The sequence below is a fragment of the Bacteroidales bacterium genome, assembly GCA_035342335.1.
Classification (GTDB): Bacteria; Bacteroidota; Bacteroidia; order Bacteroidales; family JAGONC01; genus JAGONC01.
Genome location: DAOQWY010000011.1, coordinates 57,672 through 100,137, shown reverse-complemented (window position 1 = coordinate 100,137; position 42,466 = coordinate 57,672). Strand labels below are relative to the sequence as shown.

General features: G+C 50.2%; 35 protein-coding genes (1 of these 35 running past the window's edge). 21 read left to right on the top strand and 14 right to left on the bottom strand.

Annotated elements, in window-relative coordinates:
• Positions 1-59: 59 nt before the first annotated feature.
• The 4 genes from PKI34_07460 to PKI34_07445 all read right to left on the bottom strand — a co-directional run bounded on the left by PKI34_07460 (position 60) and on the right by PKI34_07445 (position 4,021).
• The gene (locus PKI34_07460; GenBank protein ID HNS17639.1) at positions 60-1,634 is read right to left on the bottom strand and encodes a 4Fe-4S binding protein; all 1,575 of its coding nucleotides are present in this window, start codon (positions 1,632-1,634) and stop codon (positions 60-62) included.
• A gap of 6 nt (positions 1,635-1,640) precedes the next feature.
• Entirely contained in the window at positions 1,641-2,567 is a 927-nt protein-coding gene (locus tag PKI34_07455; protein ID HNS17638.1) for a DUF362 domain-containing protein, read from the bottom strand.
• A gap of 124 nt (positions 2,568-2,691) precedes the next feature.
• Entirely contained in the window at positions 2,692-3,447 is a 756-nt protein-coding gene (locus tag PKI34_07450; protein ID HNS17637.1) for a tetratricopeptide repeat protein, read from the bottom strand.
• A complete protein-coding gene (locus PKI34_07445) occupies positions 3,440-4,021 on the bottom strand; it encodes a sigma-70 family RNA polymerase sigma factor (protein ID HNS17636.1) in 582 nt (193 codons plus the stop codon). Before PKI34_07445 ends, PKI34_07450 begins: the two co-directional genes overlap by 8 nt.
• A gap of 277 nt (positions 4,022-4,298) precedes the next feature.
• On the opposite strand from PKI34_07445, the gene PKI34_07440 reads away from it, so the two are divergent.
• The 3 genes from PKI34_07440 (at position 4,299) to PKI34_07430 (ending at position 8,872) form a co-directional block, all read left to right on the top strand.
• The gene (locus tag PKI34_07440; protein HNS17635.1) at positions 4,299-6,806 is read left to right on the top strand and encodes a Smr/MutS family protein; all 2,508 of its coding nucleotides are present in this window, start codon (positions 4,299-4,301) and stop codon (positions 6,804-6,806) included.
• A 160-nt stretch (positions 6,807-6,966) separates the two neighbouring features.
• Entirely contained in the window at positions 6,967-8,517 is a 1,551-nt protein-coding gene (locus PKI34_07435) for an acyl-CoA carboxylase subunit beta (protein ID HNS17634.1), read from the top strand.
• A gap of 25 nt (positions 8,518-8,542) precedes the next feature.
• Positions 8,543-8,872 carry an acetyl-CoA carboxylase biotin carboxyl carrier protein subunit gene (locus PKI34_07430; GenBank protein HNS17633.1) on the top strand — a complete coding sequence of 110 codons (330 nt, stop codon included), beginning with the start codon at positions 8,543-8,545 and terminating at the stop codon, positions 8,870-8,872.
• A 15-nt stretch (positions 8,873-8,887) separates the two neighbouring features.
• Here PKI34_07430 and yihA read toward each other — a convergent pair whose 3' ends face one another.
• Genes yihA through PKI34_07415 form a run of 3 tightly spaced genes read right to left on the bottom strand, consistent with a single transcriptional unit; the run spans position 8,888 to position 11,389 of the window.
• Entirely contained in the window at positions 8,888-9,496 is a 609-nt protein-coding gene (yihA, locus tag PKI34_07425; protein HNS17632.1) for a ribosome biogenesis GTP-binding protein YihA/YsxC, read from the bottom strand.
• Positions 9,496-10,446: a GNAT family N-acyltransferase gene (locus PKI34_07420; GenBank protein HNS17631.1), complete on the bottom strand. Its 951-nt coding sequence runs from the start codon at positions 10,444-10,446 to the stop codon at positions 9,496-9,498. The genes yihA and PKI34_07420 overlap by 1 nt, the downstream gene beginning before the upstream one ends.
• Entirely contained in the window at positions 10,430-11,389 is a 960-nt protein-coding gene (locus tag PKI34_07415) for a 1-acyl-sn-glycerol-3-phosphate acyltransferase (protein HNS17630.1), read from the bottom strand. The genes PKI34_07420 and PKI34_07415 overlap by 17 nt, the downstream gene beginning before the upstream one ends.
• Before the next feature lie 276 nt (positions 11,390-11,665).
• Here PKI34_07415 and mraZ point away from each other — a divergent pair, with 276 nt between their 5' ends.
• The 13 genes from mraZ (at position 11,666) to ftsZ (ending at position 27,134) form a co-directional block, all read left to right on the top strand.
• Positions 11,666-12,130, top strand: coding sequence for a division/cell wall cluster transcriptional repressor MraZ (mraZ, locus tag PKI34_07410; GenBank protein ID HNS17629.1), 465 nt, complete (start codon positions 11,666-11,668; stop codon positions 12,128-12,130).
• A 1-nt stretch (position 12,131) separates the two neighbouring features.
• Positions 12,132-13,040, top strand: a complete 909-nt coding sequence (gene rsmH / locus PKI34_07405; protein ID HNS17628.1) for a 16S rRNA (cytosine(1402)-N(4))-methyltransferase RsmH — start codon at positions 12,132-12,134, stop codon at positions 13,038-13,040.
• Positions 13,012-13,449 (top strand): FtsL-like putative cell division protein, encoded by a 438-nt coding sequence (locus PKI34_07400; GenBank protein HNS17627.1) that lies wholly within the window; start codon positions 13,012-13,014, stop codon positions 13,447-13,449. Before rsmH ends, PKI34_07400 begins: the two co-directional genes overlap by 29 nt.
• Positions 13,442-15,583 carry a penicillin-binding protein gene (locus PKI34_07395; GenBank protein ID HNS17626.1) on the top strand — a complete coding sequence of 714 codons (2,142 nt, stop codon included), beginning with the start codon at positions 13,442-13,444 and terminating at the stop codon, positions 15,581-15,583. The genes PKI34_07400 and PKI34_07395 overlap by 8 nt, the downstream gene beginning before the upstream one ends.
• Entirely contained in the window at positions 15,567-17,039 is a 1,473-nt protein-coding gene (locus PKI34_07390; GenBank protein ID HNS17625.1) for a UDP-N-acetylmuramoyl-L-alanyl-D-glutamate--2,6-diaminopimelate ligase, read from the top strand. The genes PKI34_07395 and PKI34_07390 overlap by 17 nt, the downstream gene beginning before the upstream one ends.
• A gap of 1 nt (position 17,040) precedes the next feature.
• On the top strand, positions 17,041-18,291 hold the full coding sequence (gene mraY / locus PKI34_07385; GenBank protein HNS17624.1) for a phospho-N-acetylmuramoyl-pentapeptide-transferase: 1,251 nt from the start codon (positions 17,041-17,043) through the stop codon (positions 18,289-18,291).
• A gap of 27 nt (positions 18,292-18,318) precedes the next feature.
• Complete coding sequence (murD, locus tag PKI34_07380) at positions 18,319-19,698, top strand: UDP-N-acetylmuramoyl-L-alanine--D-glutamate ligase (protein ID HNS17623.1); 1,380 nt, start codon at positions 18,319-18,321, stop codon at positions 19,696-19,698.
• A 78-nt stretch (positions 19,699-19,776) separates the two neighbouring features.
• Complete coding sequence (locus tag PKI34_07375) at positions 19,777-20,928, top strand: putative peptidoglycan glycosyltransferase FtsW (GenBank protein ID HNS17622.1); 1,152 nt, start codon at positions 19,777-19,779, stop codon at positions 20,926-20,928.
• A complete protein-coding gene (gene murG, locus PKI34_07370; protein HNS17621.1) occupies positions 20,915-22,024 on the top strand; it encodes an undecaprenyldiphospho-muramoylpentapeptide beta-N-acetylglucosaminyltransferase in 1,110 nt (369 codons plus the stop codon). The genes PKI34_07375 and murG overlap by 14 nt, the downstream gene beginning before the upstream one ends.
• A gap of 7 nt (positions 22,025-22,031) precedes the next feature.
• Positions 22,032-23,402: a UDP-N-acetylmuramate--L-alanine ligase gene (gene murC, locus PKI34_07365; protein HNS17620.1), complete on the top strand. Its 1,371-nt coding sequence runs from the start codon at positions 22,032-22,034 to the stop codon at positions 23,400-23,402.
• Positions 23,389-24,189 carry an FtsQ-type POTRA domain-containing protein gene (locus PKI34_07360; protein HNS17619.1) on the top strand — a complete coding sequence of 267 codons (801 nt, stop codon included), beginning with the start codon at positions 23,389-23,391 and terminating at the stop codon, positions 24,187-24,189. Before murC ends, PKI34_07360 begins: the two co-directional genes overlap by 14 nt.
• Before the next feature lie 7 nt (positions 24,190-24,196).
• On the top strand, positions 24,197-25,477 hold the full coding sequence (gene ftsA / locus PKI34_07355) for a cell division protein FtsA (GenBank protein HNS17618.1): 1,281 nt from the start codon (positions 24,197-24,199) through the stop codon (positions 25,475-25,477).
• Between the two features lie 82 nt (positions 25,478-25,559).
• A complete protein-coding gene (gene ftsZ / locus PKI34_07350) occupies positions 25,560-27,134 on the top strand; it encodes a cell division protein FtsZ (protein HNS17617.1) in 1,575 nt (524 codons plus the stop codon).
• A gap of 58 nt (positions 27,135-27,192) precedes the next feature.
• Here ftsZ and tsf read toward each other — a convergent pair whose 3' ends face one another.
• The 4 genes from tsf to rplM all read right to left on the bottom strand — a co-directional run bounded on the left by tsf (position 27,193) and on the right by rplM (position 29,945).
• Positions 27,193-28,029: a translation elongation factor Ts gene (gene tsf, locus PKI34_07345; protein ID HNS17616.1), complete on the bottom strand. Its 837-nt coding sequence runs from the start codon at positions 28,027-28,029 to the stop codon at positions 27,193-27,195.
• A gap of 32 nt (positions 28,030-28,061) precedes the next feature.
• A complete protein-coding gene (gene rpsB, locus PKI34_07340; protein ID HNS17615.1) occupies positions 28,062-29,003 on the bottom strand; it encodes a 30S ribosomal protein S2 in 942 nt (313 codons plus the stop codon).
• A gap of 96 nt (positions 29,004-29,099) precedes the next feature.
• Positions 29,100-29,486 carry a 30S ribosomal protein S9 gene (gene rpsI, locus PKI34_07335; protein HNS17614.1) on the bottom strand — a complete coding sequence of 129 codons (387 nt, stop codon included), beginning with the start codon at positions 29,484-29,486 and terminating at the stop codon, positions 29,100-29,102.
• Positions 29,487-29,489: 3 nt separating this feature from the next.
• Entirely contained in the window at positions 29,490-29,945 is a 456-nt protein-coding gene (gene rplM, locus PKI34_07330; protein HNS17613.1) for a 50S ribosomal protein L13, read from the bottom strand.
• Between the two features lie 133 nt (positions 29,946-30,078).
• On the opposite strand from rplM, the gene PKI34_07325 reads away from it, so the two are divergent.
• The 3 genes from PKI34_07325 (at position 30,079) to metK (ending at position 33,226) form a co-directional block, all read left to right on the top strand.
• Complete coding sequence (locus PKI34_07325; GenBank protein ID HNS17612.1) at positions 30,079-30,822, top strand: hypothetical protein; 744 nt, start codon at positions 30,079-30,081, stop codon at positions 30,820-30,822.
• A gap of 50 nt (positions 30,823-30,872) precedes the next feature.
• The gene (gene gldA / locus PKI34_07320; GenBank protein ID HNS17611.1) at positions 30,873-31,805 is read left to right on the top strand and encodes a gliding motility-associated ABC transporter ATP-binding subunit GldA; all 933 of its coding nucleotides are present in this window, start codon (positions 30,873-30,875) and stop codon (positions 31,803-31,805) included.
• A 101-nt stretch (positions 31,806-31,906) separates the two neighbouring features.
• Positions 31,907-33,226 carry a methionine adenosyltransferase gene (metK, locus tag PKI34_07315; GenBank protein ID HNS17610.1) on the top strand — a complete coding sequence of 440 codons (1,320 nt, stop codon included), beginning with the start codon at positions 31,907-31,909 and terminating at the stop codon, positions 33,224-33,226.
• Here metK and PKI34_07310 read toward each other — a convergent pair.
• Positions 33,213-33,950, bottom strand: coding sequence for a T9SS type A sorting domain-containing protein (locus PKI34_07310; protein HNS17609.1), 738 nt, complete (start codon positions 33,948-33,950; stop codon positions 33,213-33,215). The two genes, metK and PKI34_07310, sit on opposite strands and share 14 nt — an antisense overlap.
• A gap of 183 nt (positions 33,951-34,133) precedes the next feature.
• Between PKI34_07310 and PKI34_07305 the strand changes: the two genes are divergently transcribed.
• Together PKI34_07305 and PKI34_07300 are read left to right on the top strand one after the other, a co-directional pair.
• Positions 34,134-35,795 (top strand): T9SS type A sorting domain-containing protein, encoded by a 1,662-nt coding sequence (locus PKI34_07305; GenBank protein HNS17608.1) that lies wholly within the window; start codon positions 34,134-34,136, stop codon positions 35,793-35,795.
• Positions 35,796-35,944: 149 nt separating this feature from the next.
• Positions 35,945-37,609, top strand: a complete 1,665-nt coding sequence (locus tag PKI34_07300) for an Omp28-related outer membrane protein (GenBank protein ID HNS17607.1) — start codon at positions 35,945-35,947, stop codon at positions 37,607-37,609.
• 57 nt (positions 37,610-37,666) lie between these two features.
• Here PKI34_07300 and PKI34_07295 read toward each other — a convergent pair whose 3' ends face one another.
• Both PKI34_07295 and PKI34_07290 read right to left on the bottom strand, forming a co-directional pair.
• The gene (locus PKI34_07295; protein HNS17606.1) at positions 37,667-40,576 is read right to left on the bottom strand and encodes a hypothetical protein; all 2,910 of its coding nucleotides are present in this window, start codon (positions 40,574-40,576) and stop codon (positions 37,667-37,669) included.
• A 64-nt stretch (positions 40,577-40,640) separates the two neighbouring features.
• Positions 40,641-42,466, bottom strand: the 3' portion of a protein-coding gene (locus PKI34_07290; GenBank protein HNS17605.1) for a urocanate hydratase. It continues 181 nt past the right edge of the window; the window shows 1,826 of its 2,007 coding nt (coding positions 182-2,007); its start codon lies beyond the right edge, outside the window; the stop codon is at positions 40,641-40,643.

The following is a 42,466-nucleotide window of genomic DNA, read 5'->3' as shown; positions in this document are numbered from 1 at the left end:
CTCTCTCCTCTCTCCTCTCTCCTCTCTCCTTTCTCCTCTCTCCTCTCTCCTCTCTCCTCTCAAAAAGGAAACTCCTCCTTATAATCAATCTCTTCCCCCTCTTCGGTTTCAACAGGTAATTCGGCTTTCAGATGGACCGGGTTGGCATCCACCACGATGGCTTTCGGGTCGGTGGGGCAGGCATATTCACAGGCACCGCATCCCACGCAGATCGACGTGGTAACTTCGGGAATGGTCAATCCGTGTTGATAAGGTACCATATTCACGGCTTTGGTGGGGCAGTGTTCAGAGCAGGCGCCGCAGTCTGTGTTTTCCGTATAAACCACACATTCGCGTTTGATGAAACGGGCTTTCCCCAACTGAACCTCTTTTTTCTGCTCAACCAGCAGGGGCAGGATGGCTCCTGTCGGGCAGACCTGGCTGCAGGCAACACAATCATAATTGCAAAAACTTACCCTGTAATCCATTACGGGCTGAAAAAGCCCTTCCCATCCATAACTGGCAAGGCTGGGCTGGAGCACCTGAGTCGGGCAGGCGCTCACACACAGGTAACATCCCGTGCAGGCACTGGTGAAATGCTGATGGCTGATGGATCCGGGAGGTGACACCGGCAACGTGTTCTCTGGTTCCCTGTTTCGGTGCCTGCCGTATCCGTGCCCTCCTCCACGCCCCGGCTGGCCTTTGACAGTGACCAGGGATCCGAACAAAATTGCGGACGTAAGCAGGAAGTTTCGTTTGGAAAGATCCGTTTTTACAGGCAAAAGCTCCGAAGTAGCCTTCTTCCAGAACGGTGAATAATGAATCCCATTGACGGAACACGCCTTCAGGCAATTGAAACAAACAACGCACCTCGAAAAATCCACCTGCTTATTCCTGACATCGATGCATCCCGCCTTACACGTGAACATACACGCGCCACACTGTGTGCACGACGGTTGATCAAGACTTATGCGGAACAGTGAGATCTTTGACAGATAACCCAGCAGCGTTCCCACAGGGCAAAGGGTGTTGCAATACTGTCGTCCACTGAAAAGAGGGAATAACAAAAGTACGGCGAAAAAGACCAGCGCAACCACAAAGGATCCGGTCACAAAACTGCGTATCTCCACCGGTTTGACAGCAAAATTATTGAAAAGCTTTAGTATGGAGGAAAGAAGGTTGTTCGCTCCAATGACCAAGGGGCGGAACAGTTCCACGAGAATCCTCCCGAAAATCGAGTAAGGATCCAGGATGTTCAGCAGCACCATGGATCCCGCCAGTACCGATATAAGCACCAGCCCCAGAATGGACAGTCGGATGGCGTTTCGGGCCTTGAGGAACCTGAACCGCTGCTTTTTCCTGATCTTTCTTTTCAGAAAGATCACCAGGTCCTGGAAAACGCCGGCAGGGCAGATCGTGGAACAGTAGATCCTTCCAAAAAGCAACGTCAGGATGATGACGACAAGGAATCCAAGCGATGTAAGGCTTAGGATATGAATGAACTCGATGAGGGAAGGAGTGAACTGCAGGAAAGTCAGTCCGTGATAAAAATGGTGTCCGACCAATTCGGTGAAATCCAGAAAGATGATCAGTGTATAGACAAAGAACACGACGGCCAGTGTGACACGAATTGTTTTCAGCCAGGCCCTGTTCATCAGGAATTACAAAATGATCCGGTTAATCCTCAGGCCATTCAGGTCAGATCGGCCTACACCAAGTTGTTCTGCAAGAACAATATGTTTAATATCTGCCGGCTCCTTACCAAAGATTTTTGCAGCTGCAGCATCTATCGTTACCATATCGGTCGACACGAGCAGCTGTTTCTGCAGGGATACATCGGCCGGGGAGACACCCCGCGGGCCATTGCGCAACATGATCCGGTATGCATCCACCACATTCAGGTCGGGCTTCCGCCGAAAGGAGGCATAATCTGCAATGCACTGCTGCAGGTCGTTGCGGTGCCAGTACATCCTGTCCCAGACCACACCCATGAGGTTCTTCATGGCTATGGTCATACTGGCAGAAGAATGATGCTTTATGACAGGTACATTGATGAATACATCTGATTGGAGGATCAGTTCGTGAACCTTGGTGCTTTTCAGTTTCACCCCGCCGGGAATTTCCACCTGCTGATAATAGCTTTCCTGGTTCCCGGGAACCATCTTGCCACCTGCATCGCTGACCGCCTGCTTGATGCCGCTGGTTTCATAGCACTGATCCCATTTGTCGCACGTGTTGTCAAAGACATACACCACCGAGGCACCAGCCGCAAGACACTGTTTAATGATTTGCTTCACCAGCAGCGGATTGGTGTTGCCAGCCCTCTCCGGCGGCACATCCCAGCCGATGTTCGGCTTCACCACCACCGACTGGCCCTTTTTGACAAAGGCACCCATCCCTCCCAGGGATTCAATGGCCTTAACGAACATCACATCCGGCTCCCCGCCTTTTACCGCGACCAAATCATAGGGAAGTCTTCCGGTTCCAGCCGGCTGGGCAAACAGCCGGTCAATGCCTCCCGTAAAAGCAACCGCCCCGGCAGCAAGGCCGGCACCAAGACCGGTCTTTATGAAAACTCTACGCTTCATGACAGTTCAAGTTGGATATAGTTTATGGACTTTATCGTTCAAATCAGCACCAAAATTAAAAAAAAAAGACTGTCGCGTAACCCTGGCAGTCTTTTTATGCAAATAGCTACATAGATTACTATTTCTATTTTCTCCTGTTCAACTCCGTGAGGATCTTATCCGCATCCTTCTGATAGTCGTGGATCTGATCGTTGGCGATCTTCTGAAAAAGAGCAATCGCATCCTCTGTTCTGTTCACTTTTAAATAACACAGAGCCAGGTACCATTCTGCCGGCTTTTTATAAAGACTGTTAGGATTGCCGGCGATTTCCGATAGGTAGGCCGTGGCATTTTCCAGCTGACCCGCTTCGATGTAGCAGATCCCAGCATAGAACCTGACTGCAGAATTATCACTGTCGGTTTGAAGGATCTTGTTGAATTGTTCGATCGCGACTGTAAAATCCCTGTCCTGATAACTGCGCAGGGCTTCCACCAGCTCGGTACCCGATCGCCGCGTCATCCTGAGCGGATGGTCAGAATCGTAATAGCTGCTGAAAAGCTTTTCGTTGGATGGATGCTGCGGCATCAGAAACAGGAAATATGCTGCGGCAACCAGCAAAATGACCGAAGCAGCGGCAGCGATCCGGTAGGGATTTGCAAACAGGGTGCGGACCACACTTTTCTTTTGCCTGGAATCCTGCATCAACTCCATCAGTTTTGCCCTGAATTCCAGCAGGTCCTCATCATTAAGAGCATCCGACAGTCGCTGGTCGAACCTGAATTCTTCGGCCAGGACTGTATCCTCTTTCATCCTGGATAAAAGATCACTGGCCCCGGCCTCATCCATCTCACCGCTGAGGTATCGCTCGATGAGTTTTGAATACTTGAGTTTCCTATTCATTGAACATCAAATTATGACTTCTGGGATCCTTCACAATGCTCTTTTTCAGTTTCTCCTTACAGAGGAACTTCCTTGTTTTCGTATATTTCACCGACTTATAGCCCATGATCTTCATGATGTCCGTCATGGGTATCTTTTTGACAAACAACCGCAGCAATTTTCGGCAATCCTCACCCAGATTGAGAAAATGCTGCTGAAATATCTTCATCCGTTCCCTTTCCTCATCGTGCACCTCAACTTTCAACTCATCCGAAAGTTCGATGAAATTCTCGATATCACCAACATAAGCGGGATCAATCTTATTTCGTTCCAGCTTCTGTAACCAGATATGCCGGCTTACCGAATATAAAAACGTAATAAAAGAGCATTCAAGATTCAGCTCGTTATCCCTGGTTTTCTGGTAAATGACCATCAATGCATCCTGAAAAACATCTTCAGCATCTTCGCGTGTGCCGTTATTGCGAAGGATGAATCTCCTGATCGTGTTGAAATGCTCATCAAGAACGAATTGGATGATCCTGGAATCTTTTTTTACCAAACCCCCGAGGATTTCCTCATCAGAGTAACGTAGCATCAACTGCTTTCTTTAATCCGGTTTTTACAAAAAGGTAATACATACATCCCTGATAATTTTAAAAAATTATGCACCTTGCAGGTTGAGATCAGCATCCGGAAAAGGATATTCGTGAAAGACAAAGGTATGAAATCCTGATGATCAGCAGAGGGGCACTGTAAAATTCAACGCTGCGCTCACGCCCTGCTCATTAACGTGTATCTTTGCAGTTGGCTTTACGACGATGCTTTATCCATCTGATTTTGAATCGAAATTAGGATTTGACCGGATCAGGGATATGATCCGGAAAAATTGCCTGAGCTCTCTGGGAGAACATTATGCCGATCAGATCGGGTTCAGTTCTGATCCGGAACAGGTTGGCACCTGGATTCAGCAGGTCTGGGAATTCAAGATCATCCTGACATCGGGCCTGGGATTTCCCGGTACCGACTATTTTGACCTGACGCACGAAGTCAGGCGACTGAGGACTGCAGGGACCTTCATCGAACCGGAGGTGTTGTTCGACATGAGATCATCCCTGTTCACCATTACGGAATGCCTGCGTTTCTTCAGGGGGAAGAACGGGGAGCGCCTTACGGCTCTTTCAGAATTAGCGCGTGATGTTAACGTTGACACCCGCATTCTGCAAAAGATCGATGCGATCATGGATGAAAAGGGCACTATCCGCGATACAGCCTCCCCTGCCCTGAAAAAGATCAGGCAAGATCTGCTTTCAAGGCAGCATCAGATCGACCGGCGCCTGCAGGTCACGCTGCAGAAGGCAAAAAAGGAAGGATGGATCAGCGACGATACATCGATCACCATCCGGGGAGGCCGGGCGGTCATTCCCGTACCCGTGACCCATAAACGCAAGATCCACGGATTCATCCACGATGAGTCTTCGTCAGGGCAGACCGTGTTTATTGAGCCGACCGACATTTTTGACATCAACAACGAAATCAGGGAACTTGAGAATGCAGAGCGAAGGGAGATCATCCGCATCCTGACGGCTTTCACCGACGACATCAGGCCCCAGCTGGATTCACTGGAAGATGCGTATCAATTCCTCGGGCAAATTGACTTTATCAGGGCAAAAGCCATGCTGGCCACCGGGATAAATGGAGAAAAACCCCTGATCAAGCCCTTTCCGGTCATTCGCTGGGTCCAGGCAGTCCATCCCCTCCTGTATCTGGCCCATCAGAGGCAAAATAAAAGTGTGGTGCCGCTCACCCTGGAGCTGGATGAAAACCAGCGTATCCTGATCATTTCAGGCCCCAATGCCGGCGGTAAGTCGATCTGCCTGAAAACGGCCGGCCTGTTACAATATATGCTTCAATGCGGACTGCTGGTCCCTATGTCGGAGTATTCGCAAATGGGCATTTTCAGGCAGATCTTCATTGACATCGGCGACGAGCAATCCATTGATAACGACCTGAGCACCTATAGTTCCCACCTGCTCAACATCAAATATGTAGTTGAGCACGCTGACAGGCATACACTTTTTCTCATCGATGAGTTCGGTTCGGGGACGGAGCCACAGCTGGGAGGCGCAATTGCAGAAGCCACTCTTGAACGTCTGCATACGATGGATGTTTTTGGGATCGTCACCACCCATTATACCAACCTGAAGCTTCTGGCAGGCAGGTTACCGGGGATTGTCAACGGCGCCATGCTGTTTGACCAGGAGCGGATGCAACCCCTTTACCGGTTGAAGACCGGCAATCCGGGCAGCTCCTATGCACTGGAGATTGCGCAAAAGATCGGATTTCCGGCTGAAATACTGGAGAATGCAGCAACAAAGACCGGAAAGACCCAGTTGGACTTTGACCAGGAGCTTCACCGGCTTGAACTTCAAAAGGAAGAGGTTGCCAGGAAACAGACTGAATTCAGGGTGGCGGATGAATTTTTGGCTGAAATGATCAGCAAATACAGTAAGATGATCGAGGAATCCGAAAAGGGCCGTTCCGCACTGTTTGCTGAAGCAAAAGAAAAGGCCCTCAGGATCATCGAGGATTCAAACCGTCTGATCGAGCAGACCATCCGGGAGATCCGGCAACACCAGGCGGACAAGGAGGCTACCAGGGATGCCAGGAAGAGGGTTGAGAAGTGGAAGGAGGATTTGGAGGGGATGGCAGAGGACAGCAGTCAGCAGCCTGTCCTGATGAGTCCCGACTGCGTCGGGATAAACTCCGCGAAATCAGGATCGGCAGGCAGCAGCGGAGCGAAGCGTAGTCCCGACGAAAGTCGGGATCGGCGGGAGGCGGGTCCTCGGGTTCACGGGTCTTCAGGTCAAAGGGAGGCACAAGGCGGGAAGGAGGAATGGAAGGCAGCGGGAAGGGATCTTAAGAAGGGGGATACTGTTCGGATCAGCGGGCAGAAAGTCCCGGGAGAGGTCATTGATATCAAAGGAAATGAAGTGACGATCGCTTTCGGATCGATGAAAGTCAGGGTGGCTGCCGACAGGCTCGAAACGATGGCCGGGAAACTGGAGGAGTTGATCAGTCTGCGGCCGGTCAGGTCACCGGGTTCGATCACCGGTGAAATTCATTCAAGGATGGCCGCATTCCGGCTGACGATCGATTTGAGGGGAAAAAGGGCTGAGGAGGCCCTGGGTGATGTCAGAAAATACATTGATGAAGCCCTGCTGCTGAACATTGCCGAGGTCAGGATCATCCACGGTAAAGGGGATGGCATTCTCTTACAGGTCATCAGGGACTATCTGAAGGAGGTTCCGGAGGTAAAGCACTTTGAGGATGAAAAGCTTGAATACGGCGGGCATGGTGTGACCGTTGTAAAATTCCGGTAACGAGCTACCCCGAACAGTAAAATTATCCATTTACCTTCTACATTATCAATCCATTCCGGCTTCGCTTCCTCAGGGGACGTTTTTTTTTGCTTGTCCTATGTGATTTATTAGCTATCTTTGCCAACCTGACACAAAAGGCGTTCACTTTTAAATACAGATTATGTCTTCATTGCGAAGAAAAACATCTGACCTGAAGAAGAGGATGCGGTTTGCCTTGAAGGGAGGGGGATCCAAAGCGATCGAGAAGCAGAAGGCAACCGGGAAGTTGACGGCCAGGGAAAGGATCATCACACTGCTTGATCCCAAATCATTTTACGAATACGATCTTTTTGCTGAGCACGCAGGCAGGGATTTCGATATGGATAAGAAATATCTGCCCGGCGACGGAGTCATTACCGGCACGGGGACCCTGAGCGGCTATCCTGTTTGCATTTATGCGCAGGATTTCACGGTAGCCGGAGGATCGCTGGGCTGGATGCATGCCAAAAAGATCACCAAGATCATGGACCAGGCCATAAAGCTAAAGGTTCCCCTGGTCGGGATCAATGACTCGGGAGGTGCCAGGATCCAGGAAGGGGTGAATTCACTGGCAGGTTATGGTGAGATCTTTTACCGGAATACGCTGGCATCGGGCGTAATACCACAAATATCCGTGATCCTGGGTCCCTGTGCGGGAGGAGCCGTCTACTCACCTGCCCTGACGGATTTTGTCTTTGTCGTCGACAAGATCTCCAAAATGTTCATCACGGGTCCGGAAGTCATCAAGGCAACCATCGGAGAAGAAATCTCGATGGAAGACCTTGGCGGAGCGAGGGTTCATGCCGAGATCACGGGAAATGCCCATTTTTATGCTGAAAGTGAGCAGGAATGTTTTAACCAGATCAAACAACTGGTCAGTTATATTCCCTGGAACAACGAAAAGAAAGCGGAACCCTTCCCGAAGCGTCCGCCCAAGACCCGCCTCTACAAGATCGACGATATTTTCCCGACCAATCCGCGACAACCTTATGATGTGCGCGATATCATCAAAGCCATCGTGGATGACTCCGAATTTCTGGAGATCCAGGAACATTTCGCCCGAAACATTGTCATTGGCTTTTCACGTCTGGGGGGTGAAACCGTAGGAATCGTTGCCAACCAACCCCTTGTCCTGGCAGGTGTGCTGGATGTGGATTCATCAGATAAGGCAGCCCGCTTCATCCGATTCTGTGATGCCTTCAACATCCCGCTGGTTACCCTGGTGGATCTGCCGGGTTACCTGCCCGGTGTTGACCAGGAGCATGCCGGCGTTATCCGCCATGGCGCCAAGGTACTTTATGCATACTCTGAGGCCACCGTTCCCAAGATGACGGTCATCCTGCGCAAAGCTTATGGTGGCGGATACATTGCCATGTGTTCCCATCACCTGCGTTCCGACTTCGTCCTGGCCTGGCCGACGGCAGAAATTGCGGTCATGGGCCCGGAGGGAGCCGCCAATATCATTTTTAAGAATGAAATAAAGAATGCAGAAAATCCCGAGGAAATGCGAAGACAAAAGATCAAAGAGTACAAGGAAAAATTCGCAAATCCTTATGTGGCAGCAGCCTATGGATACATCGACGCGGTGATCGATCCCAATGATACCCGAAAGCTCTTAATGCAGTCTCTGGATGTATCTGCCAATAAGGCAGTGGAACGACCCATCAAAAAACATGGAATTCCTCCATTCTGATCAATTTCTTTCCAATGAACAGCCTATGAATAAACTGAACCATTCTGAGAACAATTTCAAAACCCTGACGATCGACAACATTAAGTACCGTACACAACTTACCAGTAAATTCCTTGCGCGAAAGAAGTTCGTTCCTCCGGATCCCAAAAAAGTCCTTTCATTCATACCCGGGTCCATTCGCAAAGTGAATGTCCAGACCGGCAGTGAAGTGAAGACCAATGACATACTGATGATTCTTGAGGCCATGAAGATGAACAACTACATCCTCTCACCGGGCGAGGGAGTTGTGAAAAAAATCAATGTCAAGGCCGGGGATGTCGTTCCGAAGGATTTCATTTTACTGGAATTCAAATAGGTTTATTCTCCTGAATCATTGATCCCCTTTGAAGATCCTGCTGGTTTCTTCGATCAGATGCAGGATATCTTCCTTGCCCCCGCCTGTCAGCGCTGAGGTCCGGATTCCCTGAGGAAGTTCCTCCCAGGTTTTGTTCAATTCCTTTTTAAAGGCCTCGATATTGGATGTGCCCCTGGCCAGGGTCACTTTATCCGTTTTAGTAAAAAGCAGGGTGAAGGGCAGCTGATTTTTACCGAACCAGTTGACAAGGTCCAGATCGATCTTCTGAGGTGCCAGGCGGCTATCCACCAGGAGAAACGTATTCATCAGGCTGGTGCGGTTGAGGAGGTAGCGGGCGATCAACCGCTCCCATTTTTTACGCTGCGCCAGCGCTGCTCTGGCATAACCGATGCCAGGAAGATCCACCAGGTACCATTCCCCGTTGATCAGGTAGTGCTGAATGGCCTGGGTCTTGCCCGGACGTGATGAGATCCTTGCCAGGTTTTTCTGTCCGGTCAGCATGTTGATCAGGGATGACTTCCCCACATTCGACCGGCCAAGGAATGCATACTCCGGCAGATCAGGTGCCGGACAGGATGAAATCGTAACGGAACTTGAGACATAAACTGCCTGGCGGATGATCATCACCTGGGTAACTCCTTCTCAGCTTTTTTATAGGAAGAGACATGCCTGTCCTTCTTGATATCGTAAATGTCCTCAATGGTCATCAGGATCCCGGATTCCTCCACCGAGCCAAAATGCCTGTTGATGCAGGTACCAAACATCCTCATGGTGGAGGAAAGATTCATGTATGCATTGACCAGAGGCGGGATGCTCTCATTGAGGATTCGGACGTTTTTCATAAGTATGCGGTAATTCTCGTCATAGTTCCGGCCGGAGAAGATCTGCTCCAGCTCGCCTGGATCCGTTACCAGGGACAATGGTTCGTAGGGCCTGGCCAATTCGTCCGGATCCGGGAAATATTTGTGCAGGAAGAAAAGGATCATGTCCCGTGCACGGATATTGAACCTGGGATACATCGTGATCTTACCGAAAAAATACCTGGTTCCGGGATGATCAATGGTCAGGGCACCCAGGCCGTCCCAAAGGTTATCGAGTGAATAGATCCCTTTGCGGATGTTGTAGGTTGGCTGATAGTCGGGCTGTACGAAAGAACGCCCCAGCTCAATGGTTTGGGGCAGATAGTCGTTGATAAAAACATCGGAGAGCCTGAACAGCTGGGCTGTCGGTGTATAATAGGTTCCGTCGGGTGCTTTTCGTATCAGGGTTCCTTCCAGATAGCGGTACCCGCCAACAATGACTTGATCCTGAGGGCTCCAGACGAGCAGTTGTTTGAAGGGAGTGACAGGGTCGGTATCAAACTCGTCAATATCCACCTCCTCGCCGGTGCCGCCACCTGCGTCACGGAAACTGATTTCCCTGAGCCGGCCCAGCTCGAGCATAACGTTGGGTGAATCCTGATAGGTAATGATGTAGATCTGCTTATGCCCATTGTTGGTTTCACGAACAAATTTATCCGGCGTGAGTTCGGATAGGATAAGGGCGGGGTCTACCGGATCAATGATCTTTTTCATGGTTTTCGTTGGTTGATGCATGTTCCACCTGAGATTGGCCGATGGGCGGGGAAGGTGAATGGTCATCTTCCCCCTGGCTGAATTCAGGCGGCCCTGGAATGCCTTTCCCGAGCGCATAGACCTGTTCCTTCACCAGTGCTGCCCACTCCCTGTCGGAATGGCGCTTATCAAACACCCTCCAGGAGATGGGTTTCCCGATGTGAAAGGTAAGGGTTTTATCCCGTTGCTTTGTCATTTCATCCACCAGGTAAAACATCTCGATGTTGGCTTTGATGCCCAGGCGTTTCCTCCAGGCCGACAGGTTATAAAAGAAACGGGAGTTCCGGCCATCAATGTGAACAGGAACCACGTACCGTTTATGTTTCCTGGATTTGGCCACGAATGTCTTTTTCCATTCCAGGTCAATAATCTCTCCGGCTTGTTTGCGTGAACACAACCCGGCAGGGAAGTAGAGCAATGTCACATCCGAGGCGAATGTATCCTCAAAAAGCCGGATATTCTCCGTATTCTTCCCGTGTTTATTGACAGGAATGAATAATTCTCTCAGGTTGGGGACATTCAACAACAGGTCATTGACTGGAAAAATGACATCCTTGCGTACTTTCCCGATCACGCCCATCAGGGCAATGCCATCGAGTCCTCCCAGGGGATGATTGGCAACGACAATGAAGCGTTCGTTTACCGGAAGATTTTCATAGCCAGTGAATTGGATATCGGTACGGAATTCATCCAGAACCGCTTGTATGAAATCAAGCCCGTAATTATTCTGATTCCTTGCGATGAATTCGTTGAGTTCATCAACATGAACGATTCGCTTGACATACCTCAGCAGAAAACCCGGAAGAACTTTGAGCAGGAAGGGATTCTTGCTGGCAATGATCTTTTCCAGATCCAGAAATTTCACCTGATCCCTTTCCCCTTTTATTTCCAGATTTTGCTCCATTGGCTGATGTCTTGTGTTCCAGGGTAGATTCAGTACAAAGATAACTAACTATCCCCAGATGGATGAAGGGAAATTTCGTTCAAAACTGGTATTTCGTCCGTCAGAATGAGGCTGTCAGCGCAGACTATTGAAACATACTTCGTTGATAATAAATATCTTAAAGAATTATCAAAAAGATATTAACAAATAGTTGAAACTTTTTGTGTGAAAAAGTGTAAAAAAGTGTAGAATTGTGTAGATTCTTATTATTTTTACATCCAAAATCAGCCCATAACGATGTCCTATCTTCTCGGTGAATACGAATGTCTGCTGGATTCCAAAAGCCGCATACTGATGCCTGTTGCATTGAAGAGGCAAATTCCGCCTGAGGCTCAGGAGAAATTCGTGATCTGCCGGGGCTTTGAGCGTTGCCTCACCGTTTACCCGCTAAATGTATGGAATAAATTGACCGAAAATCTGAGTAACCTGAATTTTTTTGAACCGGATGACCGGAATTTCGTCAGGTCGTTTCAACGAGGTGCCATTGAGATTCAGCTGGACGGCGCCAGCAGGCTCCTGTTGCCCAAGCAGCTGCTGGCATATGCAGGCATTGAGAAGGATATTGTGCTTTTTGCCTATGCCGACCGCTTTGAGATCTGGGATAAGGAGATGTACAACAATTTATTCACGGATGAGCCTCCTGAAGCATTCTCCGAAAGGGCAAAAAAAGTGATGGGACATAAAGACAAGCAGCAGCAATGATATGGTTTATCATGAACCGGTATTATTGAGTGAAAGCATTGAGGGACTGGCCATCCACCCTGACGGGAATTATGTGGATGCAACATACGGAGGTGGAGGGCATGCCCGAAAGATCCTTGAACTGCTGAGAAACGGAAAGTTGATTGCCTTTGATCAGGATGTAGACGCCATGAACAACCGAATTGATGACCACCGCTTATTGCTGCTGAATCACAACTTCCGTTACCTGAAGCAGTTTCTGCGGTACTATCAGATGCTCCCCGCAGACGGCATCCTGGCCGACCTGGGGATGTCATCGCACCAGCTCGACAGGCCCGACAGAGGTTTTTCCACACGGTTCGGCGACGCACTGGATCTTCGCATGGACAGGAAAAAAAGCCTGACCGCACTGCGCATCGTGAATGAATATCCGGAGGAACGGCTGCGCGTGATCTTAAAGGACTATGGAGAGGTATCCAACGCATACCGGCTTGCAGGATTGATCGTCAGGGGAAGAAGTTCAGAGCCTATTGCCGACGGAAAGCAGTTTCAGCAGATCATTGCCCGGTGCGTACCCAAAAACGGCGAAAACAAGTACCTGGCGCAGGTCTACCAGGCGTTGCGCATTGAGGTGAACCAGGAGCTGGAAGCGCTCCGGGAATTTTTGCGGCAATCGGTCGATGTGCTCAGGCCTGGTGGCCGCCTGGTAGTCATTACCTATCACTCGCTGGAAGACAGGATCGTAAAAAATTTTATGCGCACCGGGAATACGGAAGGAGAGCAAGTGAAGGACTTTTTCGGCAAAACCAGGGCTCCCGTCAGGATGATCACCCGAAAACCCATCGTTCCCGGACCGGAAGAACAGAAAAGAAATCCAAGATCCAGAAGTGCAAAACTCAGGATTGCAGCTGCAGAGAGCCATGAACGATGACCAATCCATAAACCATCCACCCGATCAGCAACCCAACGGTTACGACCGGGTAAAGCCCCGGCGCAGGATCGGCAGGACCGCTCATACGATCCTGGACGGATCGTTCCTGAGCCGGGAAAAAGTGATCCGGTTGATCCCCTTCACCCTTTACCTTATGTTTTTGATCATTGTGCAGGTTGCCCTGTCGTACCGCGCCGAAAAGACGTGGTTTGAGATCAACACACTGAAGAGCCAGATGAACGAGCTCCGCTACCATTATATTACCAGTAAGTCGGAGCTGATGTCGGTGGGACGCCAGTCAGAAGTTGCCCTGAGACTGAAGGATTCAGGATTCAGGGAAGCTACGGTTCCACCCACGAAGCTTACCCTGTCAGGTTCTGTCCTAAAAAATTCCTCCAGCCATGAGTGACATAAAGAAAGACATCCTCTGGCGGGTCATCCTGCTCTACACACTGGTATTCCTTGTTGCGGTGGCTATCATTGCTAAAGTGATCATCATTCAGTTTCCGCAGGGTAAAGAGTGGAAAGAAAAAGCGATCGAAGAAAAAGTCCGTTTTGAAAGTGTGGAGGCACAGCGGGGAAACATCTACGATTGCCAGGGGAATCTCCTGGCTTCCTCCATTCCCATTTTTGACCTTCGGATGGACGCCGCTTCACCGGAGATCAGGGATGATTATTTCCACGCCCACATCGACTCCCTGGCCTGGTACCTGTCGGACCTTTTCAAAGACAGGACCAGGTTCGAGTACCTTAAAGAACTGAAAACTGCCCGCGAATCGGGCAACCGGTATTTTCTTATTAAAAGAAAGATCACGTACGAAGAACTCAACAAAGTACGCCGTTTTCCCATTTTCAGGCTGGGCAGGTATGGCGGCGGCCTGATCGTTGAAGAACATTCCCGGAGAGAAATGCCGTATGCGGTTCTGGCATCGCGGACCATTGGATATCAGTCAGAAAAAGCTAAAGCCTATGTTGGCCTCGAAGGTTCCTATAACAAGCAATTACAGGGAACAGGCGGACAAAGGCTGGTAAAAAAAATCGCCAGCGGCATCTGGGTGCCTGTCAGTGAAGCCTACGACCTGGAACCGCAGCACGGTGATGATCTCATCACCACGCTGGATGTCGTGCTGCAGGATGTGACCGAAAACGCATTGTTGAAACAGCTGTCGAAGCAGGAAGCAGAACACGGCTGCGCTGTCCTGATGGAAGTAAAAACAGGCCACATCAAGGCGATCGCAAATCTTGGGAGGAACGAAAACGGAAGTTACGAGGAGGATTTCAACTATGCGATCGCTGATGGAGGTGAACCCGGTTCCGTGTTTAAGCTGGCCAGTATCCTGGCAGTTTTGGATGAGCAGAAAGTAAAAATCTCCGACAAGGTCCACACCGGAAATGGAGTGATCCAATATGCCAACCGCACGATGCGGGACGTTCACCCGATCGGCGACGGGGTCATTACGGTGAAAGAGGCCTTTGAGCACTCATCCAACGTGGGCATATCAAAAATCATCTGGGATACTTACCAGAGCAATCCGGGGCAGTTCACGGAGAAGTTATACGCCATCGGATTGAACAAACCGCTGGGGATCGACCTTGCAGGCGAAGCGGCTCCGATCATCAAGAATCCCCGGTCCTCTTCCTGGTCGAAGGTCACCCTGCCCTGGATGTCGGTTGGATATGAAGTGAAGGTCACGCCCCTTCAGATCCTGACCCTGTACAATGCCGTGGCAAATAACGGAAAAATGATCCGGCCTGCTTTTGTCAAAGAGATCAGAAGATCGGGGCAAGTCCTGCAGTCGTTTGAGCCCGTGGTTTTAAATCCGGCCATTTGTTCACAGGAAACCATCCGTGATCTGAAAAGTCTTCTGGAAGGAGTCGTTGAAAATGGAACGGGCAGGAGTCTGAGCGACGCCCCCTACAGGATTGCCGGAAAGACAGGTACGGCACAGGTGGCAGACAGGGATGCAGGGTACAACAAGAAGAACTACAAGGCCACCTTTGTCGGATATTTTCCCGCGGAAGATCCAGCCTATTCGTGCATTGTCGTTATCACCAATCCGTCAAAGGGCGTTTATTATGGAAGCCAGATAGCTGCTCCGGTCTTTCGTGAAATTGCCGACAAAGTCTACGCAACCCGGTTGGAGATTCAGGTCCGGAAAGAATTCCCAAAGGATACCACGATGCTGCCAGATTGGGTCAGAGGTTATCAGCCTGATCTGAAAACCATCTTCCAGGCGCTTAACCAACAGGCTGTTCCAGCCGGATTTGATTCAACGTGGGCCACGGTCTGCCGCGAGGAAACCAGACTGCATTACCAGGGGATCGTTGTGACGGATACCGCCATACCCGACCTCCGCGGCATGGGCGCAAGGGATGCCATTTACCTTGTCGAGAGCCTTGGAATGAAACCGCAGATCCTGGGTAAAGGCAGGGTCACCGACCAATCCCTGTCACCCGGGTCACCCCTCCTGAATGGAGAATCCATCATTCTGACCTTATCGCCAACCTTTAACCTGCCGCCAGCGAATGATACCACTGGATGACATATTGCCCGGTCTAACGATCCTGCGAACCGTTGGTGTGCCACCGAAAGAAGTCAGCACGATCCATTCCGACAGCCGGACCGTCGCCAGCGGCAGCGTGTTTGTGGCTGTCAGGGGCAGCGTGACGGACGGTCACACCTACATTGACTCCTCCATTGAACAAGGAGCCTCTGTGATCATATGCGAGCAACTACCCCTGACCATCCGGCCGCATGTGTGCTACTTACTGGTAGAGAACAGCGCCCGAGCCCTGGGGATTGCAGCTGCCAGTTACTATGGCAATCCATCGAAAAAGCTCCGCCTGATTGGTGTTACGGGGACCAATGGCAAGACGACGGTCGCCACGCTTCTTTTTCAGGTAGTCACGTCCCTTGGAAAAAGGGCTGGTTTGCTGTCAACCATCCGGAACCAGGTCAACGATCAGGTGATGTCCACCACACACACAACCCTGGATGCCATTCACCTGAATCAACTTCTTGCGCGAATGGCCGGAGAAGGGTGCGACTACTGCTTTATGGAAGTGAGCTCCCACGGCATTGCACAAGAGAGAATTGCAGGGCTGACCTTTGCAGGAGGAATTTTCACTAACCTGACCCACGATCATCTTGATTACCATAAGACCTTCAGGGAGTATCTTTTAACCAAGAAGAAATTCTTTGACCAGCTCCCGGAAGGGGCTTTTGCCCTGACGAACCTGGATGACAGGAATGGACCGGTGGTGATCCAGAACACCCTTGCGCAGCGCTACACCTATGCACTCAGGCACCTGGCGGATTTTCGCGGCAAGGTGATCGAAAACAGGATGGAAGGGCTCCAGCTTGAAATCAATCAGCAACGGGTATGGTTCAGGCTCATCGGTGAATTTAACGCGTACAATATTCTGGCAGTGCTTGGAGCAACCGTCCTGTCGGGTGAAAATCCCGGCGATGTCCTGACTGCCTTAAGCGATGCAGCTCCAGTCAACGGGCGCTTCGAAACGATAAAAAGCCCCGACCAGGTGACGGCCATCATCGATTATGCCCATACACCTGATGCACTGCTGAATGTCCTGACCACCTTACAGGCCATCCGAACGGGTGGGCAACAGCTGATCACGGTCGTCGGGGTAGGAGGAGACCGGGATACGGCAAAACGGCCGGAAATGGGACGGATTGCCGCCGAGAAGAGCGACCGGGTAATTTTCACATCGGATAATCCCCGCTCGGAAGACCCGGAAGAGATCATCCGGCAAATGCTGGAAGGAGTCAGGGCAAGCCTAAAAAGAAAGGTGCTGGCGATCACCAACCGTCGGGAAGCCATCAGGACGGCTTCTATGCTGGCAAAACCGGGAGACATGATCCTCATTGCGGGGAAAGGGCACGAAACCTACCAGGAGATCAAAGGAGTCAGATATCCTTTTGATGACAAACAAATCCTGGAAGCAGTCTTTTTAACACGAACATCCAATCAAACCTGATATGTTCTATTACCTGTTCAAATACCTTGATCAAGCCTTTGACCTTCCCGGAGCAGGAGCTTTTCAATACATTTCGTTCCGTGCTGCACTGGCGGTGATCACATCATTACTTATTTCGATGGTATTTGGCAAATCGATGATCAGGCTGATCCAGAAAAAACAGATCGGGGAATCAGTTCGCGAGCTCGGACTGGATGGGCAGATGGAAAAAGCCGGTACGCCAACCATGGGAGGACTGATCATTCTGAGCGCGATCCTGGTGCCGACCCTTTTCTTTGCCCGGCTCGACAACATTTACATCATCCTGATGCTCATTTCTACCCTATGGCTTGGCACCATCGGTTTTATTGATGATTACATCAAGGTTTTCAAGAAAAACAAAAAAGGACTGGCCGGCAAGTTCAAAATCCTCGGACAGGTCAGTTTAGGGCTGGTGATCGGACTGACGATCCTGTTCAACGACAACATCGTGATCCGTGAAAAGATCCCCACTCCTGACACAGGCACAACAATCTTAGAATCCGTTGAAAACCAATTACCTGCAAAAGTCCAGTTTAGCAATGAGGCCGTTAAGTCAACGAAGACGACGATCCCGTTTGTCAAGAACAATGAACTGGACTATGCCAGGGCACTGAAATTTTTTGGTAAAAATTATCAGGACTGGGCCTTTCTGATCTATGTACCGCTGGTCATCCTGATCATTATCGGAGTATCGAACGGAGCCAACCTGACCGATGGACTGGATGGCCTGGCTACGGGAACTTCCGCCATTGTGGGTGCCACGCTGGGGATCCTGGCATGGGTGTCGGGGAATATCATCTTTGCCGATTACCTCAACATCATGTACATACCCAATCTGGGTGAGCTGGCGATCTATATCAGTGCCTTTGTCGGGGCCTGCATCGGTTTTTTGTGGTACAACTCCTTTCCTGCCCAGGTGTTCATGGGCGACACCGGAAGCCTGTCGCTGGGCGGGGCTATCGCGGTATGCGCCGTCCTGATCAGGAAAGAACTTCTTATTCCGGTTCTGTGCGGTATTTTCCTGGCCGAGAGTCTATCGGTAATGATCCAGGTCGGCTGGTTCAAATACACCCGGATACGGTTCGGTGAGGGAAGGCGGATCTTTAAGATGGCTCCCCTGCACCATCATTACCAGATGCGGGGGTACCCCGAACCAAAAATCGTTCAGCGTTTTCTGATCATCGGGATTCTGCTGGCAGTATTCTCGGTCATAACTTTAAAGATGAGGTAAACAGAAAAGAGTCATCGCGTGAATGCACTGAAGAAAAATATCGTTGTCGTGGGCGCCGGTGAAAGTGGAGCAGGTGCGGCCTTACTGGCCAGGCAGAAGGGTCATTCGGTCTTTGTCAGCGATCAGGGCATCATCCGGGAAAAGTACAAAACCCTGCTGAAAGTGAATGGGATCCCATACGAAGAAGACAAACATACCCTTGAGCGGATCCTTGAAGCGGATGAAGTGATCAAAAGTCCCGGCATTCCCGAAAGCTCCGCATTGATCCGGCGTATCCGTCAGGCGGGCATTCCGGTGACGGGTGAAATCGAATTTGCCGGTCGGTACTGCACCGGAAAAAAGATCTGCATCACGGGCAGTAACGGAAAAACGACCACAACCTTACTGACCGGCCATATTCTCAAAAAAGCAGGACTTGACGTGGCCATAGCCGGTAATGTCGGTTCCGGATTTGCCATGCAGCTGGCCGGAGGCGACCATGCCTTCTGGGTGCTGGAGATCAGCAGTTTTCAGCTGGACGACCTGAACGATTTCAGGGCTGAGATAGCTGTACTGATGAACATTACACCCGACCACCTCGACAGATACGATTACCTGTTCAGCAATTATACGGATTCCAAATTCCGGATCACGCGTAACCAGACCGCAGAGGATGCTTTTATCTACTGCCTGGACGATGGGGTCATCACTTCAGAAATCCCCCGACGGGCGATCATGGCAAGGAAATACCCCTTTTCAGTTCTTCAGAAACCGCCGGACCAGGGAGGATGGCTTGAAAGACCGTTGCAGGTCACTTCTTCCCGAACAGGTAAAAAAGAAAATGCGATCATCATTAACACACATAACGAACTTTTTACCATGACACTTGAAAGTTTGGCATTGCAGGGCCGCCACAACATTTACAATTCACTTGCCGCAGGTATTGCCACCAGGCTCCTGGATCTGAGGAAGGAAATTGTAAAAGAAAGCCTTTCGGACTTCCAGCAGGTGGAGCACCGGCTTGAGTTTGTTGCAAAGGTTCACGGGATCGAATTCATTAACGATTCCAAGGCCACCAATGTGAATTCGGCCTGGTATGCCCTGGAGTCCATCAACCGGCCCATCATCTGGATTGCAGGCGGTACGGATAAAGGGAATAACTATTCCATGCTTTGCGAGATGGTGAAGGCGAAAGTCAAGGCCATCGTCTGCCTGGGGAAAGACAACCAGAAGATCATCGACGCTTTCAAGGACATTGTTGAACTGATCGTGGAAACCCGTTCAGCAAACAAAGCAGTCGAAGTCGCCTACCGGCTGGGCATCCCGGGAGATGTTGTCCTCCTTTCACCGGCCTGTGCCAGCTTCGACCTGTTCGAGAACTATGAAGACAGGGGCAGGCAATTCAAGGAGGAGGTGAGGAGGCTGTGAGGAGAGAGGAGAGAGGAGAGAGGAGAGAGGAGAGAGGAGAAAGGAGAAATATTTGAAGAAGTATAAAATTAGGATAAAATGAAGAGTTTTCAGGGCGACAGGGTGATCTGGGTGGTGGTGTTCATGCTGTCGATCATTTCCATTGTTGCCGTTTACAGTACGACAGGAACCCTGGCCTACAAGTACCAGGGCGGGAACACGGAATATTACCTGTTCAAACACGTGATCATTCTCCTGCTTGCCCTCGGATTGATGTATGTTGCGCACCGCATCCGGTATAGCTATTATTCCCGGATCGCACAGATTGCACTGTATGTTGCCGTACCACTGCTGGTTCTGACCCTCTTCTTCGGCACGACCATTCACGATGCCAGCCGGTGGTATAAAGTATTGAACTTCTCCTTTCAGCCTTCCGATTTTGCCAAGCTGGCCCTGATCATGTTCCTGGCCCGGCTGCTCACTAAAAAACAAGACGCCATCAAGGACTTCCGATCCGCTTTTGTTCCGATCATCGTTCCGGTCATTGTCACCTGCGGTCTGATCCTGCCCTCAAATTTTTCCACGGCAGCCCTCCTGTTCATCACCTGCGTGATCCTGATGTTCCTGGGCAGGGTCAACATCAGGTACATACTGTCGTTGATTGGCATCGGCAGTGTGGTGCTGGTCATTTTCTTTGTCATTGTCTACAGGAATCCTGAAGTAGGCAGGTTTGGCACGTGGAAACAACGAATCGAAAGCTACATCAATCCCCAGAGCGAAGATCATTATCAGATCGATCAGGCTAAAATCGCCATCGCCAACGGAGGTATCCTTGGCAAGTTACCGGGGAACAGCAGTCAGAAAAATTTCCTGCCTCACCCCTACTCGGATTTCATTTTTGCGATCATCATCGAGAGTTTCGGTCTGGTGGGAGGGACCGTGGTGGTATTGCTTTACATGATCCTGTTCTACCGAACCATTCGGATCGCCCTTCGATGTCAGCGGTCGTTTGGTTCATTCCTGGCCTTGGGACTGGGATTCAGCATTGTCTTTCAGGCGATGGTCAACATGGCCGTGGCCGTCAACCTCGTACCCGTGACCGGCCAGACGCTGCCTCTGATCAGCATGGGCGGCACCTCCATGTGGTTCACATTCATTGCCCTGGGGGTCATCGTGAGTGTGAGCAGGGACCTTGAAATTCAGGATGATGATATAAACGAAGAGATTTCAAAAGAATATGTCGCGGGATAAAAAACACATATTGCTCAGCGGCGGTGGCACAGGTGGCCATATTTTTCCTGCCATCGCGATCGCCAACGCACTGAAACGGATGCTGAATGATCCGGAGATCCTTTTTGTGGGAGCCAAAGGCCGGATGGAGATGCAAAAGGTTCCCCATGCAGGGTATCCAATCAAGGGGATATGGATCAGTGGATTCCAGCGGAAACTGTCGCTGAAGAACCTGCTTTTCCCGCTGAAGGTTCTGGTCAGTTTAGTGGCTGCCGGCCGGATCATAAAGCGTTTTCAGCCCGATGTCGTCATTGGTACAGGCGGATACGCCAGTGGTCCGGCGCTGAAAGCGGCTGCCAGGCGCCATATTCCAACGCTGATCCACGAACAGAACTCCTACCCCGGCATCACCAACAGGTTGCTGGCAAAACAGGCCGATTGCATCTGTGTGGCACATCAGGGCATGGATCGGTATTTCCCGGTGAAAAAGATCATCTTTACGGGCAACCCGGTGAGGGAGGATGTTGTCAGGATCACGGGAAAAAGGGAAGAGGCGGTCAGCTTTTTCGGTCTGGATGAAAACAAAGCCACCCTGCTGATCATCGGCGGCAGCCAGGGTGCCTTATCGGTCAACCAGGCCATGGCAGCTCACCTGGAAACTTTCTGCAATGCCGGCATACAGGTCATCTGGCAAACCGGTCACCCCTTCTTCGACAGGGCCGGGGAACTCGTTAACGATCGTTTCAGTGAACACATACACGTCCATTCATTCATTGAGCGAATGGACCTTGCCTATGCAGCAGCTGACGTGGTGGTGAGCCGTGCCGGCGCGATCGCTATCTCGGAATTATGCCTGGTAATGAAACCAGCCATCCTGGTTCCCCTGCCCCACGCGGCGGAGGATCACCAAACGAAAAATGCCCTGAAGCTGGTTGAAAACCACGCTGCCCTGATGATCAGGGATGAAGATCTGCATAGGTCTTTTGCCGAAACAGTGATGGAATTGATAAAAAACAAAGAGCAGCAGCAGCAGCTCAGGGAAGAGATCGGGAAAATGGGATCTGCCGATGCTGCCTTTAAAATAGCACAGGAAGCCGTCCGTCTGATGAAAAGATGAATTGAACGTGGATCTCGCCAGCATACATAACATTTATTTCCTCGGGATCGGGGGAATTGGCATGAGCGCCCAGGCTCGCTATTTCCGAAACCGCGGGAAACAGGTTGCCGGTTACGACAAAAACAAATCCTCGCTTACGGACCTGCTTGTACAGGAGGGAATTCCCGTACATTTCGAGCAAGATGTCAGCAGGATTCCCTTCGTTCCTGATCTGGTCATTTACACTCCTGCCATACCTCCGGACAATTCGGAGTTCGTTTACCTGAAGGACAAAGGATTCCCCATGATGAAACGGGCCGAAGTGCTGGGTGAATTGACAAAAAACAACTTCACGATAGCCGTTTCGGGCACCCACGGCAAGACAACGATCACTGCGATGGTTACCCACATCCTCAAAACAGCAGAGATCCGCGTCACGTCCTTTATCGGAGGGATCAGCCGAAATTACGGGTCCAACCTTGTTGATGACCGGAACCCCGAAATAATGGTCGTTGAAGCGGATGAATATGACCGGTCGTTTCTGTCACTTACCCCTGATATCCTCATCATCAGTGCAATGGATGCCGATCACCTTGATGTCTATGGATCATCGGATCAAATGGTTGCATCCTACCTGGAATTTTCCTCCAAGGTCAGAAAAAACGGTTACCTGGTCGTCAACAGCTCCATTCAGGATCACTTCCCTTCAAGACACAACACCTGGACCGTTTCAGTCTCACCTTCCAAAGCCTCGGTTTTCGCCAGCAATATCCGGTATTCAGGTGGAAAACAGTACCTCGACATTCACTTACCGGATAAACCCTATGCAGACCTGCAGATGGGTGTACCGGGAAGGTTCAATGTTGAGAATGCAGCCACTGCCGTTGCAGCAACAACCCTGGCTGGAATGGATGAAAGCGTTATCCGTCAGGCTCTTGCTTCATTTGCAGGCGTAGAACGAAGATTTGATTTCAGGGTGATGACCGACCCGGTGGTCTACATTGATGATTATGCCCATCATCCCCGCGAGATCAGCGCCTGCATCCAGGCAGTACGGGAACTCTACCCTGAACGGAAGATCACCGGGATCTTCCAACCGCACCTGTACACACGCACCCGTGACTTTGCGGAAGACTTTGCAAAAAGCCTCAGTCAGCTGGATGAATTGATCCTGCTCGGCATCTATCCGGCCAGGGAAAAGCCCATCAGGGGCATCAGTTCACGCATGCTGTTATCCATGGTTCAATTAAAACAGAAATGCCTTTGCAGATTGGATGATTTGCCGGAAGAAATTTCAAACAGACCCATCGAGGTTTTACTGAGTCTGGGTGCAGGTGATATCGGAGAGAAAGTCAAAGAGATCGAAAAGGTGTTAAAGGAAAAATATGAAGTTGGTTAAAAAGATATTGATCATCCTGTTCTGGGTCCTTCTTGCAGGATCAATGGTCGTCCTCATGGGATTCATCGACCATAAGAACGGTGATTTGAAGCTTGCCAGCATTGAGATCACCATTGAGCGGACACCAAACGCCCACCTGATCACCGAAGAGGATGTGATGAATATCATTGGTAACAGTAAGAACAGAATGATCGGTCAGCCTTTTGGAGAGATCCCACTGGAGGATCTGGAGAACAGGCTGAAAAGCAACGCATACATTGCCGACGCCAATGTACACAGCCGGATCCCGGGCAGCCTGCACATTGACATCGTACAGCGTGCACCTCTTGCCAGGATCGTAAACCAAAAGCAGGAAAACTTCTACATTAGCACAGATGGGCATTTGATGCCGCTGCACCCGGACGTCATCCTTCCGGCAATCCTGGCCACCGGGGAGATCTCCGACAGTCTCACTCCATCGTTACCATTACGCAGGAAACAGCATCTCCCGGCCGGGGAGATCAGCCAGGCTTCACCCCTGGAAGTCATCTATAATCTTGCGTTAATCATCGAAGACAATGCGTTTCTCAAAGCACAGATCGAGCAGATCTATATCAATGAAGCGCAGAATGCTGAGATGATCCCGAAAGTTGGCGACCACGTCATTGTTTTTGGAGATCTTGAGAACATGGAAAGCAAATTCGATAAGCTCATCGCTTTTTACACGGAAGGAGTCAGGTATGCGGGATGGGATGTTTACACGTCAGTGAACCTAACTTATAAAAACCAGATTGTTTGCACAAAATAGAATAGTTATGGAACCATCAGAAATCATTGTCGGGCTTGACATTGGTACCACCAAGATAGCGGCTGTTGCCGGAAGGAAGGACGAATTTGGCAAGATAGAGATCCTTGGCGTGGGTCAAACCGAATCGATAGGGGTGCGCCGGGGTGTCGTGTCCAATATAGAGCAAACCGTTTCTTCGATCCAGCGAGCCGTACAGATGGCAGAAATGAACTCAGGAGTCGACATTGCGACGGTCAGTGTGGGTATTGCCGGCCAGCACATCAAAAGTCTCCAGCATCACGGGGGGGTGATCCGCAGCAACATTGACGAGGAGATCACGCAGGAAGACATTGATAACCTGACAGAAAGCATGTTCAAGCTGGCGATGAACCCCGGTGAAGAGATCATTGAAGTGATCCCGCAGGAATTCACCATTGACGGTGAACAATATATCAAGGAACCCAAAGGCATGTCGGGAATTTCGATGGAAGCAAATTTTCATATCATCACCGGCCAGACCACGGCAGCCAAAAACATTTATAAGTGTGTCAAGAAAGCGGGCCTGGAGGTCAATGAGCTGATCCTGGAACCTATGGCCTCCGCAGTGGCCGTTCTCAGCGAAGAGGAAAAAGAGGCTGGAGTGGTCCTGGTGGACATCGGGGGCGGCACATCGGATATCGCTATCTTCCAGGAAGGGATCATACGCCATACGGCCGTCATTCCCCTGGGAGGAGACATTATCACGGAAGATGTGAAGGAAGGCTGCACGATCATCAAGCGGCATGCCGAGGAGCTGAAAGTGAAGTTTGGTTCCGCCCTGGCCAGCGAAAGCAAGGATGAAGAGATCGTTTCCATTCCCGGGTTGCGCGGAAGGCCTCCCAGGGAAATTTCCCTGAAGAACCTCGCCAGTATCATCCAGGCACGTATGGAGGAGATCATCGAACATATCTACTTTGAGATCAAAAACTCCGGCTATGAGAAGAAACTGATCGCGGGGATTGTCCTGACGGGTGGAGGCGCCCAGTTACGGCATATTGCCCAGCTGACAGAATTCATGACCGGCATGGACACGCGGATCGGTTACCCCAACGAGCACCTTGGCCCGCTGGTGCCGGAAGATATCGCCAGCCCCATGTATGCTACCGGTGTCGGACTGGTGATGATCGGACTGGAAAGGGCTGAGAAGGAAAAATCGAAATTCACCGGAAACCAGATGATGAAGGCTAAAAGGAATCACCATAAGGAACGTCCCGGCTTTTTTGATAAAATCAAAGCCTGGTTCGATGAAGAGGACATCAACCAGAAGTAATTAACAATCCGGCTGTGGATAAATAAAATACGGCCATTCAAGAAAAGATGCACACGAAACGTATAATTTTAACACCGAAATTATGAAAACCCAAATGATTACTATTGAGTCGCCCAGCAATCAGTCTTCCATCATTAAAGTCCTTGGTGTAGGGGGAGGAGGAGGAAATGCCGTCAACCACATGTTGGACCAGGGGATCAAAGGGGTTGACTTCATCATCTGCAACACAGATGCACAGGCACTCACAAGCAGCAAAGTTCCCAATAAAGTTCAGCTTGGATCCAGAGGGCTTGGCGCCGGATCCATCCCCTCGGTCGGAAGGGAAGCCGCCCTGGAAAACATTGACCAGATCAAAGCATTGCTGCAGGAAGACACCCAGATGCTCTTCATCACGGCAGGCATGGGAGGAGGTACCGGAACCGGAGGAGCACCCGTCATTGCCCAGGTGGCCAAGGAACTCGGTATCCTGACCGTAGGGATCATCACGCTCCCGTTCTCTTTCGAAGGAAGGAAAAGACGCCAACAGGCAGACCTGGGCGTTGAAGAAATGCGCAAATATGTGGATACACTGCTGATCATCTCCAATGATAAACTCAGGGAACAGTACGGGAACCTCAAGCTCTCGGAAGCTTTTGGTAAGGCGGACGACATCCTGACCACGGCTGCCAGGGGAATCGCAGAGATCATTACGGTCCCGGGTTATATCAATGTTGACTTTGAAGATGTAAAAACAGTCATGAAGGACAGTGGCGTAGCCATCATGGGTACGGGCCTGGCCGAAGGGCAGAACCGTGCACGCGTTGCCGTGGAAACAGCGCTCAACTCACCCCTTCTGAACGACAACAACATTAAGGGGGCCAGTAATATCCTGCTTTACATCTGCTCCGGTACGGATGAAATCTCCATGGATGAAGTCAGCGAAATTACCGAATACATTCAAACCGAATCAGGTAACAGTGCTGAAATCATCTGGGGTAACGGTACGGAAGAATCCCTGGGAGACCGCATCAGCATTACGATCATCGCAACCGGATTCACTCCAAATAAATCCGATAAAAAAACGAACGTCATCAAAAAAGAGAACGTTGTCATCCATAATCTGGATGAAAGCGGATCGGGTCCCGAAAAATGCCGTCTCAGCGAAAGAGAAGAACTGCTGAATGAGATCAAACTCATCAACAAGCCTCAGGAAACAAGCACCAAAATCAATGTTCCCGCTGAATCACCGTACCTGGAGACTGCTGCTGCACCCATTGATCTTGGCATTCTCACTCCCGTTACTGATGAAGAAGACCGCCCGTCACTGCTCAATGAACTTCACGAACCCGATACGGCCGGCAAAGAACTGAAAACATCCGGTACAGGAATCCAGGCTGGCGATTCTTCGCGGGAACTGCAGGAAGAGGAGATGAACGATATTGAAGTGCGGGCAAGAGAACGCATAAGGAAACTAAAGGATCTCAGCCTGAAATTACGAACACCCAGCGGGCTTACGGAGCTGGAAAACGAACCGGCCTACCTCAGAAGAAATGTCAAACTTAGCGAAGTCCCGCCGTCGGCCGCTTCATTTGTACCAAAATACACCCTGTCGGTTGATGAAGAACAAAACAGCGAGATCAGAACCAACAATTCTTTTTTACACGATAACGTTGATTGATTCCTAACAGCCAGGAACATACGCGAGCATCGAACGTTCCTTCAAATAAGCTGTTAGCCTAGGCACCCAGCATCAAGCGTTTAAAACCAGTCACTTTCAATTCCTTATCGGCTGACTCCAGGAACTGGCGGATCGTTTTGGTATTGTCACGGATAAATTCCTGATTCATCAGAGTACTATCCTTGTAGAACTTATTCAGCTTGCCCTGGGCAATTTTGTCCAGCATCTGTTCCGGTTTGCCTTCCAGTCTGGCCTGTTCCTTTCCGATTTCCATCTCCCGTTCAACGATGACGGGATCCACATCCTCCTTATCAACAGCAACCGGGTTCATGGCAGCCACCTGCATGGCAACCTGATGAGCAGCTTCCCTGACAGATTCCTCTCCCCTTTTATTGAAGCCGACAATGGTGGCCAGCCGGTTGCCAAAATGATTATAGGCAGTCACCATAGGGGCCTCAATGACTTCAAAGTGCGCTATCTCAAGTTTTTCACCGATTTTACCCATCAGATCCATCAGGTTTTCCTGAACCGTACGGCCGGCAAGATCCATACGTTTAAATTCATCCAGGGATTTGGGTTTTACCAGGAGCGAGCGCTCGACACTGTATTTTACAAAATCACTGAATTCCTGATTCTTAGCCACAAAATCCGTTTCGCAGTTGACCATTACATTGACAGCATACGTATGATCCGGATCAGCAGCAGCCAGAACGAATCCTTCATTGGCATCCCTTTCAGCGCGTTTTGCGGCGATCTTCTGTCCCTTCTTCCGCAGGTATTCAATCGCTTTTTCAAAATCACCATTGCTTTCATTGAGCGCATGCTTGCAATCCATCATGCCGGCTCCTGTGAGTTGTCTCAGTTTCTGGACATCAGCCGCAGTTATATTTGCCATTCTGTATTGATTTATGGATAGTAAATGAATGATTATTTCCTTGTTATTGGTTTTTTGGAGGCCTTGGAGATGACCTTCCGTGGGCGTTTGGCCCTTCCTGGCTCTTCTCCCGGCACCTCCTTCATTTTCTGAGGACCGACCTCAAGGATGGGTTTTCTTCCTATCAAGGCTGGCGTAGCAACCTCTTCCTCTTCTTCTTCAAGCTCTTCAAATGAGGACTCCAGAATGGACTTATCCTCCAGTTCCTCTTCATGTTCTTCCTCTATCAAACGTCTCTCCTTGTCCACTTTCCTTTCTCCAAGTCCTTCCTCGATGGCATCGATCATGATCCCGACGATGAGGTCAATCGCTTTGGAGGCATCATCATTGGAAGGGATGGGGAAATCAACTTCATTGGGATTGGAGTTGGTATCCACGATCGCAAAGGTTGGGATATTGAGTTTACGCGCTTCTGCAACAGCGATATGTTCCTTGCAGATATCCACAATGAACAGTGCAGAGGGCAGACGGTTCAGGTCGACAATGCTGCCCAGCTGCTTTTCAAGTTTGGCCTTCTCGCGGCTGATCTGGAGACGCTCTCTTTTGGACATATTCTTGAACGCAGGACTTTTGATCATTTTGTCCAGTGATGTCATCTTTCGAACCGCTTTACGGATCGTGGAAAAGTTCGTCAGCATACCTCCAGGCCACCGTTCAGTGACGTAAGGCATGTTGACACGTCTGACGTGCTGGGCCACGATCTCCTTGGCCTGCTTTTTCGTTGCGACAAAAAGTACCTTTTTTCCTGACTTGGAGATCTGTTTCAGGGCAGAGGCTGCTTCGTCAATCTTGGCCATCGTCTTATAAAGATCGATGATATGGATGCCATTGCGCTCCATGAAAATATAGGGAGCCATATTGGGGTTCCACTTTCTTTTGAGATGCCCGAAATGTACACCGGCATCCAATAAATCATTAAAATTGGTTCTTGGCATGTTGTTAGGGTTAAGTTTACCTTCTGTTCAAGCAATTGCTGAGTAGCCACAGCGAGGTGAGTCTCAGCAATTTAGATACTAAACTTCTTATCAAAACTATCGCTTGCTGAACTGGAATCTTTTCCGTGCACCCGGCTGTCCCGGCTTTTTCCGTTCCACCATGCGCGGATCTCTTCTTAAAAGACCTTTCGCTTTGAGAGGAGGACGAAAATCGGGATTCAGATCACACAGCGACTTGGAGATGGCCAGCCGGAGCGCTTCCGCCTGCCCGTTGTAACCACCGCCGGAAAGATTGGCCGTGATATCGTACTTATCAACGGTATCTGTTATTTCAAAAGGCTGACGTACAATATACTGCAGATTGGGAGTGTTAAAATACTCCTTGTAATCGCGTTTGTTCACCGTGATCACTCCCGTGCCTTCCTTGAGGTAAATCCGTGCAATGGCTGTTTTTCTTCTGCCCGATGTTTTCGTAATGTCCATAAATTATCTGAGCGTATTTAGATTTATCAATTTGGGTTGCTGAGCCTGGTGTTCGTGTTCGTTTCCCGCATAGACATGAAGATTACGGAATAACGCACTGCCAAGCCTGTTTCGGGGCAACATCCCCTTGATCGCCATTTCAACCACAGCGGTCGGTTTTTTCACCAAAAGCTCCTGCGGCGATTTCATACGCTGACCGCCGGGGTAACCTGTATGACGAACATATTGTTTGTCGGTAAGCTTCTTACCCGTCAGCTTGATCTTGTCAGCATTGATAATGATCACATAATCACCACAATCCGCGTGGGGAGTGAAACAGGGCTTGTTCTTTCCCCTCAGGATGTTGGCGACCTTGCTTGCCAGACGTCCTAAAACCTGACCTTCGGCATCCAACAGGAACCATTCCTTTACAACACCCTGTTTGTTTGCGCTTATTGTTTTATAACTTAAGGTATCCATCGATGTCTGTTTATGCATTTATCTCCCCCGTAAAAAGGGCTGCAAAGATAGAACACTATTTTTGATTTAACAAATTTTGCACAAGACAATTTTTTCATCCGTAAATTTTTGTATTTTCGTGTAACGTTAACCTATGATCACAGGTAAGTTAACCGGGAAAATCATTGTTGTTGCGGCTTTTGCAATTGCCATGGCCTTTCTGGAAAGTGCCGTGGTCATCTACATCCGGGAGATCTACTATCCCGGTGGATTTGATTTTCCGCTCAGTCCAATGGATCCGGCAATTGCACTGACCGAATTGCTGCGGGAAGCGGCCACGCTGGTCATGTTGGCAAGCATCGGATTCCTGCTGGGAAAGAGGCCCGTGGAAGTGTTCGCCGTCTTCCTGCTCTCATTCGGGATTTGGGATATTTTTTACTATGTCTTTCTGAAATGCCTCATCGGCTGGCCACCCTCCTGGCTGACCTGGGATGTTCTCTTTCTGATACCCGTCTTATGGTCAGGGCCTGTGGTCGCACCCGTGATCAACTCCGCCGCGATGATCGGATTGGGTATGATGATCCTGTTCTTTTCCAACCAGCATCGGGATCCCAACCTGTCGGGCAGGGAATGGGGATTGTTGATTGCGGGTGCCATACTGGTCTATGTGGCGTATACCGAAGAGTTCACGCGATTCCTGCTTGGTCAGCTAACACTGGCGGAAATCTTCAGCAGAAACAACCAGGAGGAAATCACCCGCCTGTCCACCCTTTTCATCCCCCGCCGTTTTCAGTGGTGGCTTTTTGTTCCGGGATGCATACTGCACGGGGCGGCCCTGGCCCTTTATGTGACACGTGGGCGGAGGGAACGTTCCTTCAAACCACCCGAATCAGGATGAACCCGTTCATCTTTTTTGTATTTTCGCACGGCATTTGAAAAAGAGGCGGTATGTCGGTCGAAATCATTCACGTGACCAAAAATTATGGTGAGCAGCATGCACTGGATGACATCACCTTTTCCCTTCAGCGCGGTGAGATTGCGGGCCTGCTGGGACCTAACGGCGCCGGGAAATCAACGTTGATGAAAATCATCGCCTGCTTCATTCCCCCGACCCACGGGCAGGTTCTTGTTGATGGCTTCGATGTGATGTCGGAGTCGATACAGGTACGCCGGCGGATTGGATACCTTCCTGAGAATAATCCCCTGTATACGGATATGTACGTAAGAGAATACCTTTCATTCATCGCAGGTATCTTTCGCTTAGGGAAAAATTCCCAGCGGCGTGTTGCTGAAATCATTGACATGACCGGACTTGGGGAAGAGCAACACAAAACGATCGGATCCCTGTCGAAGGGATACCGTCAGCGTGTCGGACTGGCCCAGGTGCTGATCCACGATCCTGATGTTTTGATCATGGACGAACCGACTTCAGGCCTGGATCCAAATCAGCTGGAAGGAATACGAAATTTGATCCGTGAAATTGGCAGGGAGAAAACAGTGATGCTCTCCACCCACATCATGCAGGAGGTGGAGGCCGTGTGTACACGGGCCATCATCATCGACCACGGGAAAATCATTGCTGACGATCATCCCGCAAAACTGTCGAAATTCTCCCCGGATTTTGATGTTATCCTGGTCGAATTCAGCGGACCAGTCAAGGCAGATGATCTGAAGAAGCTTCCCGGTGCACTGGAAGTGAAGCATCTTGGGGGAAATGCCTACCATATCCGGTCAGCAACCTCAGGCGACATCCGCCCCGGAATCTTCCGGTTCGCGGTGCAGTCGGGTCTGACCGTTCTCTCCCTTTCAAAACAGGAACAGAGCCTGGAGAAGGTATTCCAAAAACTGACCAAAAAGGAAATACGGTCTTCGATGGAATAAATTATTATTTTTGCTCCCTTAACCGGGGCAGATCTGCTGTGTGCTTCATTTTTCCATCCGGCACTGTCCCGATGCACTGTTACACCTAAATATACACATTTATGTCATTTTTATTTACGTCAGAATCCGTTTCGGAAGGCCATCCCGATAAGATTGCCGATCAGATATCCGATGCCTTGCTGGATGAATTTCTTCGCCGGGATCCCGAGTCAAAGGTTGCCTGCGAAACAATGGTCACAACCGGATTGGTGCTGTGTGCCGGGGAAGTCCTCACCGATTGCTGGGTGGATGTTCAGAAAGTGGTCAGGGATACGATCCGTTCTATCGGATACATTAATGCAGACTATAAATTCGATGCTGACTCCTGCGGAGTCATCACCGCCATCCACGAACAATCCCAGGATATCACGCGCGGAGTCGTCAAACAGGATGATCAAAAGAACGATCAGGGTGCGGGTGATCAGGGAATGATGTTCGGCATGGCCACCCGTGAAATGGACAACCTGATGCCGATGCCCATCGAGTTAGCCCAGATCTTTATGCAACAGCTGGCCAAAATAAGAAAAGAGACCGATCTGATGCCCTACATCAGGCCCGACTCCAAATCCCAGGTGACGATCGAATATGATGACGATCGAAAGCCAAGACGTATCCATACCATCCTTGTCTCGACACAGCATGATGATTGGATCAAACCGGAAAGAGAGGATGAACGATCCATCGCGGCAGCCGATCGGAAAATGAACGAAAAAATTACCGAAGACATTCGTAACATATTGATCCCAAGGATACTTGCTGGAAATGATGTTCCGGAGCGCGTCAAAAAGATGTTCAATGAAACCTACAGGCTCTATGTGAACCCGACAGGAAAATTCGTCATTGGCGGACCACACGGAGATACCGGACTGACAGGACGCAAGATCATCGTTGATACCTATGGTGGAAAAGGATACCACGGAGGAGGGGCTTTTTCGGGAAAGGATGCTTCAAAGGTTGACCGCTCCGCAGCCTATGCTGCACGACACATTGCCAAGAACCTTGTGGCTGCTGGCATTGCCGACGAAGTCCATGTGCAGGTTGCTTATGCGATCGGGGTCGCGGAACCACTCAGCGTGAACATCAGCACCATGGACACGGTCAACATACGGAAAAAAAATGGCGAGCTTTGGAAAGACAGCGAAATAGCCGGGATGGTCACTCAGCTTTTTGATCTCCGGCCACGTGCGATCATCGACCGGCTTGGGCTTACCAATCCGATCTACTTACCCACTGCCACCTACGGGCATTTCGGAAGAGATCCCTATAAAAAGGAAGTTGAGATCATTGAGGGAACAAAGCGGTATATGAAAGAGGTTGAATTCTTTACCTGGGAAAAGCTTGATTACGTTGACCGGATAAAAGCAGCTTTCAATGCCGGATGACCAGTTTGCCAGTGGAAACTGACTTACCTTGGGCACGCAATGTGTAAAAATACATCCCTTCCTGAAGATCTGCTGTAGGAATGGTTATTTTGCCCTGTAAATAAGTAATGGCGGCCTCCCTGACAACCGAACCCAGCAGGTTGTGCATTTCCAGTCTTGCCAGGTGAATCCCTGCAGGCAGTGTATAATTAAATGATGCGGAGCTGTTTGCCGGATTAGGGTACGCTTCGGAAAGTCTGATCTGGTTCAGCAGGTTCTCTGTAAGACCCAGGTATCCCGATATGAAACTGACCACAGCACAAATACTGTCGTCGACATTGTTTTCGTTGAAGAATGTATATTTCACCCTGGAGGTGCCCTGGATCCCGCTGGGCATATAGTCGGCATAGAACTGGTTTTCGCTCAGTTCACCTGCATTCAGTGTATATGCACCCGCGGACTCAACCGTTCCGGGCGGATAGCAGCTGCCACCGAAGCAAAAATAATGGGTTGTGCCCTCAATGACATCCACTTCATGCATCTTGACCTTTACAGGGATGCTGGCCGTGCTGATGTTCTTGAATCCGATGTGCGCAGTGATAAGAAATTCCGAAGGATTCTCCAGTACGGCGACATTTTCACCGTTGGCCAACAGCATCCCATCGTGGTAGAGTTCAAGCGACTGCGGGATTGCCGCGAAAGAAACCAAGCTGAAAAAGAGGATCAGTGGTACTATTTTTTTCATAAGCGCTCGTTTAAAAATTTTCGGTTAGGATAGAATACACTGGTGCAAAATTACTGAAAAGAATGAGTCATAAGCCTGAATGCGCCGATATTTTGCAATTATTAACAAAAATCCATTCTGAAAATTTTTTCTTTGAATCTTTCTTAATTCATTATCTTTGGGTCTAACTTAATCCTGATCATTATGGTAAAAAAATTACTTCTTTTTTCGTGTATGATTCTTCCCTTCCTGGTTTTATCCCAAAAGGCAGAGAAGGCAAATGTACTGCTTGAAATCTGTACAGGCACGTGGTGTGGATGGTGTCCTGGTGCCGCAGTTGCTGCCGATAGCCTGATTCTCGCCGGTCACCATGTAGCCGTCATCGAAAATCATTATGGTGACGCCTATGAAAATACATATTCGCTGGCAAGGATCAACTACTACAATCTTTCTGCTTACCCTACAGCCAAATTCGACGGTACGTTAACATTTGCGGGAGGTGCACAATGCCCTGAACCTTATGGCATCTATGGCGAATACGTGCCCCTGGTTAATGCACGTTTGGAAATCGAATCCCCAGTTCTGCTGTCCACAGAATTTTTCCCTGTGGGGGTAAATGATTACCAGTTGACAGTCCGTGCAATAAAGGTGGGTACCCTGGAATCTGAAAATCTTAAGCTAAGGGTTGCTATTACTGAATCGCATATCGCTGAGTCCTGGCTTTGTCTGGAAGAGCTGGACTTCGTCACCCGGCTGATGGTACCCGATGCTAATGGAACTGCTATCGATTTCTCAAATGGGAATGAAGTAATTTTAACGATTCCATTTACCATTGATCCCTCCTGGAACAAAGAACACCTGGAACTGGTCGCTTTTATCCAGAATGATACGGGAAAAGAGGTCCTGCAAACCGTAAAAGCCCCTTTTCCACTTTTTTCGCGGGATGCTATGTTGCTGAAGTTGGAAGACATCACGACCGCAAACTGTACCGGCGTTCTGCAACCCTCCTTCACCATTGCCAACAACGGTGCTGAAGTGCTCACCAGCCTTATGATTCATTATCAGATCAACGACGATCCGCTGGTCTCCTTCCAGTGGACCGGAAACATTCCTTATACGGATTCAGAGGTTGTTCAGCTTAACCCGGTCACTTTTGCTCCCGGCGGGAATAACACGTTCCTGCTTTACGGCTCCAGCCCCAATGGCAACAATGATCAAAACTACCTGAATGACACGATGTCTGTTGCATTTCCCACCGGCCACCTCTGTTCCACCTATAAAGTGGCTCTCACTTTATTGACGGATGAAAATCCGGACGAAACCACCTTTGAGGTCATCAATTCCCTGGGGGAAGTGATCGCTTCCGGTGGACCTTTCGAAATGGCAAACACTATCGTGAGAGACACCTTTGAACTGCTCAGCACGGATTGCTACAGGTTCATCATTAACGATGCAGGATGCGATGGTCTGACGGGTGATGGGTACTATCAGCTGAAAGAGGCCAAATCGGGTGGTTACATGATCTACTTCCACGCAGTGGCCGATGAGTTCACCTGCCGGAACATGACCGAATTTCAAATCGAATGGGTGGGGTTGGACGATCATCTGAGGGCTGAGCCTGTCACGATCTTTCCAAACCCATTCAACAAACAGACGGAACTCCGCCTGAACCTGCAGAAATCGGACGACGTGTCGGTAGCCATTTTCGATATCACCGGAAAACAGGTTTATCGTTTCGATCTGGGTGTGCTCCCCTCAGGAGAGCACGTGGTGCCCGTTTCATGGGACCAGGCCGCACCGGGACTTAACTTTATGAGGATCAACATCGGGAACAAAGTGTACACGGAAAAATTGATCCGGGAATGATTCACAAATAGTCATTACAAAGAAGCTGTCCGCCGGGCAGCCTCTTTTTTTATCCTTTGGGCCATTAAGTTGTCATCCGTATCGGTTGTACAATTTAAAATGACATACCTTTGCAGCCTGAATATGTAGAACTACCAAATAAACGATCCATGAAAAAATCTTACTTATTCATCGTGATGCTTATTTTGGTCTTCCAGGCCAGTGCGCAACAGGTCGACCGTGACAAGGTCATCGTCGAAATTGCGACCGGGACCTGGTGCCAGTACTGCCCCGGGGCAGCAATGGGTGCAGATGACCTGATTGCCAACGGAAAAGAAGTGGCCATCATTGAGTATCACGGCGGAGATGCTTTTGAGAACGCCTCTTCTGCGTCCAGGATCAATTATTACGGGGTCACCGGATACCCGACCGCAGTCTTCGACGGAACCCTGAAGGTGGTCGGGGGTGACCATTCGGTAAGCATGTACTCTCAATACCTGCCCAAGTATAATCAGCGGATTGCCATTCCTTCCTCTTTCACCATCGCTATGGAGGGCGAAAATACCTGCCTGGTGAATTACAACGTAACCGTCACCATAAACAAAGTGGCCGAAGCCGCAGGAACACTCAAGCTGCATGCAGCGGTCACGGAGTCGGATCTCCAGATAAGCTGGCAGGGAATGCCGGAGCTTAATTATGTCGAACGAATGATGATACCCAGCCACAACGGAACCCCCATTGATTTCACCTTTAGCAATACACAGGTGATCAATTTGGCCTTTACGGTCAATTCAGAATGGGTAAGGGAGAACTCCGAACTGGTCGTGTTCATCCAGAATACCAGTACAAAGGAGATCCTGCAGGGAATGAAGATGGACCTGACGGATTTCCCTGTCACCACACTCGTAGATGCAGCCTTGCTCGACATCCACAATGTGGGCGAAGTGAACTGCTCGGGAACAGTTGCCCCGGCCATTACCATCCGGAACAACGGGCTGAATGAACTCAACGACCTGGAAATCCATTACCGGGTCAATGACGGGGAAGAAGGCATTCACACGTGGGAAGGGAATCTGCTCACCGGGCAGACCGAATCGGTGCAGCTGCCGGTGATCAGTTTTCCGCTGGAGGATCAGAACACGCTGTCGGTCTTTTGCAGCAATCCGAACAATACAGCAGATGAGTGTCCGGACAACGATGCGGCAAGCACCACTTTTACAGACGATGTCCTTGTCTCCTCTGCCAATCTCTATCTTCTCTACAGGCTCGACAATCACCCGGAGGAAACCTCCTGGGAGCTGAGGGATCAAACGGGTGAGATATTATATTCGGATGGCCCGTTCCCAGGATCACCGGGATTATTTGCTACCGACACATTCGAGCTGGCGGGAGGTCAATGTTATGATTTCATCATCCACGACAGCGGAGGGGATGGCATATGCTGCGCATACGGTACCGGTCTGTATTCCCTGAAAGATTCCGATGGACTTGTCCTGGCCCAGGGAGGGAGTTTTGACTACAGCGAAATAACGACATTTCAGGTGGCAGGCGGAGTGGGTCTGAAGGAAAACGAACTGGGCAGGGGCGTCCGGATCTATCCCAATCCTGCTCACAATGAAGTTTTACTGGACATTGTACTGACGGAGCCTGCTCAGGTTGAAATACGGCTCCGTACCCTGACAGGTGCGTTGATCCGGTCGGTAAAACAAGGGATCCTGGGTCCGGGTAAACACCTTAAAGTAATCGCCACTGGCGATCTTCAGCCAGGAGTCTATTTCCTTGGGATCATCGCCGGCAAAACAACCTGGAACGAGAAGATCCTGATCATGGAATAAAGATGATCCGGTGAATTGGTTCACAGGAATACCTGTCAACGAACAGGTGATCCTATCCTACTGAATGACTATCACTTTTTTCACTTCCTGATATGTCCCCGCATCAAGCCGGAGATAGTAAACACCGTCATCAAGGTGCCTGGTGGAAAAGCGGAACAGTGTTTCACCCGGATTCACTTTGTCGCTGATGAGCTCCCGAACCTTCTCTCCCCCTGCGTTGAGAAGATCCAGCCGCATATTCCCGGAAACTGGAGAATTGTACTTAATTTCCAGATAGTCGCTGCAAGGGTTGGGAAGAACCCTCAACCGTCCTTTACCGCCATCCAGCTCGCCAATGCCCTCCGACTCTTTAGCCGGCCCTCCCATGGTGACAACCGTCCCATCAGCTGTAAGGTCATGGTCGCCCCTGAGTCCGTCGACAAACGCCAGTGTGACTTTGTTTTCCACCAAGGTCGCGCCGGTCTGCTGGTCATAAAGGAATTCATACCAGTCGGGGCTTTTTAACTCCGGTAACGGACCGTAATTGAAGTAGCTGTTCACGGCCTGCCCATCGTGGAGATAAAGGTCGACGGTGGTGGCTGCGCGGCTGGAGTTGAACTGAAGTGTAAACTCAAAGAAACCATACGGGAACGCATATCCTCCCGGAGTGAATCCTGGCCCCTCCACCGGTATGACATCGACAAGACCGACCTCAGGCACCACGGCAACAGTGACGTATCTATCCAAAAGATAGGTATGCAGGGATGCAACGTTCCCCTGTTTCCAGTCAGGAATGCCATCGTCGTTCCCGTCAAAATCATAATCGTTCCCGCCAGGTCCCCATTCGCCCAAATCCGAAACGCCATCCTGGTCACTGTCGGGAGCAACGATGACCGACTCAACGAATTCCTCCTTATACATCAGGATGCCATCATTGCCGTGGCCGGTGATGTCTTTGGTGGTGTTGTTAAAATTATAATAGACAACCAGGCCTGTTTCATTACCGTGCAGCTCAGCATACATCCGTGAGAGGATCAGTTCTTCCGGCAAAGCCCGGTCCCAGATCCTGACCTCATCGATCAATCCACTGAATCCATCTGAGTCTCTTACCGGACCGATGATCAGCATGCCATCTCCTACCGTCAGATTTCCTGTAACTGTTACAGAGGTGGAACGCTGTCCGTTAAGGTAAAGGATGAAATTGTTCTCACCGGCGAGGCTGTTGTAGGTCATAGCTATATGGTTCCATTCCCCCTCAATGATTTCACCGCCCCAGTTGACATATTCCCCCGTTGTAGTCCGAATTCCGGCATTGGCATATCTCCCGCCTGCATAGTCATGTGTTGCAAGTTGATAGGCTTTGGGGCTGTAAGTCCAGGAATGAGCGTCTTCCTTGGTCACGATCCTCGAAACTTTATTTGTTCCTGGTTCTGGTTTGATCCACGCTTCGAGGGTGATCTGTTCAGAGCACTGAAAAGATGGAGAAGAGGGAATGGCCATGTTATCGTAACGTTCACCCTGGGAGACATAATTCAGTTTAAGTGCGGCGTCATCAGAGGGTTCCGGAGCAACATCCAGCCTGCGGTAAAAAATGTCGGAATCCCGGTAATAACCATCCATGTAATATTGCCCTTCTGTGATGTAGTGTATCGTACTGTCTTCTCCGATGCAGATGCGCGGTCTCTTTGTGCCTCCTTTCCAGGAATACTGGGTGCCGATGGTTACCGGTTTGGAGTAGGTATTTCCCCCATCCCGTGTACAGACATAGACCGGGTAAGACCAGATGAAATAGGCTGTCTGGCCGGTTGGATCATTGGGATCAATAGTACAGTTGGGCCACCATCCTCCGCTGATGTGCGGCTCATCTCCGGGAGCCGTAATTTTCTTCATAGCGGAAAAGGATGCCCCGGAACTGCCGGATGAGCTCGCATAGATGTGGCTACTGGTGGAAAGGAATGTGGCATACATGGCATTCCCCTTCGCCACGATCGCTTCCTGGCCGGCCTGCGGTGTTTCCCCTGGTGCCAGTATTCCCTGTGAAAGATTGATCACCTCATCCCAGGTCTGCCCCCGGTCAGGCGAATGCCGCACAAAAACGTTATGATTGTCTTCCCCGTCGAGTCCGGACCAGATGACACAAACATGGGAGCCTGAAACAGCCATCTTTGGATTATAGTTGTAATCGTGCATGAAAAAGGTCTTATCATTCCCGTTGGCTGACGGGATGGAGATCTTTTGATTCTGGAAAACGATCCCATCGGAGGAAACGCTAAAATAAAGTTCACCGTACTGAAGTCCATAATAGTAATACGCCTTCTTGGACAATGCATAGATGTAGTTTCCATCCCTGACCAGATCGCAGATATCCCACAGTGTGGCATCGGGGGTCTCCCCTATCTCTCCAAGCAAAAATGTTTCCCCGTTATCGGATGAATTCATCACCACCATAGTTCCCTCGATCCATTCAGGGAACAGAAACACAGAGATATTCGACCCTGAAACTGAAACATAGAGATCACTGACGTGTAAAGCCTCGTGGAGGATTCTGGGTGGATCAAAGGTTGCACCGCCATCGGTGGACCGGAGATAGATGATCTCATTGTAGGGACTATGGCGGGAATATACGATATGCACATAGTCTCCCGAAACGCCCATTCGTTTGGAAGTTGCACCATGATCGATCCCGTTCTGCTCCACCTCCTCGAATTTGATCTTCTCATCCCAGGTCAGGCCATTATCGTGGGAACGGCGGTAAAAAATGTAATGTTCATAATCCGGTCCGTCTGCCAGCCAGAGGACATGAATGGTACTACCTGAAATGGCCAGTTCAGAGGCATAATCACTCAGAACGGGATTATTGGCATCATAGGGTTCACTGATGTTTTTGAGCCAGAAGGATAGCTCGGGATTATCACCATAAACCGTTATTAAAAAGGACGTCATCAGCACACAGCTGATCAGAGTGGCTTTTGTTTTCATGAATTTCATGATAGAGCTTATTAGATGAGGCAATTCAAACGATCCAATAAATGTACAAATTTGCATTTGAATCTCAATCGAAATTAATTCTTTTAATGATGTCATCCTCCACCCTGTTCGGCAGGGTAACTTCCAGCAGGGGCTCGGCATCCATGGCCCTGCGTATGGCGGTCAGGGCACCCTGGTTCCTGGCCCAGCTGCGGCGTGCGATGCCGTTGTTCACGTCCCAGTGCAGCATCCTTCGGAGGCGGGTCTCCGCCTCATCGCTTCCGTCGAGCAGCATGCCGAAGCCGCCGTTGATCACCTCGCCCCATCCCACGCCGCCGCCGTTATGCAGCGATACCCAGGTGGCCCCGCGGAATGCATCCCCGATCACGTTCTGTACAGCCATATCGGCCGTGAACCTTGACCCGTCGTAAATATTGGCTGTCTCCCTGTAAGGGCTGTCGGTTCCTGAAACATCATGGTGATCCCTTCCAAGTACAACCGGCGCAGCGATTTGTCCTGCACGTATCGCACGGTTGAAAGCAGATGCGATCTCCATCCTTCCCCGGGCGTCAGCATAAAGGATCCTGGCCTGAGACCCCACCACCAGTTTGTTCTGACCTGCCTCCCTGATCCAGTGAATATTGTCGCTCATCTGCTCCCTGATGTCGTCCGTGGCCTCCTCTGCCAGACGGTTCATCACATCCAGGGCGATGGCGTCCGTTGTTTCAAGGTCGTGTGGGTTGCAGGATGTGCAGACCCAGCGGAAAGGTCCGAATCCGAAATCAAAGAACAGCGGCCCCATGATATTTTCAACGTAGGAAGGATAGCGGTAGGATCCATCCTCTTTGAAAATATCGGCTCCTGCCCTGCCGGCTTCCAGCAGAAATGCATTGCCGTAATCCCAGAAGAACATGCCCCTGTTGGTGATTTTGTTAACAGCTTCCACCTGCCGCCGCAGTGATTCGGTAACATACGATTTGAAAGTGACAGGGTTATTGACCATCAGGTCATTGGATTCTTCAAAGGAAAGGCCAGCAGGGTAATAGCCGCCGGCATAAGGGTTATGAAGGGATGTCTGGTCGGAGCCAAGATCGATGGCGATGTTTTCTTCGACCAGTTTCTCCCAGAGATCCACCACATTGCCCTGGTATCCCAGGGAGACAGCCTCCCTGGCACACTGCGCATTGATGATGCGTTCGATCAGCCGGTCGGGATGGGAATACACTTCATCCAGCCAGCCCTGCTGATGGCGTTTCTGTGTGGCTTTGGGATTGATCTCCGCTATGACGCCCACGCATCCTGCAATGACCGCAGCTTTGGCCTGTGCCCCCGACATCCCTCCCAGGCCGGAGGTGACAAAGATCTTACCCCGGATGTCGCCCCGCTGCAGCATCCTGGCCGCGTTCATCAGGGTGAGGGTAGTGCCGTGCACGATGCCCTGGGGGCCGATGTACATATAGGAGCCGGCGGTCATCTGACCGTATTGGGTGACGCCCAGGGCGTTGAACCGCTCATAGTCATCCCGTGAAGCGTAATTGGGCACCATCATGCCATTGGTCACGACCACACGTGGTGCTTCCGGGTGCGAAGGGAACAACCCCAGGGGATGCCCGGAGTAGATTACCAGCGTCTGTTGATCCGTCATCGTGGCCAGGTACTGCATGGTGAGGAGGTACTGTGCCCAGTTCTGAAAGACCGCCCCGTTACCGCCGTAAGTGATCAGTTCGTGCGGATGCTGCGCCACCGCTTCATCGAGGTTGTTCTGGATCATCAGCATGATGGCCGCGGCCTGTCTGGACCAATGAGGATACGCATCAAGAGGTCGTGCGTGCATTTTATAATCCGGACGAAAACGGTACATGTAGATGCGGCCGTAATTCTTCAGCTCGTCGGCAAATTCAGCAGCCAGTA

Excerpts from the sequence above, each read along its gene's own strand:
- PKI34_07460 (HNS17639.1), bottom strand. The coding sequence starts at position 1,634 with ATGAACAGGGCCTGGCTGAAAACAATTCGTGTCACACTGGCCGTCGTG.
- PKI34_07455 (HNS17638.1), bottom strand. The coding sequence starts at position 2,567 with ATGAAGCGTAGAGTTTTCATAAAGACCGGTCTTGGTGCCGGCCTTGCT.
- PKI34_07450 (HNS17637.1), bottom strand. The coding sequence starts at position 3,447 with ATGAATAGGAAACTCAAGTATTCAAAACTCATCGAGCGATACCTCAGC.
- PKI34_07445 (HNS17636.1), bottom strand. The coding sequence starts at position 4,021 with ATGCTACGTTACTCTGATGAGGAAATCCTCGGGGGTTTGGTAAAAAAA.
- PKI34_07440 (HNS17635.1), top strand. The coding sequence starts at position 4,299 with ATGATCCGGAAAAATTGCCTGAGCTCTCTGGGAGAACATTATGCCGAT.
- PKI34_07435 (HNS17634.1), top strand. The coding sequence starts at position 6,967 with ATGTCTTCATTGCGAAGAAAAACATCTGACCTGAAGAAGAGGATGCGG.
- PKI34_07430 (HNS17633.1), top strand. The coding sequence starts at position 8,543 with ATGAATAAACTGAACCATTCTGAGAACAATTTCAAAACCCTGACGATC.
- yihA (HNS17632.1), bottom strand. The coding sequence starts at position 9,496 with ATGATCATCCGCCAGGCAGTTTATGTCTCAAGTTCCGTTACGATTTCA.
- PKI34_07420 (HNS17631.1), bottom strand. The coding sequence starts at position 10,446 with ATGAAAAAGATCATTGATCCGGTAGACCCCGCCCTTATCCTATCCGAA.
- PKI34_07415 (HNS17630.1), bottom strand. The coding sequence starts at position 11,389 with ATGGAGCAAAATCTGGAAATAAAAGGGGAAAGGGATCAGGTGAAATTT.
- mraZ (HNS17629.1), top strand. The coding sequence starts at position 11,666 with ATGTCCTATCTTCTCGGTGAATACGAATGTCTGCTGGATTCCAAAAGC.
- rsmH (HNS17628.1), top strand. The coding sequence starts at position 12,132 with ATGGTTTATCATGAACCGGTATTATTGAGTGAAAGCATTGAGGGACTG.
- PKI34_07395 (HNS17626.1), top strand. The coding sequence starts at position 13,442 with ATGAGTGACATAAAGAAAGACATCCTCTGGCGGGTCATCCTGCTCTAC.
- PKI34_07390 (HNS17625.1), top strand. The coding sequence starts at position 15,567 with ATGATACCACTGGATGACATATTGCCCGGTCTAACGATCCTGCGAACC.
- mraY (HNS17624.1), top strand. The coding sequence starts at position 17,041 with ATGTTCTATTACCTGTTCAAATACCTTGATCAAGCCTTTGACCTTCCC.
- PKI34_07375 (HNS17622.1), top strand. The coding sequence starts at position 19,777 with ATGAAGAGTTTTCAGGGCGACAGGGTGATCTGGGTGGTGGTGTTCATG.
- murG (HNS17621.1), top strand. The coding sequence starts at position 20,915 with ATGTCGCGGGATAAAAAACACATATTGCTCAGCGGCGGTGGCACAGGT.
- PKI34_07360 (HNS17619.1), top strand. The coding sequence starts at position 23,389 with ATGAAGTTGGTTAAAAAGATATTGATCATCCTGTTCTGGGTCCTTCTT.
- ftsA (HNS17618.1), top strand. The coding sequence starts at position 24,197 with ATGGAACCATCAGAAATCATTGTCGGGCTTGACATTGGTACCACCAAG.
- ftsZ (HNS17617.1), top strand. The coding sequence starts at position 25,560 with ATGAAAACCCAAATGATTACTATTGAGTCGCCCAGCAATCAGTCTTCC.
- tsf (HNS17616.1), bottom strand. The coding sequence starts at position 28,029 with ATGGCAAATATAACTGCGGCTGATGTCCAGAAACTGAGACAACTCACA.
- rpsB (HNS17615.1), bottom strand. The coding sequence starts at position 29,003 with ATGCCAAGAACCAATTTTAATGATTTATTGGATGCCGGTGTACATTTC.
- rpsI (HNS17614.1), bottom strand. The coding sequence starts at position 29,486 with ATGGACATTACGAAAACATCGGGCAGAAGAAAAACAGCCATTGCACGG.
- rplM (HNS17613.1), bottom strand. The coding sequence starts at position 29,945 with ATGGATACCTTAAGTTATAAAACAATAAGCGCAAACAAACAGGGTGTT.
- PKI34_07325 (HNS17612.1), top strand. The coding sequence starts at position 30,079 with ATGATCACAGGTAAGTTAACCGGGAAAATCATTGTTGTTGCGGCTTTT.
- gldA (HNS17611.1), top strand. The coding sequence starts at position 30,873 with ATGTCGGTCGAAATCATTCACGTGACCAAAAATTATGGTGAGCAGCAT.
- metK (HNS17610.1), top strand. The coding sequence starts at position 31,907 with ATGTCATTTTTATTTACGTCAGAATCCGTTTCGGAAGGCCATCCCGAT.
- PKI34_07310 (HNS17609.1), bottom strand. The coding sequence starts at position 33,950 with ATGAAAAAAATAGTACCACTGATCCTCTTTTTCAGCTTGGTTTCTTTC.
- PKI34_07305 (HNS17608.1), top strand. The coding sequence starts at position 34,134 with ATGGTAAAAAAATTACTTCTTTTTTCGTGTATGATTCTTCCCTTCCTG.
- PKI34_07300 (HNS17607.1), top strand. The coding sequence starts at position 35,945 with ATGAAAAAATCTTACTTATTCATCGTGATGCTTATTTTGGTCTTCCAG.
- PKI34_07295 (HNS17606.1), bottom strand. The coding sequence starts at position 40,576 with ATGAAATTCATGAAAACAAAAGCCACTCTGATCAGCTGTGTGCTGATG.